Annotated in this window: 51 protein-coding genes and 1 pseudogene (1 of these 52 running past the window's edge); 21 read left to right on the top strand and 31 right to left on the bottom strand. The window is 71.9% G+C overall.

Annotated features, from left to right (window positions below):
- The 3 genes from M8C13_RS30500 to M8C13_RS30490 form a co-directional block, all read left to right on the top strand.
- A protein-coding gene (locus M8C13_RS30500) for a nucleotide disphospho-sugar-binding domain-containing protein (RefSeq protein ID WP_252484198.1) crosses the window boundary here: on the top strand, positions 1–625 show its 3' portion. The gene continues 515 nt to the left of window position 1, outside the view; only the last 625 of its 1,140 coding nucleotides appear in the window; its start codon lies off the left edge, out of view; its stop codon occupies positions 623–625.
- A gap of 67 nt (positions 626–692) precedes the next feature.
- Positions 693–1,031 carry a hypothetical protein gene (locus tag M8C13_RS30495; protein ID WP_252484197.1) on the top strand — a complete coding sequence of 113 codons (339 nt, stop codon included), beginning with the start codon at positions 693–695 and terminating at the stop codon, positions 1,029–1,031.
- A 13-nt stretch (positions 1,032–1,044) separates the two neighbouring features.
- Positions 1,045–2,145 carry a glycosyltransferase gene (locus tag M8C13_RS30490; protein ID WP_252484196.1) on the top strand — a complete coding sequence of 367 codons (1,101 nt, stop codon included), beginning with the start codon at positions 1,045–1,047 and terminating at the stop codon, positions 2,143–2,145.
- On the opposite strand, the gene M8C13_RS30485 is transcribed toward M8C13_RS30490, so the two are convergent.
- The 3 genes from M8C13_RS30485 to M8C13_RS30475 form a co-directional block, all read right to left on the bottom strand.
- Positions 2,129–2,446 (bottom strand): DUF202 domain-containing protein, encoded by a 318-nt coding sequence (locus M8C13_RS30485; protein WP_252484195.1) that lies wholly within the window; start codon positions 2,444–2,446, stop codon positions 2,129–2,131. The genes M8C13_RS30490 and M8C13_RS30485 overlap by 17 nt on opposite strands.
- Complete coding sequence (locus tag M8C13_RS30480; RefSeq protein ID WP_252484194.1) at positions 2,443–2,802, bottom strand: DUF202 domain-containing protein; 360 nt, start codon at positions 2,800–2,802, stop codon at positions 2,443–2,445. Before M8C13_RS30480 ends, M8C13_RS30485 begins: the two co-directional genes overlap by 4 nt.
- 167 nt (positions 2,803–2,969) lie before the next feature.
- Positions 2,970–3,839, bottom strand: a complete 870-nt coding sequence (locus tag M8C13_RS30475) for a serine protease (protein ID WP_252484193.1) — start codon at positions 3,837–3,839, stop codon at positions 2,970–2,972.
- 233 nt (positions 3,840–4,072) lie between these two features.
- Here M8C13_RS30475 and M8C13_RS30470 point away from each other — a divergent pair, with 233 nt between their 5' ends.
- Complete coding sequence (locus M8C13_RS30470; protein ID WP_252484192.1) at positions 4,073–6,439, top strand: Tat pathway signal sequence domain protein; 2,367 nt, start codon at positions 4,073–4,075, stop codon at positions 6,437–6,439.
- Positions 6,440–6,849: 410 nt separating this feature from the next.
- On the opposite strand, the gene M8C13_RS30465 is transcribed toward M8C13_RS30470, so the two are convergent.
- From M8C13_RS30465 to M8C13_RS30450, 4 genes are all read right to left on the bottom strand, one after another.
- Positions 6,850–7,287 (bottom strand): SSI family serine proteinase inhibitor, encoded by a 438-nt coding sequence (locus M8C13_RS30465; RefSeq protein ID WP_252484191.1) that lies wholly within the window; start codon positions 7,285–7,287, stop codon positions 6,850–6,852.
- Positions 7,288–7,376: 89 nt separating this feature from the next.
- Complete coding sequence (locus tag M8C13_RS30460) at positions 7,377–7,766, bottom strand: SSI family serine proteinase inhibitor (protein ID WP_252484190.1); 390 nt, start codon at positions 7,764–7,766, stop codon at positions 7,377–7,379.
- A gap of 73 nt (positions 7,767–7,839) precedes the next feature.
- Positions 7,840–8,595: an isocitrate lyase/phosphoenolpyruvate mutase family protein gene (locus M8C13_RS30455; RefSeq protein WP_252484189.1), complete on the bottom strand. Its 756-nt coding sequence runs from the start codon at positions 8,593–8,595 to the stop codon at positions 7,840–7,842.
- Complete coding sequence (locus M8C13_RS30450) at positions 8,588–9,052, bottom strand: carboxymuconolactone decarboxylase family protein (protein WP_252484188.1); 465 nt, start codon at positions 9,050–9,052, stop codon at positions 8,588–8,590. The genes M8C13_RS30455 and M8C13_RS30450 overlap by 8 nt, the downstream gene beginning before the upstream one ends.
- 64 nt (positions 9,053–9,116) lie before the next feature.
- Here M8C13_RS30450 and M8C13_RS30445 point away from each other — a divergent pair, with 64 nt between their 5' ends.
- On the top strand, positions 9,117–10,472 hold the full coding sequence (locus tag M8C13_RS30445; protein WP_252484187.1) for a PLP-dependent aminotransferase family protein: 1,356 nt from the start codon (positions 9,117–9,119) through the stop codon (positions 10,470–10,472).
- On the opposite strand, the gene M8C13_RS30440 is transcribed toward M8C13_RS30445, so the two are convergent.
- Complete coding sequence (locus tag M8C13_RS30440) at positions 10,469–11,524, bottom strand: Gfo/Idh/MocA family oxidoreductase (RefSeq protein ID WP_252484186.1); 1,056 nt, start codon at positions 11,522–11,524, stop codon at positions 10,469–10,471. The two genes, M8C13_RS30445 and M8C13_RS30440, sit on opposite strands and share 4 nt — an antisense overlap.
- Before the next feature lie 162 nt (positions 11,525–11,686).
- Here M8C13_RS30440 and M8C13_RS30435 point away from each other — a divergent pair, with 162 nt between their 5' ends.
- Positions 11,687–12,637, top strand: a complete 951-nt coding sequence (locus M8C13_RS30435) for an acyl-CoA desaturase (protein WP_252484185.1) — start codon at positions 11,687–11,689, stop codon at positions 12,635–12,637.
- Here M8C13_RS30435 and M8C13_RS30430 read toward each other — a convergent pair.
- Positions 12,615–14,063 (bottom strand): FAD-dependent oxidoreductase, encoded by a 1,449-nt coding sequence (locus M8C13_RS30430; RefSeq protein ID WP_252484184.1) that lies wholly within the window; start codon positions 14,061–14,063, stop codon positions 12,615–12,617. The two genes, M8C13_RS30435 and M8C13_RS30430, sit on opposite strands and share 23 nt — an antisense overlap.
- 173 nt (positions 14,064–14,236) lie before the next feature.
- Between M8C13_RS30430 and M8C13_RS30425 the strand changes: the two genes are divergently transcribed.
- Together M8C13_RS30425 and M8C13_RS30420 are read left to right on the top strand one after the other, a co-directional pair.
- On the top strand, positions 14,237–14,692 hold the full coding sequence (locus M8C13_RS30425) for a MarR family winged helix-turn-helix transcriptional regulator (RefSeq protein ID WP_252484183.1): 456 nt from the start codon (positions 14,237–14,239) through the stop codon (positions 14,690–14,692).
- Positions 14,692–15,111 carry an organic hydroperoxide resistance protein gene (locus M8C13_RS30420; protein ID WP_252484182.1) on the top strand — a complete coding sequence of 140 codons (420 nt, stop codon included), beginning with the start codon at positions 14,692–14,694 and terminating at the stop codon, positions 15,109–15,111. Before M8C13_RS30425 ends, M8C13_RS30420 begins: the two co-directional genes overlap by 1 nt.
- Before the next feature lie 56 nt (positions 15,112–15,167).
- Here the strand turns inward: M8C13_RS30420 and M8C13_RS30415 are convergent, their stop codons facing one another.
- The 5 genes from M8C13_RS30415 to M8C13_RS30395 form a co-directional block, all read right to left on the bottom strand.
- Positions 15,168–16,394 carry a hypothetical protein gene (locus M8C13_RS30415; protein ID WP_252484181.1) on the bottom strand — a complete coding sequence of 409 codons (1,227 nt, stop codon included), beginning with the start codon at positions 16,392–16,394 and terminating at the stop codon, positions 15,168–15,170.
- Positions 16,394–16,996, bottom strand: coding sequence for a DUF3558 domain-containing protein (locus M8C13_RS30410; protein ID WP_252484180.1), 603 nt, complete (start codon positions 16,994–16,996; stop codon positions 16,394–16,396). Before M8C13_RS30410 ends, M8C13_RS30415 begins: the two co-directional genes overlap by 1 nt.
- Positions 16,997–16,998: 2 nt before the next feature.
- Positions 16,999–17,367, bottom strand: coding sequence for a hypothetical protein (locus M8C13_RS30405; RefSeq protein WP_252484179.1), 369 nt, complete (start codon positions 17,365–17,367; stop codon positions 16,999–17,001).
- A 118-nt stretch (positions 17,368–17,485) separates the two neighbouring features.
- On the bottom strand, positions 17,486–18,715 hold the full coding sequence (locus M8C13_RS30400) for a cytochrome P450 (RefSeq protein ID WP_252484178.1): 1,230 nt from the start codon (positions 18,713–18,715) through the stop codon (positions 17,486–17,488).
- 141 nt (positions 18,716–18,856) lie between these two features.
- Positions 18,857–19,930: an oxidoreductase gene (locus tag M8C13_RS30395; protein WP_252484177.1), complete on the bottom strand. Its 1,074-nt coding sequence runs from the start codon at positions 19,928–19,930 to the stop codon at positions 18,857–18,859.
- Between the two features lie 347 nt (positions 19,931–20,277).
- Here M8C13_RS30395 and M8C13_RS30390 point away from each other — a divergent pair, with 347 nt between their 5' ends.
- A complete protein-coding gene (locus M8C13_RS30390) occupies positions 20,278–21,507 on the top strand; it encodes an aminotransferase class I/II-fold pyridoxal phosphate-dependent enzyme (RefSeq protein WP_252484176.1) in 1,230 nt (409 codons plus the stop codon).
- A gap of 186 nt (positions 21,508–21,693) precedes the next feature.
- On the opposite strand, the gene M8C13_RS30385 is transcribed toward M8C13_RS30390, so the two are convergent.
- On the bottom strand, positions 21,694–22,671 hold the full coding sequence (locus M8C13_RS30385; protein WP_252484175.1) for a GNAT family N-acetyltransferase: 978 nt from the start codon (positions 22,669–22,671) through the stop codon (positions 21,694–21,696).
- Between the two features lie 118 nt (positions 22,672–22,789).
- The gene (locus M8C13_RS30380) at positions 22,790–23,329 is read right to left on the bottom strand and encodes a pyridoxamine 5'-phosphate oxidase family protein (protein WP_374213201.1); all 540 of its coding nucleotides are present in this window, start codon (positions 23,327–23,329) and stop codon (positions 22,790–22,792) included.
- Between the two features lie 335 nt (positions 23,330–23,664).
- On the opposite strand from M8C13_RS30380, the gene M8C13_RS30375 reads away from it, so the two are divergent.
- Entirely contained in the window at positions 23,665–24,267 is a 603-nt protein-coding gene (locus M8C13_RS30375; RefSeq protein ID WP_252484173.1) for a class I SAM-dependent methyltransferase, read from the top strand.
- 117 nt (positions 24,268–24,384) lie between these two features.
- On the opposite strand, the gene M8C13_RS30370 is transcribed toward M8C13_RS30375, so the two are convergent.
- The 3 genes and pseudogenes from M8C13_RS30370 to M8C13_RS30365 form a co-directional block, all read right to left on the bottom strand.
- Positions 24,385–25,743, bottom strand: coding sequence for an NB-ARC domain-containing protein (locus tag M8C13_RS30370; protein ID WP_252484172.1), 1,359 nt, complete (start codon positions 25,741–25,743; stop codon positions 24,385–24,387).
- Positions 25,744–25,929: 186 nt separating this feature from the next.
- Positions 25,930–26,097: pseudogene (locus M8C13_RS45840) on the bottom strand (helix-turn-helix domain-containing protein); the annotation flags it as partial.
- A 425-nt stretch (positions 26,098–26,522) separates the two neighbouring features.
- A complete protein-coding gene (locus M8C13_RS30365; RefSeq protein WP_252484171.1) occupies positions 26,523–29,384 on the bottom strand; it encodes an AAA family ATPase in 2,862 nt (953 codons plus the stop codon).
- A 190-nt stretch (positions 29,385–29,574) separates the two neighbouring features.
- On the opposite strand from M8C13_RS30365, the gene M8C13_RS30360 reads away from it, so the two are divergent.
- Positions 29,575–30,726 (top strand): S8 family peptidase, encoded by a 1,152-nt coding sequence (locus tag M8C13_RS30360; RefSeq protein ID WP_252484170.1) that lies wholly within the window; start codon positions 29,575–29,577, stop codon positions 30,724–30,726.
- A gap of 68 nt (positions 30,727–30,794) precedes the next feature.
- Here M8C13_RS30360 and M8C13_RS30355 read toward each other — a convergent pair whose 3' ends face one another.
- The gene (locus tag M8C13_RS30355) at positions 30,795–31,730 is read right to left on the bottom strand and encodes an XRE family transcriptional regulator (RefSeq protein ID WP_252484169.1); all 936 of its coding nucleotides are present in this window, start codon (positions 31,728–31,730) and stop codon (positions 30,795–30,797) included.
- 188 nt (positions 31,731–31,918) lie between these two features.
- Between M8C13_RS30355 and dhbC the strand changes: the two genes are divergently transcribed.
- Together dhbC and M8C13_RS30345 are read left to right on the top strand one after the other, a co-directional pair.
- On the top strand, positions 31,919–33,088 hold the full coding sequence (gene dhbC / locus M8C13_RS30350; RefSeq protein WP_252484168.1) for an isochorismate synthase DhbC: 1,170 nt from the start codon (positions 31,919–31,921) through the stop codon (positions 33,086–33,088).
- 14 nt (positions 33,089–33,102) lie between these two features.
- Positions 33,103–34,287 carry a 3-deoxy-7-phosphoheptulonate synthase gene (locus M8C13_RS30345; RefSeq protein WP_252484167.1) on the top strand — a complete coding sequence of 395 codons (1,185 nt, stop codon included), beginning with the start codon at positions 33,103–33,105 and terminating at the stop codon, positions 34,285–34,287.
- On the opposite strand, the gene M8C13_RS30340 is transcribed toward M8C13_RS30345, so the two are convergent.
- Positions 34,262–34,966 carry a response regulator transcription factor gene (locus M8C13_RS30340; RefSeq protein WP_252484166.1) on the bottom strand — a complete coding sequence of 235 codons (705 nt, stop codon included), beginning with the start codon at positions 34,964–34,966 and terminating at the stop codon, positions 34,262–34,264. The genes M8C13_RS30345 and M8C13_RS30340 overlap by 26 nt on opposite strands.
- Complete coding sequence (locus M8C13_RS45585) at positions 34,963–36,228, bottom strand: sensor histidine kinase (RefSeq protein WP_252484165.1); 1,266 nt, start codon at positions 36,226–36,228, stop codon at positions 34,963–34,965. Before M8C13_RS45585 ends, M8C13_RS30340 begins: the two co-directional genes overlap by 4 nt.
- Before the next feature lie 112 nt (positions 36,229–36,340).
- Here M8C13_RS45585 and M8C13_RS30330 point away from each other — a divergent pair, with 112 nt between their 5' ends.
- Positions 36,341–37,045 carry a DUF998 domain-containing protein gene (locus M8C13_RS30330; protein ID WP_252484164.1) on the top strand — a complete coding sequence of 235 codons (705 nt, stop codon included), beginning with the start codon at positions 36,341–36,343 and terminating at the stop codon, positions 37,043–37,045.
- 29 nt (positions 37,046–37,074) lie between these two features.
- Positions 37,075–37,524, top strand: a complete 450-nt coding sequence (locus tag M8C13_RS30325) for a hypothetical protein (protein ID WP_252484163.1) — start codon at positions 37,075–37,077, stop codon at positions 37,522–37,524.
- A 5-nt stretch (positions 37,525–37,529) separates the two neighbouring features.
- Here M8C13_RS30325 and M8C13_RS30320 read toward each other — a convergent pair whose 3' ends face one another.
- The gene (locus tag M8C13_RS30320; protein WP_252484162.1) at positions 37,530–38,171 is read right to left on the bottom strand and encodes a TetR/AcrR family transcriptional regulator; all 642 of its coding nucleotides are present in this window, start codon (positions 38,169–38,171) and stop codon (positions 37,530–37,532) included.
- A 128-nt stretch (positions 38,172–38,299) separates the two neighbouring features.
- Here M8C13_RS30320 and M8C13_RS30315 point away from each other — a divergent pair, with 128 nt between their 5' ends.
- On the top strand, positions 38,300–39,511 hold the full coding sequence (locus M8C13_RS30315; RefSeq protein WP_252484161.1) for a lipase family protein: 1,212 nt from the start codon (positions 38,300–38,302) through the stop codon (positions 39,509–39,511).
- A 52-nt stretch (positions 39,512–39,563) separates the two neighbouring features.
- Here M8C13_RS30315 and M8C13_RS30310 read toward each other — a convergent pair whose 3' ends face one another.
- Genes M8C13_RS30310 through M8C13_RS30300 form a run of 3 tightly spaced genes read right to left on the bottom strand, consistent with a single transcriptional unit; the run spans position 39,564 to position 42,617 of the window.
- Entirely contained in the window at positions 39,564–40,541 is a 978-nt protein-coding gene (locus M8C13_RS30310) for an ABC transporter substrate-binding protein (RefSeq protein ID WP_252484160.1), read from the bottom strand.
- 11 nt (positions 40,542–40,552) lie between these two features.
- Positions 40,553–41,566, bottom strand: a complete 1,014-nt coding sequence (locus tag M8C13_RS30305) for an iron chelate uptake ABC transporter family permease subunit (RefSeq protein ID WP_252484159.1) — start codon at positions 41,564–41,566, stop codon at positions 40,553–40,555.
- A gap of 4 nt (positions 41,567–41,570) precedes the next feature.
- Positions 41,571–42,617: an iron ABC transporter permease gene (locus M8C13_RS30300; protein WP_252484158.1), complete on the bottom strand. Its 1,047-nt coding sequence runs from the start codon at positions 42,615–42,617 to the stop codon at positions 41,571–41,573.
- A 15-nt stretch (positions 42,618–42,632) separates the two neighbouring features.
- Here M8C13_RS30300 and M8C13_RS30295 point away from each other — a divergent pair, with 15 nt between their 5' ends.
- The gene (locus M8C13_RS30295) at positions 42,633–42,977 is read left to right on the top strand and encodes an RNHCP domain-containing protein (RefSeq protein ID WP_252484157.1); all 345 of its coding nucleotides are present in this window, start codon (positions 42,633–42,635) and stop codon (positions 42,975–42,977) included.
- Here M8C13_RS30295 and M8C13_RS30290 read toward each other — a convergent pair.
- The 3 genes from M8C13_RS30290 to M8C13_RS30280 are packed head-to-tail and all read right to left on the bottom strand — an operon-like array spanning position 42,946 to position 49,349.
- Positions 42,946–44,811, bottom strand: a complete 1,866-nt coding sequence (locus tag M8C13_RS30290) for an FUSC family protein (RefSeq protein WP_252484156.1) — start codon at positions 44,809–44,811, stop codon at positions 42,946–42,948. The genes M8C13_RS30295 and M8C13_RS30290 overlap by 32 nt on opposite strands.
- A 24-nt stretch (positions 44,812–44,835) precedes the next feature.
- Positions 44,836–47,097 carry an FtsK/SpoIIIE domain-containing protein gene (locus M8C13_RS30285; RefSeq protein ID WP_252484155.1) on the bottom strand — a complete coding sequence of 754 codons (2,262 nt, stop codon included), beginning with the start codon at positions 47,095–47,097 and terminating at the stop codon, positions 44,836–44,838.
- A gap of 8 nt (positions 47,098–47,105) precedes the next feature.
- On the bottom strand, positions 47,106–49,349 hold the full coding sequence (locus M8C13_RS30280; RefSeq protein WP_252484154.1) for an FtsK/SpoIIIE domain-containing protein: 2,244 nt from the start codon (positions 49,347–49,349) through the stop codon (positions 47,106–47,108).
- 171 nt (positions 49,350–49,520) lie between these two features.
- On the opposite strand from M8C13_RS30280, the gene M8C13_RS30275 reads away from it, so the two are divergent.
- Positions 49,521–50,567 (top strand): phosphotransferase, encoded by a 1,047-nt coding sequence (locus M8C13_RS30275; protein WP_252484153.1) that lies wholly within the window; start codon positions 49,521–49,523, stop codon positions 50,565–50,567.
- A gap of 4 nt (positions 50,568–50,571) precedes the next feature.
- Here the strand turns inward: M8C13_RS30275 and M8C13_RS30270 are convergent, their stop codons facing one another.
- Positions 50,572–51,000 carry a nitroreductase family deazaflavin-dependent oxidoreductase gene (locus tag M8C13_RS30270; protein ID WP_252484152.1) on the bottom strand — a complete coding sequence of 143 codons (429 nt, stop codon included), beginning with the start codon at positions 50,998–51,000 and terminating at the stop codon, positions 50,572–50,574.
- A gap of 10 nt (positions 51,001–51,010) precedes the next feature.
- Positions 51,011–51,634 carry a TetR/AcrR family transcriptional regulator gene (locus M8C13_RS30265; RefSeq protein WP_252484151.1) on the bottom strand — a complete coding sequence of 208 codons (624 nt, stop codon included), beginning with the start codon at positions 51,632–51,634 and terminating at the stop codon, positions 51,011–51,013.
- A gap of 72 nt (positions 51,635–51,706) precedes the next feature.
- Between M8C13_RS30265 and M8C13_RS30260 the strand changes: the two genes are divergently transcribed.
- The 3 genes from M8C13_RS30260 to M8C13_RS30250 all read left to right on the top strand — a co-directional run bounded on the left by M8C13_RS30260 (position 51,707) and on the right by M8C13_RS30250 (position 55,307).
- A complete protein-coding gene (locus tag M8C13_RS30260) occupies positions 51,707–52,135 on the top strand; it encodes a nuclear transport factor 2 family protein (protein WP_252484150.1) in 429 nt (142 codons plus the stop codon).
- Complete coding sequence (locus tag M8C13_RS30255; RefSeq protein WP_252484149.1) at positions 52,128–52,973, top strand: NAD(P)H-binding protein; 846 nt, start codon at positions 52,128–52,130, stop codon at positions 52,971–52,973. Before M8C13_RS30260 ends, M8C13_RS30255 begins: the two co-directional genes overlap by 8 nt.
- A 177-nt stretch (positions 52,974–53,150) precedes the next feature.
- Positions 53,151–55,307, top strand: coding sequence for an EAL domain-containing protein (locus M8C13_RS30250; protein WP_252484148.1), 2,157 nt, complete (start codon positions 53,151–53,153; stop codon positions 55,305–55,307).
- The last annotated feature ends 267 nt before the right edge of the window (positions 55,308–55,574 follow it).

Raw genomic sequence — 55,574 nt, 5'->3', positions numbered from 1 at the left:
CGCCGACCCGGTGACCGCGATCGACCTGGCCCCGCCGAGCCTGGAGGGCGAGCTCAACGGCATCAGCACCCGCTACGTCGCCTACAACGGCGGCGCGGTGCTGCCGGAATGGCTCTCCGGGCCCAAGGAGCGGCCGCGGATCGTGATCACCATGGGCACCGCGATGGCGGTCATGGTCGGCCTCGGCCCGTGGCGGGCCATCCTGGACGCGGCCGCCGAGGCCGACGCCGAGCTGGTGCTGGCCGCCGGGTCCACCGACCTGTCCGGCCTCGACCTGCCCGCGCACGCCAGGGTGATCGAGTACGTGCCGCTGAGCGCGCTGCTGCCGGTCTGCGACGCGCTGGTGCACCACGGCGGCTCGGGCAGCACGCTCACCGCGGTGGCCTCCGGCGTGACCCAGCTGATCGTGCCGCAGGGCGCGGACCAGTTCTACAACGCCGAGCGGATCGACAAGCGCGGCGCGGGCCTGAGCGCCGAGCACGAGGGCGTCACCGGCGAGCAGCTGCACCGCCTGCTGCACGACGAGAAGCTCAAGGCCACCGTGGCCGAGGTGCGGGCGGAGATGGCCGCGATGCCCAGCCCGGCCGCGCTGGTGCCGCGGCTGGTGGAGATCGCGGGACACTGACCCCCTGAATGGTTCCGGCGGGCGGGCGTCCTTGGGGGCCGCCCGCCGCCGGGGCCGCGACCGGGGAGTGGCCAGGCGGTTCGCCAGGATCACCGAGCTGATCAGCGACGAGGCCGTCCGGCAGCGGAGCTGGCCACCCCGGCCACGGGAACGGCCGCGGATCGTGGTCACCATGGGCACGGTGCTGGCCATGGACGAGGAGCCGTGGCGGAGCATCCTGGCCGCGGCCGGGGACACCGGCGCGGGACTGACCGCGGAGGGCGTCGGCGTGACCGCGGACCAGCTGCACCGGCTGCTGCACGACGTGGCGATCCGGACCGCGATCGCGGAGGTGCGGGCCGAACTGGACGCGATGCCCAGCCCGGCGGAACTGGTGCTGGCCCTGGCGGCCATTGCTCAAACTTGAGTATGTTGGTGGCATGCGCGTTCTGCTGACAAGCACCCCTGGTCTCGGTCACCTCTTCCCGCTGATCTCCACCGCATGGGCGCTCCGGGCCGCCGGGCACGAGGTGCGGGTGGCCACCACCGGCTCCGCGGCCACCGCGGCCGCGAACGCGGGCCTGACCGTGGTCGAGGCCGCGCCAGGAGTGGACCTGGACGCCGAGATCGCCCGCCTGGTCGCCGCCGAACCCGAGCCGGAGCTCGACGAGCAGTCCCGGCCGGACACCATCGCGCTGGCCGGCCGGTACTTCGCGCTGTTCGCGGAGCTGATGCTGGCCGAGTCGCTGCGCCAGGCCCGGCTGTGGCAGCCCGACCTGGTGGTCTACGAGCTGTGCGACGCGACCGGTCCGATCATCGCCGCCAAGCTCGGCATCCCCTGTGTGGCACACGGGTTCGGCTTCAGCGGCGGGCACGGGCTGATCGAGCTGATCCACGCCAACCTCGGCGAGCCACTGGCGGTGCCGGAGACCGCGCTGGACCTGGCCCCGCCGAGCATGCACGGCGGCCTCAAGGGCATCAGCACCAGGTACGTGCCCTACAACGGCGGCGCGGTGCTGCCAGCCTGGCTGGACCAGCCGAGGGAGCGGCCGCGGATCGTGGTCACCATGGGCACCGTCGACCAGGGCAGCGCGGACCTGAGCCCGTGGCACAGAATTCTTGATGCGGCACAGGGCCTGGACGCCGAGCTGGTGCTGGCCGCCGGACCGTGGGACCTCTCCGCGCTGGAGCTGCCCGAGCACGCCAGGGTGATCGACTACCTGCCGCTGACCGCGCTGCTCGCGCGCAGCGACGCGGCCGTGCACCACGGCGGCTCCGGCAGCACGCTGACCGCGCTGGTGGCCGGGATCCCGCAGCTGCTGATGCCCTACGGCGCGGACCAGTTCATCAACGCCGACCTGGTGGCCAAGCGCGGTGTCGGCCTGGTCGCCGAGCACAGCGGGGTGACCTCGGCGCAGCTGGCCGGACTGCTGCACGACGCCGAGCTCAAGACCGCGGTGGCCGAGGTCCAGGAGGAGATCGCGGCCCTGCCCAGCCCGGCGGAACTGGTGCCGCACCTGGAGGTCATCGCGGGCCGCTGAGCACGTAGAGCACCGCGCCGAGGCCGAGCAGCGCGGCGAACAGGCTGGTCCACAGCGGCAGCCGCCCGTCCCACCGGCGGGCCGACCCCGGCAGGTCGGCCCGGACGAGGCGGTACCGCCGCCGCAGGTCCCAGCTGACCAGCCCGGCCACCGGCCCGGCGACCAGCACGATGCCCGCGGCCAGCGCCGGACTCCGGTGCGCGGCCAGCCGGACCAGCACCAGGCTCGCGCCCAGGAAGGCCAGCAGGGTGCGCCGCCAGGCCAGCACGGTGCGTTCGGGTTGCAGGCCGGGGTCGATCACAGCAGCACCAGCAGCACCGCGGCCAGCCCGGCCAGCACCAGTACCGCGCCCAGCAGCGGCAGCAGGACCGATCCGGGCAGCGGCAGGCCCAGCCGCATGGCACGTTCGGCCGCGGCCCAGCGGAAGAAGGCCACGCCCGCGCACAGCACGCCCGCGAGCAGCAGCGCCACCGCCAGCACGGTGCGCACCGGACCGTGGCCGGGCTGGCCGACCGCCTCCACCGCCACCCCGCCGGCCATCAGGGCGAGGGAGGTGCGGATCCAGGCGAGGAAGGTGCGCTCGTTGGCCAGGGTGAAGCGCGGATCGGGCTCCGAACCCGCGTCGTACACACCGCGGGGCCAGCGTCGCGAGGTCACCGCAACACCCTAGAACGAGGTGTTGGGCGTTGCGCGGATGCGAGAAGCTGAGGCCAGGTCGCGCCGCCCGGGGGGACGGGGCGGCCTGGCTGGGTGGGAGCAAGTTCGAGGGGAAGTTCGGGCGGTGTGCCAGGGCAACGGGCACACCGCCCGAGCTAGTTCTCAGGTCAGGCCTGGACCTGGTTGTAGAAGGTCTGCGCGTTGCTGTCGAACAGCGTGCCCCAGGTGGTGGTGCGCCGGTCGGAACGGCTGTTCACCGCCCAGATCTGGTCGTTGGCGTTGAGCCACGCGCCACCGCTCTGGCCACCGATGCCGTTGCAGGCCAGCGTCGCGTCATAGGTCTGCACGCGGGCCTGGCCGCCGCAGTTGTAGCTCTGCTGACCGGTGTACGGGGACTCGGCCGGGTAGCCGTAGAGGGTGGACTGCTGGGCGCGCTTGTCGTTGAACACGATGCTCTTCGCGCCGACGGTGTCGGTCAGGCTCTTGCCCGCCTGCGGGGTCACGGTGAAGGCCGCGTAGTCGTAGGCGAAGTCCCGCTGGCTGCTGGAGGTCCACCGCGCCGGGATGTGCAGCTTGGCGGCCGGCCAGGTGCCGTAGGGACGGGCGTTGTTCAGGTACGCGGGCAGGAAGGTCACGTTCGCCGAGGTGTTGCCGCCGTACTGCAGGCAGTGCGCCGCGGTCCAGACCAGGTTCTTGTTGGCCGCGACCACCGAGGTGGCCGAGCAGCTGGAGTTGCGGCCGCCGGTGGTGAACAGCAGCCGGCCCTGGCTGCGCATCTTCTCGGTGGTGTACGGGCCGGGGACCGGCTGGATGGTCGCCTGCGGCCCGGCGGCGGACAGGCCGCCGGTGCTGCTCATGTCCGGGCCGGGCATGGGCATCGGGTTGTTCAGCGCGTCCTTGATCCGCTCCGGCGTCCAGTAGTCAGCGGTCTGCTGCGCGGACACCTCCTGGGTGGGACTGGCGGCGGCCTGGCTGACCGGGATCACGGCCAGCGCGGCGGCGCAGGCGCCAAGGGCGAACAAGCGGGTGAGCTTCATCGGAAGTTCCTTCCACCTCATGTGCAGGGGGCATGAGGACTCCGACGCTAGGAGGCGCACGCGGCGGGCGGGCAGGGTCCGTTCGGTGGTGGCCATTCAGTGAATGGACGCAAAAACCTGGCCAAAGGTCGGTGTACTAGCCGGTTGCCCTTGACCAGGTATCGGGATTCTTCCTAGGTTCGACGGTAGAGATCCGATGAATGCGCTTACCCATTGCACAGAGGGGTGCTGGGATGGACGGTGCGGGCGAGGTGACCCGGCGCGGGCTGCTGGGCGGTGCGCTGGCCGGCGTGGCGGGTGTGGTGGCCGCACCCGCCGCCCTGGGCGCACCAGGCCCGGCCGTCCCCGCCGAAGCCGTGGGCAGCGGCTCGGCAGGGGGCGGCTGGGTCGGTGGCCCCGACGAGCGCGGCTGGACCGAGTTCCTGGCCGGCAGCGACCTGCGCTGGCGCAGACTGCCCACGACCTGGGCCGAAGGTCCGTTCCTCGGCAACGGTTTCCTCGGCTCCGGCATCTACGCCCCGCCCGGCGGCAACAGCATCCGGTTCAACGTGCAGCACTCCGAGGTGCAGGACCACCGGCCCGAGTTCGGCGCGCTGTTCGGTCTGGCCCGCATCCCGATCGGTCACCTCGCGCTCACCCCGGTCGGCGCGATCACCGGCGTGGACTGGCGGCTGGACCTGGACAAGGCCGAGCTGCGCGGCATCATCACCACCGCCGCGGGCAGCATCGCCCTGCGTGCGATCGTCCACAGTGGACGGTCAATTCTCGCGGTCGAGCTGACACTCACCGCGGGCGAGCGCGAGCTGACCTGGACCTTCCACCCGGCCAAGGCGATCAGCCCGCGCACCGACCCGCGCTTCAACAAGCCCGCGCCGCCGGGTTTCCGGCCCAACCCGGACCCGGTGCTGGAGCAGCACAGCGACACCCGGCTCGCGGTGCAGCCGCTGCTGGCAGGCGGCGGCCACGTCACCGCCTGGCGCGAGGTGAGCAGGGGCAGCCGCCGCACCCTGTTCGCCACCGTGGCCTGGGCCCATCCCGGCACCCCGCCCAGGGCCAGGGCGCTGCACGCGGTCCGCTCGGTCAGCCCGTCGCTCGACGGCTTCGCCCGCGACCACCGGCGCTGGTGGCGGGAGTACTACCGCAAGAGCTTCCTGTCCGTGCCGGACGCCCGGTTGCAGAGCTTCTACTGGATCCAGCTCTACAAGATCGCCGCCGCGGCCCGCGCGGACGCCCCGGTGATGGCCACCACCGGCCCGTGGCTGGAACCGACGCCCTGGCCCGCCACCTGGTGGAACCTCAACGTGCAGCTGGAGTACTGGCTGATCCACGGCTCCAACCACCTGGAACTGGACGCGGTCACCCGCAGCCTGGACCGGCACCGGGACGCGCTGCGTGAGCAGGTCGACGCGGCCTACCGGGACGGTTCCTACGGCGTGCCGCGCACCACGGACATGTTCCTGCGCAACGGATCCGGCACCGGCACCGCGGGCTACGGCATCGGCGTGCCCGGCCGGGCCGAGCCGACGCCGGAGGTCGGCAACCTGGTCTGGGCGCTGCACAACGTGTGGCTGTCCTACCGGCACACCATGGACGAGCACCTGCTGCGCGAGGTGCTGTTCCCGCTGCTGCGCGGCGCCATCCGGTACTACCTGCACTTCCTCACCCCCGGCCCGGACGGACGGCTGCACCTGCCGTTCACCTTCTCCCCGGAGTACGGGGTCAACGCGCCGGACTGCACCTACGACCTGGCCCTGCTGCGCTGGGGCTGCAAGACGTTGCTGGCGGCGGCCAAGACCCTGCGGGTGGCCGATCCGATGACCGGGCGCTGGCGGGAGGTGCTGGCCAAGCTGGCCGACTACCCGGTGGACGCCAACGGCTACATGATCGGCGCGGGCGCGCCGTTCGCGAAGTCGCACCGGCACTACTCGCACCTGTTGCAGGTCTACCCGCTCTACGAGGTCACCTGGGAGCAGCCGGAGCACCGGAAACTGATAGAGACCTCGCTCGAGCACTGGATCAGCTTCGAGGGCGCGCTGCAGGGCTACAGCTTCACCGGCGCGGCCTCGATCTCCGCGCAGATGGGCCGGGGCGAGAAGGCCGAGTTCTACCTGGGTGAGCTGCTGCGCCGCTTCGTCAAGCCGAACACCATGTACGCCGAGTCCGGCCCGGTGATCGAGACGCCGCTGTCGGCGGCCCAGTCCCTGCACGACATGCTCTGCCAGAGCTGGGGCGGGGTGATCCGGGTGTTCCCCGCGGTCCCGGCCGGCTGGCGGGAGGCGGTGCTGCACGAGTTCCGCACCGAGGGCGCGTTCCTGTTGTCCGCCAAGCGTTCCGGCGGTGCGACCCAGTGGGTGCGGCTGCGCAGCGAGGCCGGTGCGCCGTGCCTGCTGCGGCCGGGCATCGAGGGCGAGCTGGTGATCAGGGACCGCTGGGGCCTGCCCAAGCGCTGGAAGGACCTGGGCGGCGGCGCCATCGAGATCGCGCTGCGCCGGGGTGAGGAGGTGCTGGTGCACCGCAAGGGCGTGCGTCCGGATCTGGCCATCAAGCCGGTGACCCCGAACACACCCGCCGAACCCTGGGGACTAGGTCGGGCGTGGTGAATCTTGTACGCGATCGCCGGGCCCAGCCCGCCCCTGGCGGCACCGCCGGCACGGCCACGTACAACACCGGTACGAGGCCGCCCCGGCGGCACCGCCAGGAACGACCTGGACTCCGGCGCTCACGCACAAGATTCACCACGCCCGACCTACCTGCATAACGAACCGATGCCGGGTTCACAGCTTTTTCTCAGACCGCTCACACCAACGCTTCAGCACGGGATGATTGATTGTGAAGTGCGGGGCGATCGGGGCGCCCCGTCCAACTTCCTCCGGCAGCAGGGGCCGGAGGATGTGTGTCCGGCAGCAGGGGCCGGACACAGGTGCGAGCGGCTCACCTGCTCGCAGTACAGGTGAGCCGCCCGCGCGCGCGTTAGCTCCTGAGCGCCCGTGCGAACGGGCGGGTGTGCGGGTTACGGCAGCGGCAGGTCCTGGCCGCCGGCGAAGGTGAACAGGTCACCGGTCTCGGCGAGCATGGTGCAGCTGTTGGGGAACTTGCCCTGCCAGCTCAGCTCCTTGCCGCGGTAGGTGCCCTTGGCGGTCACCGTGCGCGGGTGGTAGTCGAGCGTGCAGGCGTAGCCGTCCTTCGGGGCGAGCTTGGCGATGTCGCCGTGCGCGCGGGCCAGGGAACGGCAGGCGCGGGTCGGGCTCGGGTGCGTGCCGAGCGCCGGGTTGCAGCCCAGGACCGCGGTCTCGTCCGGCAGCAGGGAGTCCTGCTCGCCGTAGGCCACCGACAGCGTCATCGCCGTGACGTCCAGACCGGAGTTGGTCGCCGCGGTGGCGGCGGGGGTCATCGCGAACAGCGCGGCTGCGGTCAGCGCCGTGCTGGCGAGTAGGTGTGAGGTACGCATAGTGCGAACCGGTCTACCGGACTCGCGCGCGGCCGCCGAGGTCTGCACTGCCGGGTCCGCCGGATCGCGTGACACCCGGTCGTGGATGTTCACTCTCCGTTGATGCGGAACACGTGTCCCGCGCGGGTCGCGAACTCACAGGGATTGCCGAAGAAGACCTCTTCGTTCACCGGACGGCCCTGCCAGTGTCCGCGCGCGGTGGCCTTCTTCGGGCTCTCGATGTGGTCGGTGCAGGCGGTCTCGGTGTCGCCGACCTTGCGCACGTCGCCACCGGCCCTGGCCAGGTCGGCGCAGGCGAGCCCCGGCGTGGGGTGCGTGCCCTCGTCCGGGTCGCAGGTCAGCGTGACCTCGTCCAGCGCGTTCGCGGTCTCGGCGTGCTCCAGGGTCAGCGTGAGCGAGCTCTGCGGCGGCGGGGTGAGCAGTCCGGGGACCAGCAGGCCGGTGGCGGCCAGCAGGGGCAGGAGGGTGGGGAGGGGCATGCCTTCGATGGTGCCGCGCCGGGGGTGGCGAAACGCCGCTTCCCCGGCGGGACCACCGGATCGTGCTTCGACTTCAGTCCACAGTGGACGCGTGGTCACCCAGGGTCGCGACCGCGTCCTTGATGGCCCGCTGAGCCACCGCGAACAGCCCAGCGCCCAGGGAGATCCGGGCCACGCCGAGCGCGGCCAGCTCCGGCACGGACGGGCCGTCGAAGTAGTAGTGCACGTTCACCGGGCCGGGCACCGCCGAGGTGAACTCCTTGATCTGCGCGGGATCCCGCAGGCCGATCGGGTACACGCAGTCCGCGCCCGCGGCCAGGTAGGCCCGGCCGCGTTCGATCCCCTCGGCCAGTTTGTCCTGCGGGGCAACGGAATCCCGGATGAAGCAGTCGATCCGCGCGTTCAGCACGAACGGCCGGTCGGCGGACTTGACCGCGGTCAGCCACTCCACCTGCTCGGCCAGCGGCCTGAGCCCGCCGCGGTGGTCGCCGTCCTCCAGGTTGCAGCCGACCGCGCCCGCCTCGAACAGCGCCGAGGTGAACTCCGCGGCGGAGAGGCCGTAGCCCGCCTCCAGGTCCGCGGTCACCGGCGCGGTGGTGGCAGCCGCGATCGCGGCCACCCCGGCGAAGGCGACCGCGGGCGGCATCGAGTTGTCATCCGGGTAGCCGGCGGCCGCGGCCACCGCGTAGCTCGAGGTGGCGACCACCGGGAAACCCAGGCCCTCGACCAGCCGCGCGGTGGCCGCGTCCCAGGAGTTGGCCAGCACCAGCGGTTTCCCCGGCACGTGCAGCGACTTCAGCAGCGCGGCCTGCGCGGTGAGGTCACGCATGCGGGCGCTCCACCTTGAACGGCAGCTCCTGGGTCACGTTGAGCATGTTCCAGGCGTTGATCACCACGATCGCGTACACCACCTTGGCCAGGGTCTCCTCGCCGAAGACCCGCAGTGCCTCGGCGTAGACCTCCTGGGGCACCCCGGCGTGGTTGTTGATGCCGGTGACCGCCTCGGTCAGCGCCAGCGCGGCCCGCTCGGCCTCGGTGAACACGCCGGCGGCCTCCCGCCAGGCGGCCACCAGGCCGAGTCGCTGCTGGGTCTCGCCCATCGCGGCCGCGTCCCTGATGTGCATGTCCAGGCAGAAGGCGCAGCCGTTGAGCTGCGAGGCGCGGATCTTGATCAGCTCGCCGATGGTCTTGTCCAGGCCGGAGTCGGCCACGGCCTGGTTGAAGGCCAGCATGGCCTTGTAGCCATCCGGCCAGGACTTCCCGAAGAGTGCTCTGTTGTTGCTCACGAGACCAGCCTAAGTGGAACTGGTCCACAAAACTGGACCAGTGAACGGCAAGTAATCTGGACCAGTGGCCGAGCTCCATCTGGACCTGGAACCCGGGCTGACCCGGCACATCGCCATCGGCCGGGCGCTGCGCGCGGCGATCAGGGACGGCAGGCTGCGCCCCGGCGACCCGCTGCCCTCCACCAGGGTGCTGGCCGCCCAGCTCGGCGTGGCCAGGGGCACCGTGGTGGAGGCGTACGCGCAGCTCACCGCCGAGGGCTGGCTGCGCAGCCGCCAGGGCGCGCCGACCGTGGTGGCCGCCGCCCCCGCCCTGGACCCGCCGACCGCGCACCGGCCCGCCGAGCAGGGCCCGCGCTGGGACTTCCGGCCAGGCGAGCCGGACACCTCGCTGTTCCCCGGCGCCGCCTGGCTGGCCGCGCTGCGCACGGTGCTGCGCAGCGCGCCCGCGGAGGTCTTCCGCTACGGCGACCAGCGCGGCCGGATCGAGCTGCGCACCGCGCTGGCCGGATACCTGGCCCGCGCGCGCAAGGTGCTCTGCCCGCCGGAGCGGATCGTGGTCTTCAGCGGCTTCTCCCCGGCGCTGCGGGTGCTGTGCGAGACCTTCCAGCAGCTCGGCATCGGCGAACTGCACATGGAGGAGCCCTGCCTGTACCGGCACCGGGACGTGGTGACCAAGACCGGCATGGGCATCCGGCCGACCCCGGTGGACGGCGAGGGCCTGACGGTGGGCGCGCTGACCGGCCGCGCCGCGCTGGTCACCCCCGCGCACCAGTACCCGCTGGGCTACACGCTGAGTCCGTTGCGGCGCAAGCAGATCGTGGACTGGGCCCGGCGGGTGGACGGGTACGTGGTGGAGGACGACTACGACGGCGAGTACCGGTTCGACCGGCAGCCGGTGGGCGCGCTGCACGAGCTGGACCCGTCCAGGGTGATCTACGGCGGCACCACCTCGAAGCTGCTCGCCCCCGGCATGCGGCTGGGCTGGCTGGCGCTGCCCGCCCGGCTGGTCGACCCGGTGGTGGACGTGCTGACCAACCAGACCGTGCCCGCGCTGGACCAGCTCGCGCTGGCCGAGCTGATCACCAGCGGCCGGTTCGACGCGCACATCCGGCGCACCCGCACCGCCTACCGCCGCCGCCGCGAACACCTGGTGACCACCCTGGCCGACCTGCCCGTCGGCGCGGGCCTGACCGGCATCTCCGCCGGTCTGCACGCGGTGCTGGAGCTGCCGGAAGGCCTTGACCTGGAACGGGAACTGGTCGCCAGGGGCGCCCGGCGCGGGATCGCGCTGGAGGGCCTGGAGCCGTACTGGCACGGCGAGCCGAGGCGAACGGGCCTGGTGCTGGCCTACAGCCGGGTCCCGGCCGCCCAGGCCCGCCGCTCGGTGGAAGCCCTCAACAAGCTCCTGCGCGGGAGCTAGACCTCGATCACCTGGCCGGACCGGCTGGACGCGTAGGCGGCCTCGATGATCTCCGCCGTGGTCACCCCGTCCAGCGCGCTCACCGGCGGCGGCGCGCCCTCGGTGAGCGCCTTCACGATGCCCGCGTAGTAGTGCTGGTACCCGCCGGGCTCGGTGCGCACCGGCTGGAAGTCGCCGACCGAGCCCACCCGGCCCCAGGCCTCCTCCGGCTCCTCGCCCCAGCCCGGACCGCCCGGGGTCGCGCCCTGTTTGAGCAGCTCCTCCTGCGGGTCCATGCCGTGCTTGACATACGCGCCTGCGTCGCCGAGCACCCGAAACCGCGGGCCCAGGTCGGCGGCCAGCGCGCTCATCCACAGCTGGGAGCGCACCCCGCCGTGGTGGGTGAGGGCGAGGAAGGCGTCGTCGTCGGCGACCGCGCCGGCCCGGCGCACGCCGATCTCGGCGTAGACCTGGACCGGCCGCCCGAACAGCGCCACCGCCTGGTCGATCAGGTGGCTGCCCAGGTCGTGCGTGATGCCGCCGGCGTCGGCCGGGTCGGCACTTTCCTTCCAGGCTTTCCAGTTGGTGCTGGGATCGGGCCGCCAGCGTTCGAACCGGGATTCGAAGCGGGTCGGATTTCCGATTGCTCCCTCAGCGAGAATTCGCCGCACGGTAAGGAAATCCCCGTCGTAGCGGCGGTTGTGGAACGGCGCGGCCAGCAGTCCGCGGCTCGCGGCCAGGTCGGCCAGCGCGGCGGCGTCGGCCGCGGTGGCCGAGAACGGCTTGTCCACCACCACCGGCAGCCCGTGCCGGAGCGCGGCCGAGGCGTTGGCGTAGTGCTCCCGGTTCGGTGTGGAAATGACCGCCAGGTCGAACTCGTCGTGGCGTACCAGCAGGTCATCCAGGCTGCGGATGATCTCGGTGTCCGGATAGCGCTCGCGCACCGCCTGCTGCCGCTGCGGGTTGCCGGTGACCACCGCGGCCAGCCGCAGGCCGGGGGTGCTGTCCAGGAAGGGGGCGTGGAAGGCCGAGCCACCCAGCCCGTAACCCACCAAAGCCGCGCGCACAGTCATGGGATCAGCCTAGGTCGTGTCCTAGGAGCCCACGCGTGCCCGCGCCCGCGCGCGCGGAAACACGGTCGGTGGTAGGGGCAGGTTTTCTTTCATGGGGGAGTTACCTCCCCTCTTTGGCCCCAGCCCTGGCTTTGCCCAAAATCCCGACCTAGCGTCATGGTTGTGACAGCAACTCTTGAATCCCCGGTGCAGCCCAGTGCGCCCAAGCCGATGTTCGACGGTGAACGCTCAGCTGCCTCCTACCTGGGCGTCAAGATCTTCGTCATCCTTCCCTTCCTCGCTCTCATCGCCGCGGTCCCGCTGGCCTGGGGCTGGGGCCTGAGCTGGCTGGACATCGGTCTGGCGCTCGGGTTCTACGCGATCAGCGGCCTCGGCGTCACGGTCGGCTTCCACCGGCTGTTCACCCACGGTTCCTTCCGGGCCAACAAGCCGCTGCGGGTGGCGCTCGCGGTCGCGGGCACCATGGCCGTGCAGGGCTCGCCCACCGACTGGGTGGCCGACCACCGCCGCCACCACGCCTTCTCCGACAAGGAGGGCGACCCGCACTCGCCGTGGCTCTACGGTGACTCGCCGCTGGCCCTGGCCAAGGGCTTCTGGCACGCGCACATGGGCTGGATGTTCGAGCGGGAGAAGACCAACCTGGACCGGTTCGCGCCGGACCTGATGGCGGACAAGAGCATCCGCGCGGTCGACCGGCTGCTGGTGCCGATCACCACGGCCAGCTTCATCCTGCCCGGCATCCTCGGTGGCCTGATCACCTGGTCCTGGTGGGGCGCGCTGACCGCGCTGTTCTGGGCCGGGTTCGTCCGGGTGTCGTTCCTGCACCACGTGACCTGGTCGGTGAACTCGATCTGCCACATGATCGGCGACCGCCCGTTCAAGTCCAAGGACAAGGCGGCCAACTTCTGGCCGCTGGCGATCCTGAGCTTCGGCGAGTCCTGGCACAACCTGCACCACGCCGACCCGACCTGCGCTCGCCACGGCGTGCTGCGCGGTCAGCTCGACATCTCGGCCCGCACGATCTGGATCTTCGAGAAGCTGGGCTGGGCCACCCAGGTTCGCTGGCCCACCCCGCGCCGCCTGGCCCGGATCACCAAGGGTCAGGACGACTGAACCACAGCTCCACCGCCTCAGCTGGGCCGTCGGCTCCTTCGGGACCGGCGGCCCACGCTATGTGCCCGTCCGGCCGGATCAGCAGCGCCGCGGCCGGCGGGTTCCCGGTCTTGGCCGACACCACCGGCACGCCCTCGGCCCGGTACTCCTGCTCGCTCAGGTTGAGCAGCAGGCCCTTGCCGGGCCGGAGCAGCTCGGCCAGCCGGACCGGTTCGCCGTCGAGGGCCAGCGGCAGGTCGGCGAGGAAGGTGCCGGTCAGCGGGTGCGCGCCGGGCAGGTCGTAGGACAGCGTGGTGCTGGTGGTGATCGCGGCCAGCCGGTCGTTGACCTCAGGGATGTCCAGCAGGCCGTCCAGCAGCTCGCGCAGCGCGGTGACCTGCTCACCCGGCCTGGCCAGCGCGAACTGCGCCCTGGTGTTGGTCAGCACCCGTTCGGCGGCCGGCCTGCGCTCCCGCTCGTAGGTCTCGAGCAGGTCCGTCCGGCCGCGCAGGGCGGCGAGCAGTTTCCAGCCCAGGTTCATCGCGTCGCCGAAGCCCAGGTTGAGGCCCTGGCCGCCGAAAGGCGCGTGCACGTGCGCGGCATCGCCGGCCAGCAGCACCCGGCCGGCGCGGTAGGTCTCGGCGATCCGGCTGTTGTCCCGGAACCGGGACAGCCAGCGCGGGGAGTGCGCGCCGAGGTCGGTGCCGATCACCGCACGCAGGGCCGCCCGCAGCTCCTCCAGGGTCGGTTCGCCATGCTCGGGCCCCGGCTGGTCGAACAGCGTGGGCACCACCCGGTGCAGGCCGTCGCCGAGCGGGCCGATGAAGATCATGCCGGTGTCGGTGCGGGTCATGCCGGTCCGCGGTGGTTCCTCGGTGAGCACCACGTCGCCGAGCAGGCTGGCGGTCTCGCCGGTGCTGCCGGGGAAGCCGATCCCGGCCAGCTTGCGGACCGTGCTGCGGCCGCCGTCGCAGCCGACGAGGTAGTCCGCGGTCGCCGTGTATGTCCCTTGTGGACTGTCCACAGTGACCTGAACGCGGTCGGCGTCCTGGGCGAGCGCGGTCACCGTGTGGCCGCGGCGCAGGTCGGCGCCGAGCCGGGTGGCGTGCCGGGCGAGCAGGTGTTCGGTCTCGTGCTGCGCGATCCGCAGCACGTACGGGTGCGCGGTGGGCAGGCGGTCGTAGGTCAGCCAGGTTGGCAGGCCGCTGAAGTGGCCCGCGCCCCAGCGGTGCGCGTCGGAGGGCAGGTGGTCCAGCAGTCCGCGCTGGTCGAACAGGTCGAGGGTGCGGCCGCCGATGCCGAAGGCCTTCGAGAAGGTGCTGGGCTCGGCGAGCCGTTCGAGCAAGGTGACGGACGCGCCGCCCAGGCGCAGCTCGGCGGCCAGCAGCAGGCCGATCGGTCCGGCGCCGATGACGAGCACGTCGGAGTGGGATTTCGCGAAGTTCATGTAGTTCCCCAGAGGTGATCCCTCGGCCGGGCGCTCAGATGGCCGGGCCGGGTGCTGCGGATCAAGCTAGCCCGCCGGGGGAGCGGGCGACACCGATTTACCAACTAGGTTGTGCACAACTCAATTGTGCGCTACTGTTGCCGTCAGAACGACACGGAGCGAGGTGGAACGAGATGGCGAGACAGGATCCGCTGGCGCTGGACTCCCAGCTGTGCTTCTCGCTGTACGCCGCCTCGCGGGCGGTCACCGCGCTGTACCGGCCGATACTGGACGAACTGGGCCTGACCTATCCGCAGTACCTGGTGCTGCTGGTGCTCTGGGAACGCGGCCCGGTCTCGGTGAAGGAGCTGGGCGAGGAGTTGCACCTGGACTCCGGCACGCTCTCCCCGCTGCTCAAGCGGATGGAGGCGGCGGGCCTGCTCCAGCGGCGGCGCAGCGCCGAGGACGAGCGCAGCGTCCTGGTCGAACCGACCGGGAAGGGCAGCGACCTCCGGGCGAGGGCGCGCGAGATCCCGGCACGGCTGACCTGCGGCATGGGACTGCCCCTTGACGAGCTGACCGAGCTGCACACGCGGCTGCGGCGGCTGAACGACTCGATGACAGCAGTACGACAGAAAGAAGGCCAGTGATGAGCGTGCTCTACACCGCGGAAGCCACCGCGACCGGCAGCGGCCGGGGCGGCGAGATCGTCTCCTCTGACGGCGTGCTGGACGAGAGCCTCGCCGTGCCGAAGGAGCTCGGCGGCGCGGGCGGCGAAGGCACCAACCCGGAGCAGCTGTTCGCCGCGGGCTACGCCGCCTGCTTCAACGGCGCCCTGCAGCTGGTGGCCCGCAACAACAAGACCCCGGTCGACGGCTCCTCGGTCAACGCCAAGGTCGGCATCGGCCCGAACGGCAACGGCGGCTTCCAGCTGACCGTGGCCCTGGCGGTCACCGTGCCGGGGGTCGAAAGGGCAGTCGCGGAGGACCTCGTGGCCCAGGCGCACCAGGTCTGCCCCTACTCCAACGCCACCCGTGGCAACATCGACGTGCAGGTCACGGTCGTCTGACCAACCCGCACCCAGACCCACTCACCGCGACCCCCAGGCGGTGAGTGGGTCTTTTTTCACGGCTCGCCGATCACCGGCGGTGAGGCCGACCGGTTGTCGCCGAAGAGGTCCTCGGTCTCCAGCAGGTACGTGGGCCGCTCGTGCTCCTGGTCCTCCTCGCGAGGCGCACCGGCCGCCAGCGGCATGCCGTGCAGCGCCGCCGAGCCGGGACGAGCCGCGCCGCTCCCGGCCGGGCTCGCCCCCGGTCCACCGGCCCGCCCGACTCCGGCCGCCCCACCGGGCCTGCCCGCGCCCGGCGTACCCGACCCGCTCCCGCCCGGCCCGAAACCCCGGCCAACCCCGGCCGCCCCGAACCCAGCCCCGCTCCCGCCCGCCCCGGCGCTGGTCGCACCCGGCCCAGAGCTGGTCCCACCTGCTCCCAAGCCAGCCTCGCCACCGCCGAGCCCGGCCCCGCCACCAGCCCCGACGCCGGCCGGACCTCCTTGCGGCGCAACCCAACCGGCCGGATCAGTGCGGTCCCCACCCGGCACCACGGGGCCAGGACCGGTCCCGCCACCAGAGCCAGGACCGGTCCCGCCACCGGGGCCGTCAACACCCCGGCCGTACCCGCCGCCGGTCCGCCCGCCGCCGGGCCTGCCGCGACCACCGTCGCGCCCGCCGCCACCACCGGGCCGGACCACCGACACGTCACCGCCCGCCTCCTGCGGAGTGGTCCAGTTCGGCAACTTGGTGACGTTGTCGTTCTTGCGTTCGCCATACCCCGCGAGCACCAGCTGGTTGTCCGCGGTGCCCGCGCGGAACTGCTCGATCTGCCGGTCCAGGTCCGTGGTGTAGGGCTGGATCTTGTTCAGCAGGTTGTCCTGCGGAGGATCGGCAGGCACCGGCTTGAGCCGGTTCTTGCAGCCGTACCAGTCGATGGTCTGCTGGGCGACGGCCTTGGCGGTGCCCTCGGCCATGGTCCGGGCGGTGTCGGCGTAACCGGCCAGCGGACTGAGCTGCCGCCGCGCGGCCTCGGCCGCCTCACCCTGCCAGACCCCGTGCGAAGCCTTGATCACCTTCTCGATCCGGTCCCGGATGAGCTCGTAGTCGGTGGCCGCCTTGGCCCAGATCCGCTCGATGGGCACCAGCCCCGCCGACGGCGTCTTGGCCTCCTCGTGGAACCACTTGTAGATCTGGTCCCCGGAATGACCTTCCGGGCGCGGGGTGTCGGAGGTGATCAGTCCGGCCGCGGTCAGCCCGCCCGCGGTCACGCCCGCGGCGAGGAGCAGGAGTGGCAGCGGCATCAGCTTCCGCCCTTCAGCGTGGTGATGACCTGTTCGAGGATCTTGACCCCGCGCGGGCAGGGGTCGGCGAAGTCGGGGGGCTTGTCCGCACCGCTCTTCAGGTGGAGGCCAACCGGGACCAGGACGGTGTTGGACACCGCCACGTTGACCTGGCACTCGCCGGACTTCTGGTCATCATCGTCGGCGATCACCGCTGGGTAGCCGGAGACCTCCAGCGGCTGCCACACCGGGAAGATGTCCTTGCGGCCGTAGAGCTGGTCCAGGCCGCCGAGCTGGGTGTTGATGTTGAGGGAGAAGTTGATCCTGGCTGGGGTGTCGGTGGCGATCCAGCGGCAGGCCTTGCCGAGCGGGCTCTCCTCGGGCTTGCCCGCGACGGTGATGCCAAGTTGGGCGAGCTGAGGTTCGGTGAGCAGGCGGCAGGGATCGGGTACGAACCGCGAGGTGTCGAGCTCGGGCTGGGCCAGCGGCGGCGCGCCGTGCTGGCTCGCGCTGCCGGAGGTGGTGGCGGTGGTCGGAGCGCCTGCGACGGTGGCGCAACCGGTGAGCACCAGCCCTGCGCAGAGCCCGGCCGCGACGAGCCGGTGGAGACGGTTGGCGGTCACGTTCATCCCTTGCCCTCGACGGTGGACAGGTTGACGCCTTCGGTGGCCGCGTACTGCTTCTTCACCGCGATCAGCTTGTCCAGCACGCTTTGCACTGCCTCGCGGTATGCGACATTGGCAGATGAATGACTGCCTGGCAGTAGGTCGACGGTCCGCTCGATGATCTTTTTCATGCCATCGGGACTGAATGGATCTTGGCTGGGCGGGATCGCCATTTGCCGCGTCAACTTAGTGTCGTCGTCGATCTTCTTGATCGCTTCGCGAGCCTCGGTGAGGCCGCTGATCAGGCCATCTATCTGGCTGACTTCGACCAAGAACCGGCCGCCCCCGCCGAAGTCGATCGCTACCTTCGCATCACGTGAAACACCCACCGAATTTCCCCCGCTCCCCTGGCAAATTGCCTAAAGGAAGGGTAGTGGGGGGCTTGCGGGCAATGCTGGGGCTCCACTTCCGGTCACCCGAAAGCTGTAACGCATTCCTCTAGAGAAATCAAATCTTCCGCGGCGTGAATTCCACCGGGAGCTCATATATCCCGCGCATGATCGCGCTCGGCCACCAGCGCAGCTCCTCCACCGGCACCGCCAGGCGCAGGTCCGGCAGGTAGCGCAGCACCGTGCCGATCGCGACCTCGCCCAGCACCCTGGACATCGCCTGGCCGACGCACACGTGCGGGCCGTGGCCGAAGGCGATGTGGTGGCTGCCGCGGCGGTAGGGGTCGAACTCGGCCGGCGAGTCGAAGACCTCGGGGTCGTGGTTGGCGGACAGCAGGGAGACCAGCACGGGTTCGCCGGTCTGCACGAGCTGGCCGCCGATGGTGACCGGCTCGATGGCGAAGCGCCAGGTGGCGTTGCGCACCGGGCCCGCGTAGCGCAGCACCTCCTCGATGATCGGGCCGAGGGTGCTCGGGTCGGTGCGGGCCAGCTCGGCGTACTTGGGCTGGCGGAGCAGGGTGAGCAGGCCGTTGCCGATCAGGGCGACCGTGGTCTCGTGGCCGGAGATCATCAGCAGGAAGACCATCGAGCTGACCTCGTCGGCGCTGAGGATCTTCTTGTCCTGCAGGCCGACCAGCGCGGTCACCAGGTCGTCGGCCGGCTGCTCGCGTTTCAGCGCGACCAGGCCGTGCACGTAGCGCTCCAGCGAGTCGGTGACGCCCCAGACCTCGTCGATCGCGGCGACCTCGGAGGAGTCGATCACCGCGGCCCAGCGGTGGTAGTTGGCGCGGTCCTCCTGCGGCATGCCGAGCAGGTCGCAGATGATGGTCACCGGCAGCGGGTAGGCCAGCTCGGCGATCAGGTCCGCCTTGCCGTTGAGGGAGAACTCGCGCAGCGCCTGCTCGGTCAGCCTGCGGCAGCGTTCACGCAGCCGTTCCATCCGCTGGGCACTGAACAGCGCGCTGACCGCCTGGCGCTGGCGGGCGTGGTCCGGCGGGTCCGAGTTGAGCATGTTGCGGGCCAGGGTCGGGCGGTGGTCGAAGGGCAGGCCCATGCCGGAGCGCTGCCACACCACGTTCGCCTTGGCCGGGCTCTTGTGCAGCTTCGGGTGACCCAGCGCCTCCAGCGCGTCCTCGTACCGGGTCACCAGCCAGGCCCAGGCCCCGCCGGGCAGGTCGATCCGGTGCACCGGCGAGTGCTTGCGCAGCCAGTCATAGGCCGGGTACGGGTTGGCGTCGAACTCCGCGCCGTGCAGGCGCGGGCACACGCCGGGTTCCTCAGTGGCCACGTTCTCACCATGCCAGACCGGGGGGTGGTGAATCTCCCGCCGCTCGGTGGGCACCTGGCTCACCAGCGGATGAACCGGGTGTGATGTTGCTGTCACCGGCTGCTGAGAGGGCTCCACCACTCCCCGGACACTGACAGCCGTTCAGCCCAGCCGCAACCTCGCGACCCTGCCCTTCTCCCCGGCGGCCCAGCAGGACAGGTCCGGCGTGCAGTCCACGGTGTCGAAGCTGCCCGCGTCGAACTGCCGCCAGTGCCGCCCGCCGTCCAGGCTCAGGTCGCTGCCGGAGGGCCCGACCGCGAGCACGCCGGCCAGCGAGTGCGGCAGCCAGGTCGCGCCGGACCGGTAGCCGGCCGGGGCCTGCGGCGGCACCTGCCAGCCGCGGCCGCCGTCACCGGTGCGGGCCAGCGCGTCCTTGGCCGTGTTCGGGTTCTCGAAGTCGCCGCCGATGGCGATGCCGGTGCGGCGGTCGCGGAAGGCCAGCGCGAACACGCCCGCGGTGGGTTTGCTGGCCAGCGGGGTGTCGCTGACCGACCAGGTGCGGCCGCGGTCGCTGGTGTGGAAGACCCTGGCCTTGGCGCCGCCGCCGGTGGCGATCCAGGCGTCGCGGGGACCCGAGGTGACCAGGCACTGGCCGCTGGCGGCGAACCCGGCCTCACCGGGCAGCGCGTCCGGCATGCCCGCGCTGGGCAGCACGGTCCAGCTGCGGCCGCCGTCCTCGGTGGAGAGCACCCGGACCTTGCCGTCCACCGGGTCGCTCATGGCCAGGCCGTGCCGCCGGTCGAAGAAGCCGACGCAGTCGTAGAAGGCCTTGGGGTCGGTGTTGCGGAAGGACTCGGTCCAGCTCCGGCCGCCGTCGCTGGTCCGGTAGATCCGGGACTGCTCGCCCTCGCCGATGGTCAGCGCCACCGCGGTGCGCGCGTCGAAGGCCTCGATGTCGCGGAACTGGAGCTCGGCCGCGCCGGGCGGGCTCACGTCCTGCCAGCTGCGCCCGCCGTCCACGGTGCGCAGCACGGTGCCCTTGCTGCCACCCAGCCAGGCCACCTCCCGGCTCACCGCGGCCAGGCCGCGGAAGCGGGCGTCGGTGCCACTCGGCTGAAGTTCCCAATGAAGTTTCGTGGCCGAGGTCACCTCGGCGGTCGCCGCCACGGCGGGAACGGCGGCGGAGCAGGTCAGCACGGCCGCGACACACGGCCCGATCAGGGCGAACCACCTCATGACGGCGGAAACTACCCGCTCTACCGCGCCTGTGGCAGGGGTCCAGGCGATGCAAAGTCTTTGTCGCCGGTTCGCGCGATCGGCCTAGTCCAGCACGCCGTTGGCGGCTAGATTCCGGACAGACCCGGCACACCGGCCACCCCGGCCGAGGGTGGCGGGTCCGGGTAAAAGCGCTGGTGACAGCGTCAAGCGGAAAAAGCGTGGCGGCGACCGGAGGAACCAACCGGCAGTTTTAGCCACATAATCGGTCAGCTGTATTTCTTCGTGGTCTGCGGCTCGCCGGTCTGGGTTACTGATTAACAGACAACCCAGCAGAGTCCCGGCTCTATGCGCAGGAGTAGAAAAACATGACGACAGCCCTCGCGCCGACCGCTAATTGGCCCTTCGCCGATCTTCTGGCCGTGGCCGAGTCCGTCAATGCGAAGGTCGATCCGCCCGTGGTGGACGGCGTGGTCGGCCCGACCATCGTCCAGAACGGCCGGGAGCTGGTGAACTTCGCGAGCATCAACTTCCTCAACCTGCACCAGCGGCCCGATATCCGCGACTACTTCATCAATGCGTCGAAGGAACACGGGCTGACCACCGGTGGTTCCCGCATGACCCAGGGGATCAGCCGTCCGCACCTGGAGATGGAGCAGGCGGTCTGCCGGGTCACCGGCAAGGAACGCACCATTTCTTTCGCCACCGGGCTGCTCGCGAACTTCGGATTCCTCAATGCGATGACGAAGTATTTCGACTTCGGTGACGGCCTCAAGTGCGACAACACCGACTCCGTCATCGTCATGGACCGGCACGCGCACTGGAGCCTGCTCAAGGCGGCCGAGCACCTGGAGCACGGCAAGCGGTTGCACACCTTCCGGCACAACTCGCCGGAGGACCTGGAGAAGGTGCTCAAGCGCATCGACTCGCCCAAGGTCGTCGTGGTCATCGAGAGCGTGTACTCCGCTGACGGCAGCATCGCGCCGATGGGCCAGCTGATCGACATCTGCGAGAAGTACGGCGCGCTCAGCTTCGTCGACGACGCCAACGGCTTCATGCTCTACGGCACCGAGAACCGCCCGTTCCACGAGGAGTTCGCCGCGATGCGGCGGGCCACCTTCATCATGATGTCCTTCTCCAAGGCCATCGGCATCGAGGGCGGGGCGATCGCCGGACCGGCGGATGCCATCAACGCCTTCGAGATCACCTCGGGCACCTCGATGTTCACCGCGGCCATGCAGCCGCCCACCGCGGCCACCGTGGGCCACCTGATCAACATGCTGGACGCTGATCCGTCCATTGTGGACAACTACCTGGCCAGGGTGGAGCGCTTCCGCGCCCGGCTGACCGAGATCGGCGCGCCGCCGTTCGAGACGCCCAGCTACATCACCTCGGTGCTGGTCGGCAAGGACGAGACCGCGGACCTGGTGAAGGAGGCCTTCGTGGAGAAGGGCTTCCTCATCCCGATGTTCATGTTCCCCGCGGTCAAGCGCAACCAGGCGGTCATGCGCCTGATCATCAACAACGACCACACCGACGAGCAGCTGGAGTACTTCCTCAGCACGCTCGCCGAGCTGAAGGAAAAGTACAACTTCTGAGCAAGCTTTAGCGGTTGCCCGGCGTGGCGCGAAGCGACACGCCGGGCGCTTTTGCATGCGGTGGGGTTGCGTTTTCGCGTCACACGTTCGTGCCCCCGACACTCCGAAGCTTGCTTCGCGTGTGTCGGGGGCACGAACGTGTGACTCCAAGAGCGAAAACGCTCGCGCGCGGAGCGCGCCAATGTGTCAGTCCTCGTCGGACTGCTGCTGCTTGGCCATCTCCTTCTGCAGTTCCGCGATCGGGTCCTGGTCCGGGAAGACCAGCTTGTCCAGGCGGATCAGCTTGGCGAAGGGAGACAGCGGTTTGCTGTAGGCCCAGGCCACCCGCAGCCGGCAGCCCATCTTGATCTTCGCAGCCTCGTTGGACAGGCCGAAGTCGATCAGGGTGAAGCCGCCCTCGATGGCGTGCCGGATGATCTGGTGCCCCATGAACCGGTGCACCGGGGTGCTGCCGATCAGCTCGTAGTCGGCGCCGCTGTAGGTGGACTCCAGCAGGTGGCCGCGTTCGGTGAGCATGTCGAAGCAGGCCAGTTGGTCACCGTGCCAGGTGAGCAGCAGCACGCTCTCGTCAAGAGCGGGGACCTCGCGGAAGTACTCGCCGGGCAGCAGGATCTGGTCGGGGTCCTGGTACTTGTGGTACAGGTTCAGCCATAGGCGTTCCATGTCCGCGGCCAGCTTCGGGCTGGGCCGGCCGCGGTGGGTCTCGAACCGGAAACCGGCCGCCTCCACCCGGCGCGCGTCCCGCTTGGCGGTCTTGCGCGCCTTGGCCGGCAGGTCGGCCAGCCAGCCGTCCACATCGGTCCACGGCACGTCCAGCACCGCGTCCGGGAACTGGGCCACCCGGCGGAAACCGAGCCCGGCGAACCTGGGCGCGAACTCCGCCTCCGGGCCGGGTGACCAGAAGTCGCGCATCAGCAGGACCTTGGCGCCCAGCGCCTTGGCCTCCGCGGTCATCGCCTCGGCCAGCAGCGGCAGCGCCTCGTCGACCACGGTTTCGTCGCGGAAGAGGAAACCGCTGCCGAGGTTGGCCGGGGAACCGGCGATGAACAACGGGACTTTGATATTGCGCCACACCTGGTAACGCAGGAACGCGCCGAACGCGGCGGCCACCGGGTGGCCATCGCGTTCGACGGTGAAGAATCGGAGGTCCCCGTCGATCTCCATCCCGGTCAGCAAGTCAAGGTAAGCCGCGGACCGGGGTAGTTCCGGCAGAGTTAGTTTTGCCCATTCTGCCGGATCGACATCAATTTTCTTACTGGTTCGAACACGCAGCGTGCCCGTCTCAGCCGGCATAGCGGGCCTCGGTCTCGGCGAACAGCCGGGCCACGTTGACCTCCTCGCGCGCGTCCACCGCTTCCTCGATGTACCGCTTCTGGTCGAGCACGAAGGCCGCGTCCACGGTGACCCGGTACAGGGTGAGCCCCTCGGCCTGCTTGAAGAAGGCGAACTCCTCCTCCAGCGGGTCGATCAGCAGGTCGCCGGTGCGCTTGAGGAAGAGCAGAAGCTGCTGGTCATCGTCTTCCACGGCGGTCGCGGTGCCGCTGAACTGGACCCCGTCGGCCTCGTCAGAGGTGATCGTGGAGTTGTAGATCACCCCGGCCACCCTGGGGTCGCCGGCGATGGCCAGGCCGTGCCGGGAGTCGTTCTGGGAGGCGAAGTAGAGGTAGTTGGGCGCGGCGGGCGCGAAGGCCAGCGCGGCCGCCCACGGCCCGGCGGGGTCCACCGTGGCCAGCGTCACGTACCGGTTGTCCCGCAAAATCGAGATTGCCCGGTCCGTGGCTTCGGTGAATTCTTGACCCACAACCCCTCCTGGGAACTTCATGCGTGTTGATAAACCGCGCGGATTTCGCTTGAATGCTACTGGGTTCAACACCGGCGCGCCAGGATCCCGGTGTATGTGATCACAACGGGAAGGTTGTCATGACGGGTGTCTCCATTGATCGGGATGTGCTGGCCGGACTGGTGCCGCTGCTGCGGTGCCCGGCCTGCTCGAACGCGGCCCTGACGATGGCTTCTCGAGGCTTGGACTGCGATTCCTGTGGGCACAAAGCCCCATTTGTCGATGGTGTTCTCGATCTCGTCGCTAATTCTTCTGGTCCTATCTCTGCCGGTGACAAACCGTACGAGGGGCTCAACGCCAAGCTCTACGGCTGGCTGATGAGCAGCCCGACCCGGCAGCGGCTGGACTCCTGGCTGCTCGGCCTGGACGTCAAGCGCTACTACCGGGAGATGGCCGACCGCATCGCCGGTCTGCCGGACGGCCCGATCCTGGAGATCCCGGCAGGCAACGGCCCGCTGATCAAGCAGGCCGCCGGCTACCGCGACCGCGGTCCGTGGATCTTCGCCGACCTGTCCTGGCACCTGCTCAAGCAGCTGGCGGCCAAGCTGGAGGCGGTGGGCGCGAAGAAGCACCTGGTGATCCGGGCGGACGCGTGCGCTCTGCCGATCGCCGACGGCGCGATGGCCGGGGCGGTGTCGATGTTCGGCATCCACTGCTTCCACGACAAGCCCGCGGTCTTCGGCGAGCTGCGCCGGGTGGTCGCCGACGAGGGCCAGATCGCGGTCAGCACGCTGACCACCGACGGCCACAAGCTCTCGCAGTACTACCACCAGATGAGCCAGAAGGACGGCACCTTCGCCCCGGACAACTCCTGGGCCGAGATCTCCGGCGCCGCCCGCAGCCAGGGCCTTGAGCTGCACGGCACCACCGGGCTCGGTTCGGCCAGGGTGTTCACCGCCCGCCCGAAGGTGCACAGCTAGACCCTCCTCCCCGGTGGCCCCGCCCAGCCACCCAAGAGAAAAGAGGGGCGTTCCCGTCATCGCCCGACGGGAACGCCCCTTCTCTTGCTCAGCTAACCGCTACCACCCGGCCAACCGCTACGACGAGGCGTAGCGCTGGGCGGGAGCCGCCGCGTGCGCGATGTTGCCCAGCGCCGCCGCCTCTCCCATCCGGCTGCCGATCTCCCGGAACACCGCGGCCGACCGCAGGTAGTGGTCGACCCCTTCCTGGTGTCGCTGCAACCGCTCGTTGGCGGTGCCCAGGTAGAGCAGCACGTAGCCTTCCTTGCGCTTGTCACCGAGTCGCCTCGCCAGCACCAGCGCCTGGCGGAGCAGCCGGAGGGCGTGACCCTCCTGCGGCACCGAGGCGAGGTCCTGCCCACTGACCTGCTCCTCGGGGGAGGGGCGCAGTTCCCTGGCGGCGAACCGCCCGGAGACCGTGGTCGGCTTGGGCTGTTCGTAGACGCTGCTGATGCTGATCGCGGTGTGGATCAGCCAGTCCAGCAGCCGGTTCTCCGCGGCGAACCGGGCGACGGGGTCACTTTCCTCCCGCAGCCGGTCCTCGGCGAAGGCCCGCACCACCTCGTGACAGGTGTAGTTCTCCGAGTCGCCGATCGGGGTGATCAGCCCACTCACCGCGAGCTCGTTGAGCAGCGCGGTGGCTTCGGTGGAGGTGCACTCGGTGAGCACGCTGGTCATCTCCGCGCAGTACCGGCTCTCAGGAGAGAGGGCCAGCCTGCGCAACGCCAGCTGGGCGGCGGGTCGCAGCAACCGATACGCCACGGCGAGTGCCGCGTGCACCTGCACGCTGCCCCGCACGGTCGGTGCGATCCGCCTGCCCACCTCGAGCAGTCGCTTGCTCAGCTCGACGGCGGGCAGTTGGGGATGTGCGGCCAGCATGCCGCCGACCAACCGCAGTGCCAGGGGCAGTCGCCCGCACAGGCGGGCGAGGTGGCGAAGCTGCTCCTGCTGGGCGGTTGCCCGGTGCGGTCCCACGGCGCGGCCCAGCACGGCCATCGCCTCGTGTTCGGCCAGCGGTTCGACCTGCAGGCGCTGCACCGCGGTGAGTCCGGTCAGCGGCTGCCTGCTGGTGATCATCACCAGGCAGGTGGAGCTGACTGGGAGCAGTGGCTGGACCTGCGCTTCGCTGACCGCGTTGTCCAGCACGATCAGCGCCCGCCTGCCGTGCAGCAGCGAGCGGTAGAGGCGCGCCCGCGCCTCCAGCTCGGTGGGGATCCCGTCCCTCGGCACACCGAGTGCGCCGAGCAGCATCCCCATGGCGGCCCCCGGGTGCAGCGGACGATCGCTGTTGGCCCGGAGGTTGACGAAGAACTGACCACCAGGGAAGTCCCTGGTCAACTGCTTGGCCAAGGTGACGGCCAATGCGGTGGTGCCGACTCCGGTGGGTCCGGAGAGCACCACGGTCCTCGGCGCGGACGCGCGTGACGCCCTTGCCATGGCTCGCAGCCAGTCCAGATCGGCGCTGCGGCCGGTCAGCTCCTCGGTGATCTTCGGTAGTTCCAGGCTGCCGAACGCGGCACGTGTTACCCCAGAAGTGCCGTGCGCCGGCAGTACGGTCGGCCTGTCCCCATGACGGCTCAACCGGAAGCGTCCTGCCCTGGCGGCCCGCTCGAACTCCCTCAGCTCGTCGCCGGCCAACCGCAACGTCGCAGCCAGTGCCCCTACGGTGCGCTGTTGCGGTCCCCTCGCTCTCCCCCTCTCCAGATCACTGATCGTTCGTACGCTCAACCCCGAGCACATCGCCAGATCTTCCTGGGTCAGGCCGTTGGCTCGCCGGTGCCGCAGGAGCATTCCCCCGAAGTCTCCTGACGTTAAGCGAACCTCATCGGGTGTTGAATTTTGAACTGTTGACATCCTTCCTCCCGGTGCGCGCTGCGGCAATCGGGCTGACGGGCACCCCGAATTGGTCGACCACCGGGCCCCGGTGGTGATCGACCTGCCGCCCCATAGCCAGTCTGGACGCTGTGTCGCAACCCCCGCCAGTGCGTTGACAAAAGCTCAAATGAAGCTGCGCCGTCTCACCTGAACCACGTAATCATGAACCCTGTCCTGTGACACAGGGTGACTCGCGGGCGCTTGACCGGCCGTAGTGCAGGTCCTGAGCGATCTTGCCGGGTAGCGGTTGCGGCTGATCAAGGCGTGGGCAAACGCTGGCGGTCCGGAAGTGGTCAGCCCAGGTCGCCCGTTTGGGCGGACCGTTTGGCTGCACGATCGAGCTAACTCGGAAGATCGACCAGATCGGTGCGCGAGGCCAGGCCGAGCTTGCGGAGCACCTTGGCCACGTGCTGCTCGACCGTGCGCGGGGACAGGAAGAGCACCTCGGCGATCTCCCGGTTGGTCCGGCCGTGGGTCAGCAACCGGGCCACATCCCGCTCCCTCGGCGACAGCTCGGGCCCGTAGCCCCGCCTGCCCCGCCGGGCCTGCGCGGCGGGCGCGGGCGCGGTCAGGCCGTGTTCGCGCAGGTGGCGGCGGCAGCTGGCGGCATCCCGCGCCGCGCCCAGCCGGTCGAACACGGCGGCGGCCTCGGTCAGCTCCGCCACCGCGGGCTCCCCGGCGACCAGCCGCAGCCGGGCGGCCTCCTGCCGGGCCTGCGCGGCCAGGTAGGGGTTGGGCAGCTCGGCGTAGGCGGCCGCGGCGGCGTTGAGCGCCTCGGCTCCGGCGGCCAGCCTGCCGCGGGCGCCCAGCAGCAGGCCCTGCCCGGCCAGCGCGGCCGCGGCGGCCAGCGGCGCGGCCTTGCCCTCGGTCTCGGCGGTGAAGGTGGCCAGCAGTTCCGCGGCCGCCGGGAGCTGGCCGGTGTTGATCCTGGCCTGCAGAGCGACCGGCAGAAGTTCGGCGGCCCAGAGCCAGACACCTTTGCGGCGCACGATGGACAGGCCCAGCTCGGCGTGCGCCAGCGCGGCCTCGTGCTCGGCCCTGGACAGCTGCATCTGGGTGTAGGCGGCGGCCGCGACCATGATCACCGGGGTGAACGCGTCCTCCGGGGTGTCCAGCCCGGTGGCGCCCAGGTGCGCCTCGGCCTCCGGCCACTCGCCGCGGGCCACCGCGAGCTGGCCGAGCACCAGGGACAGCTCGGTGGCCACCGGGCGCAGGTCGCGGTAGTCCTCCAGCAGCCGGGCGCAGCGCTCGGCCAGGCCGTCCCAGCGGCCGGTGGAGAAGTCCAGCCTGGCCGCGGTGGCCCGGCCGACGCTGACGATGAACGGCAGGTTGACCTCGGTGGCCATCCGCAGGCCTGGGTCCAGCCAGGCGCGGGCCTCCCGGTAGTGGCCGGTGGTCGCGAAGGAGTCGCCGAGGTTGCAGTAGGCCCTGGTCAGATGCTGCTTCCCGGCCTCGGTGGCGGCCTGCCGGGGCAGCCGCTCCAGGTCCGGCCGGACCCCGGCGTCGCCGAGCAGGACCCGGGAGCCGAGCTGGTTGGCCAGCAGGTTGAGGGTGAGGTCCGGGTCCGGATCGGCCTCGATGACCTCCTGCACCCTGGCCATCCAGCGCAGGTTCTCCCCTACCGCCACCGTGCCGCGGAAGGGTTGGGCCAGCACAGACATCGCCTTGGCGCCCAGCGCGGAGCGCACGCCCACCTCCTCGATGGCCATCGCGATGTCCCGGCGCCCCTCCTCAAGGCCGCCGGCCTCGCGGACCAGCAGGAAACCCAGGTTCATCCGGGTGGCGCCGCGGGCGGCGGGGGACAGGCGCGGGTCGTCGAGCACCCGGCGCAGCACCGCGGTCACGTCCAGCTGCTCCACCCCGCGCACCGCGGCCGCGCCGAGCTTGCCCGCCAGCCGGTCCATGTCCGCGGTGGACAGCTCGGGCAGCTCGACCAGCTGCTGGTACAGCTCGGTGGCCAGCCCGGCCTCGCCCACCGCGGCGGCGTGGTCCGCGGCCGCCTCGCAGTGCCGCCGCCAGCCCGCCCGGTCGCCGGACTCCTTGCTGTGCCTGGCCAGCTGCACCCACGGCGTCGGCTCGGCGGTGGCCAGCTGGGCGGCCGCGCGGGCGTGCAGCTGCCGCCGGTCCGGGCCGGGAATGGTGTCGTAGACGGCCTCCTGGGCCAGCGCGTGCCGGAAGCCGTAGCGGCGGCCGGGCAGCTCGTGCAGCACCACCCCGGCCAGCGCCTGCACCAGCGCGGTGCCCACCTCGGCCGGGGTCATCCCGGCGACCACGGCCAGCAGGTCCTCCTCGGCGGGCACGCCGAGCACGGCGGCCGCGCGCACGATCCGGGCCGCCAGCGGGTCCAGCGCGGCCAGCCGTTCGGTGGTGGCCTCGCGCAGCAGCACCGGCACCCGCAGGTGGTCCAGCAGGCGGCGCGCGGTCGCGGTGCGCACCTCGCCGGCGGTGTCCCGCAGCGCGTGCAGCGCCTCCTCCACCACGAACGGGATGCCCGCGGTGCGCTCGTGCAGCCGGGCGGCGAACCCGGCCGCGGGCAGCGGGTTGCCAAGGATTGTGCTGGCCAGCTCGTGCACCCCGGCCACGTCCAGCGGGGCCAGCCGGAGCACCGCGGCGCTGACCCCGTGCGCGGGCCGGAACGCGCTGCCGAGCAGGGCGCCGCCCAGGTCCTCGCGGCGGTAGGTGACCACCAGGGACAGCTCCGGCGGCGGGCTGGCCACCAGGAACCGCAACAGGTCCCGGCTGCTGTCATCGCCCCAGTGCAGGTCCTCCAGCACCAGCAGGGTGGGCCCGGCCGCGATCAGCAGCTCGCGCACCGCGCGGAAGAGCCGGTGCCGCTCACCGGCGGGATCGCCCAGCGGCTCGGGCTGGGGCGGCAGCCGGTCCGCGATCTCCGGCAGCAGCGGCCGCAGCACCCCGGTGACCGGGTTGAGCCCGGCGCCGACCCGGTTGCCCAGCGCGCCGAGGGCCTCCAGCACCGGGCCGTACGGGAAGGGCTCGCGCAGCGGCTGGCAGTGTCCGAGCAGCACCGGGATCCGGCTGGTGGCCAGCAGTTCGCCGAGCAGCCGGGTCTTGCCGATGCCCGCCTCGCCCTCGACCAGCACCAGCGCGGGCGGCCTGGCCACCGCCTCGGCCAGGATGCCCAGCTCGCGGTGCCGGCCGACGAGCACCGGTGAGCTGGTGCGCAGGCCGTTGTCCCTCGCCATCGCATGCTCCCCAGGTGTGTGAACCAATGGCTATCTTCGCTGGTCCGGCGCGCTCGTGCGTCCCTCCGGTCGACGGGTTTTCAGTGAGTACCGGCCGAAGGAAACTGAAACGGCTGTGAAGCCATTGTTTCCGCTTACCCTGCGAATCGGTGGCCACCGACGATTTCCCTGCAATCGGAAGGCTGAGCACATGCGAAAGTCGACGGTCGTTGTCTGTCTGACCGCGGTGGCGTTGAGCGCCGCCGCGGGAATGGGAGCTCCGCCAGCGTTCGCCGAGGCCGAGGTGGTGGGCGCGTCGGCGCCGGTGCCGGGCAGCTACATCGTGGTGCTGAAGGACGGGGCCACCGCCTCCGACGCGCTGGCCACCCGTTACGGCGGGGTGCTGCAGGAGGCCTACACCGCCACCCTGCGCGGCTTCCACCTGCGGAACCTGACCGAGCGCCAGGCCAGGCGGCTGGCCGCGGACCCGGCGGTGCGCAAGGTCTACCAGGACGGCACCGCGCGGATCAGCCAGGACAACGCCACCTGGGGCCTGGACCGCTCCGACCAGCGGAACCTGCCGCTGGACCGCAAGTACAACCCGGCAGGCACCGGCGCGGGCGTGACCGCGTACGTCATCGACAGCGGCATCCGCAAGTCGCACAGCGAGTTCGGCGGCCGGGCCAGCATCGGCGCGGACTTCCTCAACGACGGCCAGAACGGCAACGACTGCCACGGCCACGGCACGCACGTGGCGGGCACCATCGCGGGCAAGACCTACGGCATCGCCAAGGAGGCCAAGGTCGTCGCACTGCGCGCGCTGGGCTGCGACGGCACCGCGCCGGACTCGGCCGCGGTCAGCGCGATGGAGTGGGTGACCAAGAACGGCGTGCGCCCCGGCGTGGTGAACATGAGCCTGGGCATGGACAACGTGGGCATGGGCGACGAGGCGCTCAAGGCCTCGGTCAAGGCCGGGTTCACCTACGTGGTGGCCGCTGGGAACAGCTCTGCCGACGCCTGCGGGACCAGCCCAGCCCGGGTGCCGGAGGCCATCACGGTCGGCGCCACCGGCCGCTCGGACAGCCGCGCGGGCTTCTCCAACTACGGCCGCTGCGTGGACATCTTCGCGCCGGGGGAGAGCATCACCTCGGCCTCGCACCGCTCGGACACCGGCACCGCGGGCATGAGCGGCACCTCGATGGCCAGCCCGCACGTGGCAGGCGGGGCGGCGCTGGTGCTGGGCGCGAACAAGAACGCCAGCCCGGCCGAGGTGACCAAGGCGCTGCTGGACAAGTCCACGCCGAACGTGGTGAAGAACCCGGGTTCCGGTTCGCCGAACAAGCTCATGTACGTGGGTAAGTGAAATTTCCCATGAACTGAAAAATCACTTCGGCTCGCCCGCCATTTATCTGGTGGGCGAGCCGAAGTGGCTCAGTTCCATTCCCAGCGCAGGCCGACAATTCCGGCCGGCACGTCCAGCGCGACCAGGTGCGCGGTGCGGAAGGCCCCGATCCACACGTCCTGCCGCCCCACCTCGGCAGACCACAGCCCGTGCCGATAGGTCTGGAAGCACCGGCTGGGCACCGCGTCCCGGTGGAACTCCACCTGCGCCACGTACTCCCGCACCGGCCGCCGGAACCGGTGCAGCCTGCTCGCCGAGGCCTGCCCAGCGGGCCAGACCACCTCGTACTCCAGCACCGCGGTGTCCCCGGTGCGCAGCATCCGGTCCAGGATCAGCTCGGTGACCACCAGCTGGCCGTCCGGCCCGACCCGGTTGCGGCCCAGGCGGCAGGACCGCCGGGGCGCCACCACCGGGGCCGCGCCCTCGCCGAGGTAGGTCACCGCGCACCGGTCCACCCCGTCCACCTCGGCCCTGATCACCGCGCGCACCGTGCTGGCCCCGTCCACCCCGTGCTCGTCCACGGTGTGCGTCTCCTGCAGGCTCAGGTAGGTCAGCTGCTCCTCGGTGGGCGCGCCGAGGGTCTCCAGCAGCCCGGTCAGCGTGGCCGCGTCCTCCCACAGGGTGTCCAGCGGCCGCACCGGGAAGCTGCGGCTCAGCCAGCGCCCGCGCGGCCGCCGCGGCCCGAGCAGGCCGAGCAGGGTCTGCCGGGGCAGCCCGAGCACCTCCTCCAGCACGCCGACCGCGGCCAGCGACTCCCGCCGCTCCGGCTGGCTGCGGCCGCGCCGCCAGTAGCTGAGGGTGGACAGGCTGACCCGGACCCCTCGCTGGGCCAGCCTGCGTTGCAGCGAGTCCAGACTCAGCCCGCTGCGCTCGATCGCGTCGTTCAGCGCGGCCGGGAAGTTCTCCAGCACGGTGGGGGCTTCACCGGCACGGGGGGCGGGCAGCGGGAACGAGCTCAGGCGCATGGCCGTCACTGTCCGGCCGTGCCGGAGCGCCGAACAATCCGGAACCCACTAGGTAGGGGGTACGCGACTATTGCGCGCTCGTGATCAGTGTCACCCGGACGGGTGGTAGTTGGGGCCGCTCGGCAGACTAGGTTCTTACTAACGAAGGTTAGCCTTCCCTTATCAGGCTGTTGACGAAGTGAGGACGCATGACCACGCGGCACGCCAGCACCGTGAGCCCGGTCGAGCTGCTGTCGGACTACCGCGCCGGATCGTCGTTCTTCTTCTCCTCCCCGCACGGCGTGCTGCTCGCCGAGGGAGTCGCGGCCACCGTGCCCAGCGTCGCCGCCCCAGGCGAGCTGGGCGCGCTGCCCGCCAGGGTGGCCGCGGCGCTCGCCGAGGCCGAGCCTGGCGCGCTGGTGGTCGGCGCGGTGCCCTTCGACCACAACGCGGCGGCCAGCCTGGTGGTGCCCGAGGGGGTGCGCCGGGCCGGGGCCTTCCCCGCCGAGCTCCGGCTGCCCGAGCTCAGCATGAACGTGCCGGAGTGGGAGATCACCCCGGTGCCCGAACCAGCGGCGTACGTGCGCTCGGTGCGCGCCGCGCTCACCCCGCTGCGTTCGGGCGAGCTGGACAAGGTGGTGCTGTCCCGCTCGCTGGAGCTGACCGCGCCCACCACGGTGGACCTCGGCCCGCTGCTGAACAACCTGATCCGCCGGGACCCGACCGGCTACACCTTCGCCGCCGACCTGCCCGGCCGCACCCTCATCGGCGCCAGCCCCGAGCTGCTGCTCACCCGCCGGGGCGCCAGCGTGGTCTCCAACCCCCTCGCCGGCTCCGCCGCGCGCAGCGCCGACCCGGAGGAGGACCGGCGCCGGGCCGAGGCCCTGCTGGTCTCGGCCAAGGACCGGCACGAGCACGCGGTGGTGGTGGACGCGGTGGCCGCCGGGCTGCGCCCGTACTGCCGGACCCTGGACGTGCCAGCCGCCCCGGAGCTGGTGCGCACCGCGACCATGTGGCACCTGTCCACCAGGGTCACCGGCGAGCTGGCGGACGAGCGGACCTCCGCGCTGGAGCTGGCCGCGGCGCTGCACCCGACCCCCGCGGTGTGCGGCACGCCGGTCGGCGCGGCCAGGGACAAGATTCATGCGCTGGAACCTTTCGACCGCGGCTTCTACACCGGCATGGTGGGCTGGTGCGACGGCAACGGCGACGGCGACTGGGTGGTCACCATCCGCTGTGCCGAGGCCGATGACCACTCGCTGCGGCTCTTCGCCGGGGCGGGCATCGTCGGGGACTCCAGCCCGGAGGCCGAACTGGCCGAGACCGCGGCGAAGTTCCGTACGCTGCTGCTGGCCATGGGCATCGAGCAGATCGCCTGAGCTGGAGGACCTGGGTGCACACCGAGGCGGTCCGCGACGCGCTCGCGGACGAGGAACTGGCGTACTGGCAGCTGCTGCCCGCGCGGCAGCAACCCAGCTGGACCGACCCGGCGCTGGCCGCGGCGCACCGCGCCGAGCTGGCCGCCCGGCCGGGCCTGGTGCACTGGGCCGAGGTGGACGGGCTGCACCGCTGGCTGGCCGAGGTGGCGGGCGGCAGCGCCAAGGTGGTGCAGGCCGGCGACTGCGCGGAGGACCCGGCGGAGTGCACGCCGGAACACATCGCGCGCAAGGTGGCCATGCTGGACGCGCTGGCCGGGGTGGTCGGCGGGGCCAGCGGGCTGCCGGTGGCGCGGGTGGGCCGGTTCGCCGGTCAGTTCGCTAAGCCGCGCTCCAAGCCCTCGGAACGCTGCGGCGACCTGGAGCTGCCGTCCTACCGCGGCCACCTGGTCAACGGCCCGGAAGCCGAGCTCGCCGCCCGCCGCCCGGACTCCGCCCGGCTGGTGTCCTGTTATGAGGCGGCCAGTGTCGCGGTGGGCGCGCTGCGCGGTGCGCGCAGGCCGTTCGGGCAGCCGGTGTGGACCTCGCACGAGGCGCTGGTGCTGGACTACGAGCTTCCGTTGCTGCGCAAGAACTCCGCCGGTCAGACCTTCCTGACCTCCACGCACTGGCCGTGGATCGGCGACCGGACCCGCCAGCCCGACGGCGCGCACGTGCGCCTGCTCGCCTCGGTGGCCAACCCGGTGGCCTGCAAGGTCGGCCCGACCACCCCGCGCGCGGACCTGCTCAAGCTGTGCGAGGTGCTGGACCCGCACCGCACCCCCGGCCGGTTGACCCTGATCGCCCGCTTCGGCGTGCGCCGGGCCCCCGAGCTGGCGCCGCTGGTGGCCGCGGTGCACGCGGCGGGCCACCCGGTGGTCTGGCTGAGCGATCCCATGCACGGCAACACGATCAGCGCCGCGGGCGGGGTCAAGACCCGGCGGCTGGCCGACCTGATCGCCGAGGTCAGCCAGTTCCTGCGGATCGTGCCCGAACAGGGCGGCGTCGCGGGCGGCCTGCACCTGGAGGCCACCCCCGACCCGGTCACCGAATGCCTGGGCGCGGGCGTGGAGGCCGACGACCTCGGCCGCTGCTACACCTCGCTGTGCGACCCCCGGCTGAACCAGCAGCAGGCCATCACCCTGGCCGCTGCCTGGCACTGACCAGCCCGGTCTCGTAGGCCAGCACGATCGCCTGGGCGCGGTCGCGCAGGGCGAGCTTGGCCAGGATGCGGTTGAGGTGGGTCTTCACGGTCTGCTCGGAGAGCACCAGCTCCACCGCGATCTCGGTGTTGGACAGGCCCCTGGCGACCAGGGTGAGCACCTCGGTCTCCCGGTTGGTCAGCACCGCCAGCCGTTCCGGGCGGGCCGCCGGTGCGGGGCGGCTGCGGACGAACTCGCTGATCAACCGGCGGGTCACGGCGGGCGCGAGCAGCGCGTCCCCGGCCGCGACCACCCGGATCGCGTTGACCAGCTCGGCGGCGGGCGCGTCCTTGAGCAGGAAGCCGCTGGCGCCGGCCCGCAGCGCCTCGAACACGTAGTCGTCCAGGTCGAAGGTGGTCAATACCAGCACCCGCAACGGGTTCTCGGTCTCACCGTCCGAAGTGGACTCTTCGCCGAGTAGCCGACGGGTGGTCTCCAGGCCGTCCAGGCGGGGCATCCGGATGTCCATCAGCACCACGTCCGGCCGCTGCCCGCGCGCGTCCAGCTCGGCGATGCCGGTCAGCGCCTCGATCCCGTCACCGGCGGTGCCCACCACCGTCATACCGTCCTGGGCGCCGAGCAGACCGGCGAAGCTCTCCCGCACCATCGCCTGGTCGTCGACCACGTAGACCCGGATCACGCCGCCCCCTCGGTGCTGTCCGCCAACGGAATCCTCGCCCGCACGGTATACCCGCCGTCCGGCCGCGGCCCGGCCTGGAGCTCGCCGCCGACGATGCCGATCCGCTCTCGCATCCCGGTGATCCCGTTGCCCGGCCCGGACTCCGCGCCCGCCCGTAGGCCAGGATCGTTGTCCACCACCAGTTCCAGCTCACCCGGCAGGTAACGCAGCGCCACCCGGACCGCCGCGCCGGGGGCGTGCCGCCTGGCGTTGCTCAGTGCCTCCTGGGTCACCCGGTACACCGCCAGTCCGGCCGCCGAGGGCACGGGCCGCGCCGTGCCCTCGACGGCCAGCGCCACCGCCACCCCGGACCGCTCCGCCTCGGCCACCAGCTCCGGCAGTTCGGCCAGGGTGGGCTGTGGCGCGAGCTCCGGCTCGGCGTCCTCGGCCCGCAGCACCCCCAACAGGCCGCGGGTCTCGGACAGCGCCTGCCGGGCCGCATCGCCAAGCTGGACCAGCTCTTCGCGCACCCGATCGTCCGAAATGGACAGTCGGTAGGGCGCGCTGTCGGTGCGCACCGCGATCATCGACAGGTGGTGCGCGATGATGTCGTGCAGTTCCCTGGCGATCCGGGCGCGCTCGGCCAGCACCGCGGTCTTGGCCTGCTCGTCGGCCATGTCCCTGCGCACCCAGGCCAGTTCGGAGGTGGCCGCGTCCTCCCGGCTGCGCGACACCCCGATCACCACCGCGACCACCGCGAACACCACGGCGAACGGCGAGTCCGGCACCCCGGACAGCGGCAGCGCGGCGGCCAGGTAGGTCAGCAGCACGGTCAGCACGCCGACGGTCGCCCGGTCCCGTTGCGGGGCGCGGGCCACCGCCGCGAAGACCGCGGGGATGAGGGCCAGCGCGCCGATCGACCACGGCCGCTCGATCGCGGGCACCCCCGGCAGGATCCTGGGGAACTCGACCAGCAGCGGCGCCACCGCCAGCGTGGCCAGCAGGCCCATCGCCAGCCGCCACGCGGTCACCGGCGACCGGTTGCTCAACAGCCAGGGCAGCAGGTGCGCCAGGGTGAGCAGCGCGCCGGCCACCGGGTTGAACGCGGTGAACCAGGTGACTCCGTTGGCCACGGCCAGCAACGCGAACAGCAGCACCGCGGTCTTGCGGCGCACCCACCGGGGACCCGGCAGCCAGGTCACCGGCGGTCCCCAGTCGGCGTCCCGCGCGGTGACCAGCGTCCGCCAGGTCGCCCGCAACCCGGTTCCGAGGTGTTTCAGCATGCCGCCGACGCTAGTCAGAGCCACGCCGCCGATCGTCACACGCTGGTACCGCATCCGGAGTCAAACCACGGGGTGACGACGAGACAAAAACGGCCCGGCCACTCTCGGTCACATGGATCCCACCCTCCGGCTGATCACCCGGTTGCTGGCCACCTCCGCGCTGTGCTGGCTGGCCTGCGCGGTCCTGGTGGCCGTCTTCGTCGACTTCGTCTACTTCGGACAGTTGGACCCGTTCCGGTCCACCTTCAGCGAGTTCATCTTCACCGAGCAGGGCGCCCGGCTGGTCGGGGTCAGCATGCTGGCCACCGCGTTCGGCTCGCTGGTCCTCGGCGGCGCGCTGATCAGCGCGGGCGTGCCCGGCGGGCGGCGGGCGGCCTGGCTGATCGCGGTGTGGGCGCTGGGCCTCGGCGTGGCCGCGGTGTTCCCGATGGAGCCGGTGCACGAACCGCTCACCCCTTACGGCGCGGTGCACCGCTACGCCGCGCTGACCGGGTTCATCACCCTGCCGCTGGCCGGTCTGCTGCTGGCCGCCCGGTTCCGCGGCCATCCGCAGTGGTCACCGCTGTGCCGGCCGCTGCGGGTGGTCTCGATGCTCGGCCTGGCCGGCGTGCTGGCCTTCCTGGCCACCTTCCTGCCGCTGGACCGGCCGATGTGGTTGCTCGGTGAACGTGGTTACAGCGGTGCGGCCGAACGGCTGTTGCTGGCCGCCCATGTGGTGCTGTTGCTCCTGCTGGCCTGGCGGGTCCGTCGGCACACAACGCAGCCGGAGATCACCCCGAAGCGGGAACCCGGACTCGTCCGTGTCGAACGCTGTTGATGTCCACAGTGGACACCTAGCGTGAGGGGATGCGCCGAACCGCCGCCCTGGCCGCCCTGCTCGCGGCCGTCGCCGCCGTCCCAGCCGCCGCCGCGGCCCCCGGCACCAAGCTGGAGTTCACCGCCACCCGCAAGCTGATCACCCTGCCCGCGGTGCCGTTGCCCGGCATCGCCTACGCGGTCCAGTCCGACCTGGCCAACACCGACGGCTCGGCCGCGGGCAAGCTGACCATCAGCTGCACCGTGGTCGGCCTGACCCCGGAACTGCACATCGAGGCCCAGTGCCTGCACATCTACCGCTTCCAGGACGCCGCGGAGATCCACAGCACCGCGCGGGTGACCAGGAAGCTGGCCAGCGAGGACAAGCACCAGCAGGTCATCGTCGGCGGCACCGGCCGCTTCCGCGGCGCGAAGGGCGAGGGCAGCATCGTCTTCGACACCGACAAGACGGTGAAGTACACGCTGGACTACGACCTCTAGGGCGATCAGGGCACCGTGATCGCGGCGACCATCAGGTGCCGCATGGTCGCGGTCACCTCGGCCGGGGGCAGCGGTCGCTCGGCCGCCTGCCACTCGCGCAGCAGCCCGGTCACCGCGCCCACCAGCGCGGTCGCGATCAGGTGGTAGTCCCGGACCGGGGCCTGCCCGCGCTGGGCCGCCCTGGTGGCCTCGCTCTCGATCAGCGTGCTCCACTCCGCCACCCAGCGCTGGTGCTGCCGCTCCATCGCCGGGCTCACCCCGACCGCCTCCACGTAGGCCAGCCGGGGGCGGCGCGGGTCGGCGGTGATGTCGGCCATGAACACCTCAAGCAGGGTGCCGATCCGCTCCGGCGCGTCCGCGCTGTCCGGCAGCGTGCGCAGGGCGCCGACCACGTGGTGCAGGGCGACCGCGTTGATGTCGTTGTGCAGGCTCAGCAGCAGGGCCTCCTTGTTCGCGAACTCCTCGTAGAAGTTCCGCGTGGAGACCCCGGCGTGCGTGCACAGCTGCTCGATGCGGGTGCCGTGGTAGCCGGCGGTGGTGAACAGCTCCAGCGCGGCCTCGACCAGCCGGGCCCGGCGGTCGGCCTTGCGCTGTTCGGGACGCATGCCGCGGTAGATGCGCGCGGTTGTCCCCGTCTCCTGGGCCATACCTCCAGCGTAGATCGTTCGGGGGGTGTGCACCGGTCAAGTGGTCATGACCATTGCCACATCTGGGCCGGACGGCCTAGCGTGTGAAAATCTCGATTACCACAGCGAGCGTCCCAAGGAGGTCGCCCGTGTCGCCGTCCCCCCGACTCCGACTGCTCGGCGCAGGTCTGCTGACCGCGTTAGCCCTGACCACCCTGCCCGGCACCGCCACCGCGGCCCCCGCCGCCGTCCCCCTGCCCTCCGCGGATCCCTTCTACCAGCCGCCGAACCCGCTGCCCGCTGGCAAGCCCGGCGACCTGCTGCGCTCCCGCCAGGTCAAGGTCACCGTGCTCGGCCTGGAGGTCCCGGTCTCGGCCTGGCAGATCCTCTACCGCTCCACCGCGGCCACCGGCGCGCCGATGGCGGTATCCGGCACGATCCTGGTGCCGCAGACCCCGTCCACCGGCAAGCCGCGTCCGCTGGTGAGCTACGCGGTCGGCGCGCACGGCCTGCACGAGACCTGTGCGCCCTCCTACAAGATGCGCACCGGCACCGAGAACGAGGTGGCCCTGATCGGCCAGTTCCTGCTCGCCGGGTTCGCCGTGGTGATCACCGACTACCAGGGCCTCGGCACGCCGGGACCGCACACCATGGCGGTCGGCCCGGCCGCCGGGCACGCCATGCTGGACGCGGTGCGGGCCGCGCAGAAGACGCCCGGACCGGAGCTCGGGGTCGGCCCGGTCGGCATCTACGGCTACTCCCAGGGCGGCCAGGCCGCCAGCCACGCCGGTGAGCTCCAGCCGACCTACGCGCCGGAGCTCCAGGTGGCCGGGGTGGTCGCCGGTGGCATCCCGCGCGACCTGCGCGAGCTGTTCCCGGTGATCGACGGCGGCCCGTTCTCTGCGCTGATGATCGGCGCGGTCTCCGGCCACATGGGCGCCTACCCGGACCTGCCGGAGGAGCTCATCAACGAGGCCGGGAAGAAGCTGATCGCCAAGCAGCGCACCGAGTGCATCGTCGGCACCATGCTGCTCACCGGCGCGTTCAAGCGGCTCAAGGATCTGACCACGGTGCCGGATGCGATCAAGGACCCGCGCTGGCAGGCCCGGCTGGCCGCGGACGTGCCGGGCAGCCGCAAGCCGACCGCGCCGGTGCTGCTCTTCCACGGCGACTTCGACGAGGTCATCCCGTTCAAGGTGGCCAAGCCGCTGCTGGCCGACTACTGCGCGCGGGGCGCGACCGTGGAGTGGCGGACCACGCACCTCACCGAGCACATCCTGGGCAACATCGCCGGGGTGCCGATGGCGGTGTCCTGGCTGAAGGCCCGGTTCGCCGGGGTGCCCGCCGCCACCTCCTGCTGAGCGACGACAGCGGGGCCGCCCGATCCGGACGGCCCCGCTGTGCTGCCAGGACTCAGTTCACCACGTCCGTGCGGGACCGGCGGACCAGCTCGGCCAGGTCGTTCATCACCTTGGTGAAGGACTGGTAGCTCATCGGCGCGGCCGCGAACCACGGCCCGACCTGGTCGGCCTGCACCGCGGGGTGCAGCTTCCAGGTGGCCACCTCGGCCATCTGCGTGGGCGTCAGCGCCTGGGCCTCCCGGTTGTCCACCAGCACCAGGTCGGCCGGGTATTCCCGGACCTGCTCCCAGCTGATCTTCTGGAAGTAGGCCTCGCCCTGGGCGGGCTCGTAGACGTCCAAGCCGAGGGACCGGAAGTACTTCAGGTCGCCGGACTCCTGCGGCCGCACCAGGTACAGGTCGTTCTTGGTCGCGCTGACCACCAGCACCTTCAGGCCCGGCTTGCTCTTGGCCGCCTCGCGCAGGTTGTTCTCCGCCTTGGCGAACTCGGCCTTGGCCGCGGCCACCGCGCCGCCCTTGACGTCCGCGCCCAGCGCGCTCGCCAGGGTCTCGAACCGGGCCAGCGCCTCGGGGATCGGCTTGCCGCCGATCTTGATGCCCGCGGTCGGCTTGACCTTGTCCTTGGCGGTGTCCGGGATGTACCAGAGCGTGTCGTCGTACATCGTGGTGATGGTCAGCTCCGGCCGCAGCGAGGCGAACTTCTCCAGGTTGAACTCGCCGTAGGTGGTGCCGACCGACTGGACCGCGCCGAGGTCCACGTTGCCGATCTGCGGGTCGGGGCGGCCGTCGGCGAGCTTCTGCGGGCCGAACACGCCGGTGACCTTGACGCCGAAGTCCCACAGCGTGCCGGCGGCCGCGGACTGGGCCACGATCCGGGTCGGCTTGGCGGGCAGGCTGATCTTCTCGCCGCGGTCGTCGGTGAACTCCCACGAGCCGCCGCCTGCCGGACCGGTGGCGGAGCAGGCGGCGAGCAGTCCGGCGGTGGCCAGCACGGCCCCGGCGCGGAGCAGTCGGCGGGTGGATCCCAGCATGTTCTTTCCTTTCAGCCGGCGTTGGCTCGGTTGGCCCTGGCCAGCAACCACAACAGGAACGGCGCCCCGATCACGCCGGTCACCACGCCGACCGGGAGCTCGGCCGGTAGCAGGGTCCGCGCGATCAGGTCGCTGATGAGCAGGAGCAGGGACCCGGCCAGCCCGGAGGCCAGCACGGGCGGGGTGGCCGACCGGCACAGCCGCAGCGCGAGCTGCGGGGAGACCAGCGCGACGAAGACGATCGGCCCGGCCGCCGCGGTGGCCACCGCGGCCAGCCCGACCGCGACCAGGCCGAGGGACAGCCTGGCCCGCTGCACCGGGATGCCGAGTCCGGTGGCGGTGTCGTCGTTGAACTGCAAGGCATCCAGCCAGCCGCGCAGCAGCAGGGTGAGCGGCAGCAGCACGACCACGGCCACTGCGATCCAGGTGACGTGGCCGAAGTTGCGGGCGTTGAGCGTGCCGGTGAGCCAGACCATCGCGCCCTGCGCGTCGTAGACACCCAGGCTCAGCAACAGATAACTCGTCGCGCCGGTGCACAGCGCCTGCACGCCGATGCCGACCAGCACGATCCGGTAGCCGGTGGTGCCGCGCTTCCAGGCGAGTGTGTACACCGCGAAGGCGGAGGCCAGCGAGCCGAGCAGGGCCAGCAGCGGCACGCCGAGCCCGCCGCCGAGGCCGAGCGCGGTGCCCGCGACCACCACCACGTTCGCGCCGCCGGTGATCCCGATCAGGTCCGGGCTGGCCAGCGGGTTGCGGGTGAGCGACTGGAACAGCGCGCCCGCCACGCCGAAGGCCAGGCCCACCAGCAGACCGACCAGCGCGCGCGGCAAGCGGAGCTCCTGCACCACCAGCAAAGTGGAGTAGTCGCCGATGCCGCCGAGCGCGGCCACCACCTCGTCCAGGCCGAGCTGGAACTCGCCGGTGGCCAGGCTGACGCAGAACATCAGCAGGGTCAGCGCGGCCAGCAACAGGGACACCGCGCTGACGCGGGCCCGGTTGCCCAGTCTCACCGGGGTCGTCGTCACGTGATCACAGCTCCGGGAGGCGCTGGCGGCGGACCAGCGCGATGAAGAAGGGCGCGCCGAGGAAGGCGACGATGATGCCGACCTGGAGCTCCTCCGGCCTGGCCAGCACCCGGCCGAGGATGTCCGCGCCCAGCAACAGGATCGGCGCGATCACCGCCGAGTAGGTCAGCACCCAGCGGTGGTCGGGCCCGGTGATGATCCGGGCCATGTGCGGCACCACCAGGCCGAGGAAGACCATCGGCCCGCAGGCGGCCGCGGCCGACCCGGCGAGCAGGGTGATCGCGATGACCGAGACCAGCCGGATCCGGCCGACGTTGCGGCCCAGCGCCCTGGCCACGTCCTCGCCGAGGGCCAGGCTGTTCAGCGCCGGGCTCACTGCGAGCGCGAGCACCGCGCCCACGATGAGGAACGGCAGCAGCTGGTAGAGCACGGCCGGGTCCTGGCCGTTGATCGCGCCGACCGCCCAGAACCGGTAGCGGTCCAGGGTGGCCGCGTCCAGCAGCAGCACCGCGGAGACCATCGAGTTGAGCATCGCCGAGACCGCGGCCCCGGCCAGCGCGAGCTTGGCCGGGCGGGCGCCGTCCCGGCCGAGGCTGCCCAGCCCGAAGACCACCACGGTGGCCACCAGCGCGCCGGCGAAGGCGAACCACACGTAGCCGTAGAAGGAGGCGATCCCGCCGAAGAGCGCGGACAGCGTCACGCCGAAGGCCGCGCCCGAGGTGACGCCGAGGATTCCGGGGTCCGCCAACGGGTTGCGGGTCACGCCCTGCATCAGCGCGCCGGCCAGGCCCAGCGCCGCGCCGACCGCGAGGCCGAAGCCGGTGCGCGGCATCCGCAGCCCGCGCACGATCGCCTCCGCCTCCGGGCTCTCCGGCCGGAACACCGCGGTGAACACCTCGCCGAAACCCAGGTCGGTGGTGCCCACCATGATGGACAGCACGCACACCAGCAGCAGCACACCGAGGGCGAGGAGCAACCCGAGTGGGCGCGACAGACCGGCCCCTGACGACCGACCGGTCGCCACGGGCTGCCGCTTTTCGACCGTGGTCACCCGGTGAGGATAGCCATGCCTAACTACCGCGACGCGTCCGAATCCGGCGGCGACGGCGCCCGGTTCACCCGGCGGATCGAGGACTTCACCTGCGGTCACTGCGAACGCACGGTCCGTGGCAACGGCTACACCAACCACTGCCCGCACTGCCTGTGGTCCCGGCACGTCGACGTCAACCCCGGTGACCGGGCCGCGACCTGCGGCGGACTGATGCCGCCGGTGGCCGCGGGCATCCACAAGGACGCCTATTTCGTGGTCCAGCGCTGCGAGAAGTGCGGCCACCAGCGGCGCAACAAGACCTCCCCGAGGGACAGCAGGGAGACGATCCTCACGTACTTCGGGCGGCCGATCCCGGGCTGAGCGCGGCGGTCGCGGTCCGCAGGCTGACCACGTCCGCGGCCAGGCTGTCGATCAGCAGCCGCTGCTCCTCGGTGCGCGGCTCCGGCGGTTCCGCGACCTCGGTGCTGTCGCTGAGCGCACGCACCAGCCAGTCCAGGGTGTCCCTGGTCAGCGCGACGTCCCCGCCGTGCAGGAGCAGCCCCGCGGTGCCGCTGCGCAGCCCGCGCAGCGCGTCGTCGGCCTGGGCCAGCGCGGCCCGGTTGGCCTCGGTGTCGTCCCGGCCCTTGAGCTGGCCGCCGAGCAGCTCGTGCAGCTGCGCCGAGGACCGCCGCTGCTGCCGGATCAGCCCGCGCACGTCGACCTCCGCCCGGCTGCGGCCCAGCTGGCCGGCGATCGAGGTCAGCCCGGCCCGCGCGCCCTCGATGGCCCGCCGCAACCGTTCCAGCGGAGCGGGGGTGCGCATGCCGGGCACCACCGCGAAGCCGAACAGCAGCCCGATGCCGACCGCGAGCAGGATCAGCAGCACGTACTCCACCAGCACCGGCACCGGGTCCAGGTGCCGGGTGGTGGCGTTCATGCCGACCAGCATCAACACCATGCAGCCGTTGAAGATGATCGGGTAGCGCTGCTGGAAACCGAACCCGACCAGCATGGTGACCAGCCCCAGCGGCATCAGCACCGCCTGCGGCAGCAGCCACAGCACCGCGGCCAGCGCGAGCGCGCCGAGCAGCGTGCCAGCCGCGCGCTGCCAGGCCTTGAGCGCGCTGGCCCGCCAGTCCGGCTGCATGATCATGAACACCGCCATCAGGAAGGACGGCATCAGCGGGTCGCCCGGCCGCTGCGCGGCGATGACCAGCGCGAGCAGCACCCCCAGCGCGCAGCGCAGCGCGTGCCGGAACTGCGCGGACTGCCAGGAGATCGCCTCGGCCAGCCGCTCGCCCGGGTACTCCGCGCCGAGCCGGGAGTTCGCCGGGGTCCGGTCCCGCCCGGCCAGCGCGGCCCGCACCCGGTCCAGCCCGTCCCACAGCGTGTCCACCATCGCCGAGGTCGCCCCCGGCAGTTCAGCGGTGGTCTCGGGCCGCTCCGGCGCGGGCGGGTCTCCGCCGTCGACCACCACTCCGGCCAGCACGGCGGCCTCGGCCTTGGCCGCGTCCAGCACCGCTCGCAGCTCAGCTGCCACCGGCTCGGGCAGCTGCTCGGCCCGGTCGGTGAGCAGGAACAGCTTGGTGCGGTAGCGCAGCCCGCCGTCGAGCACCTGACCCAGCCAGGTGCGCTGCCGGTCACCGCGCCAGGCCCGGATCGCCGCGTCCGGCCCGCGCGGCCCGGCCTCGGTGAGTACCCCGGCCACCGCGGTCCTGGTCGGCTTGTCCGGATCACGCAGCCCGGCCAGCAGCCGCAGCAGGATCACCACCCCGGAGCCCAGTGCGGGCGCGGTCACCACCTGCCAGAGGCTGGCGGTGCCGGTGGTCTGGAAGGCGTAGCCGAACAGCGCGCCCATGCCCAGCCCGAGCCCGACGGTGATGAACCGGGGCCCGAACGTGGGCAGCAGCGCCACCGCGAACACGATCACGGTGAGCACCCCGATGGCCGCCACCACCGACACCTCGGCCAGCAGCCGCGGCCCGGCCACCACCAGCACCATCGCCGGGGCGAACACCGCGAGCAGCTTCAGGTCCGGCCACAGCGCGCCGCCGAAGGCCGCGATCAGGCAGAACATCGCCGACAGCGCGCCGAGCACCGCGGCAGGCCCGAGCCCGGCCAGGAAGCCGAGCCCGGCCACCCCGCCGATGACCACGACCATCATCACCGGCAACATCAGGGGCGAGGGACCGGACCGGGGTGCGCTGGTGCTCACCGGCCGATCATGCCGCACCAGCGACTACTCGACCGGCACCCAGCCCACCTGCACCAGCTGCGTCGTCTGGTGGTCCCGCCACAGCTGCGCCCGCCCCGGCGGCGAGGCGTAGGGCAGCAGCCCGGTGATCACGTCCGGGGTGTCCGGGTTGCCGTTGAGCAGCAGGGTCAGCGTGTCGTTGAAGTCCAGCGCGGACAGCAGCGGGTCGGTGCGGCGCAGGTAGCTGCCGGCCAGCACCAGGTGGAAGCCGATCCGTCGCGCGTCCGGCAGCAGGTCGGCCAGCACCTCCAGCACCCCGGCCTGCTGGGTGATCTCGTAGTCGTCGATCACCAGGTAGACCTCGGGCCCGTTGCCCCGGCCCTCGTCCCGCCGCTTGACCAGGGAGTCCCGGATCTCGCCGATCGGCACCGACATCTTGCTGGTCTGGGTCAGATAGGTGAGCAGCCACTCGTTGGGCACCGAACCGAACCAGTTGCGGCGCGGGTCGATGCCGGCGACCACGGCCTGCTCCGGGGTGGTCGCGGTGGTGAGGTTGTGCAGCAGCGCGCGCAGCACCGCGGTCCGCCCGCTGCCGTAGTCGCCGAAGCACAGCAGGTGCTGCTTGAGCCCGAGCCCGAAGCCGTTGAGCTCGCCCTCGATCACGCCCAGCGGCCAGCGCTCGTTCTTGGGCACCTCGGTCAGCGGCACCTCGGCGGGCAGCGGCAGCAGCTGCTTGGGCCGCGTGCCGGTCCAGGCCTTGTCGATGGCCGCCACCGGGTCCGGCTGGTCCTGGAACCGCGGCAGCGCGGCCAGGAAGTGCTCGCCCTGGTAGGTCAGCCCGTGCCCGGCGCCCGGCAGCTCCTTGGCCTTGACCACATCCACCGCGGAGAAGTGCGGCGCGGACAGCCGCAGTTCCAGCCTGCTGCTGAAGGCATCCGCCAGCGGCAGCTCCAGCTCGCTCCAGCGGTTGATGCCCAGCAGCACGTGCACGTTCACCCCTGGCCCTCGGTTGACCAGGTCGTACACCGCGTCGTAGGCGTGCGGGTAGCGGCGCAGGCCGTACCAGCCGTGCACCAGCACCACCACCGCGCCGGGCTCGGCCGCGCCGGTGCCCTCCCGCCTGGCCCGTTCCCGCCGGTCGATCAGCGCGTTGAGCTCGTTGGCCGCGTGCCAGATGAGCGCGTAGTCCTGGTAGGCGGCGGCCACCCTGGTGTGCGGCAGGCCGCGCAGCGGCAGTAGCGACTCACCCGCGAAGTCCAGCACGTACAGCTGGAGGTGCGCGGGCGTGTTGGCCAGGGCCAGGCTGAGCGCGGCGTTGTGCAGCACCTCGGCCACCCCGGCCGCCGGATCGCCGACCACCAGCGCGTGACCGTCCCCTGTGGACAGTTCCAGCCGGTGCCGCTCCCGCCGTCGCTCCGCCGGCCGGTCCACCAGGCCGACGACGGGGGACAGCCGCGGCTCGCCGGGGATGTGCAGGCCCTGCTGCTCGTCGGTGGCCGTCGGCGGCAGCAGCACGTCCAGGGCCATCCGCTCGCGCAACGGCGGCAGCAGCAATGGTTCCGGGATGGCGGCCGGGCCGGTGAGCCCGGCCAGCGCCTCGGCCACCTGCTCGCCTGGCAGCGGCTGGCAGGTGATCGGGTCCTGGCCGGTGGCCCAGAGCACCAGGTCGCTGTCCCTGGTGTTGAGCTCGAAGCCGAAGTGCTTGTGCAGCCCGGAAGGCAGCTCGGTGACCTGGTCCAGCACCGCGATCAGGTGCACGCCCTGGTCCCGCCAGCCCGCCGCCTCGTCCCTGATCACCTCGGTCAGCCCTGGTGCCAGCCGGTCCAGCCTGCTGAACCGGTTGACCACCACGACCAGCGAGGTCATCGGGTCCAGCTCCGGGTCGTAGTGCCGGGCCCGCTCGTAGTCGTGCTGGGTGCGCATCTTGCGCTGCCGCAACAACTCCGCCCGCCGCCCGCTTTCCGCGCGCAAGGCGTCCACCACGTGCCGGGCCGCGTCCGCGCCGGTGAGCAGGTGCGCCAGCTGCGGCGCCCGCTCGAACTCCTCGAACACCGCGCCGTGGCCCGCGTCCAGCAGGAACAGGTTCAGCGTGTCCGGTGAGTGCGCCGTCACCAGGCCCAGCAGCAGCCGGCGCACCGCGGCGTCCCGGTTCGCCTCGCCGAAGCCGGTGACCAGCCCGTGCGCCCCGATCCCGCCCAGCGACGGCGGTTTCAGGTCCACCTCCACCGGCTGACCGTCCACAGTGGACCCAATCGCGACCCGCAGCCGCTGCCCGACCGGACGCACCGGCCAGCCCGTCTCCGTCACATCTCCCCCTACACCGTCCATGTCAGCTGCACCGTCTCCTCTCCCGCCCACCGCCGCGTGATCGCCCGCCCCGGCGGCAGCACCCTGGGCCGCACCCCGCTCACCGGGGTGACGTGCCGGTCGGCCCCGCTGAGCGAGAGCACGGTGGTGTCCTTGGGATCAAGCCCGCGGAGCACCGGATCCGTCTTCGCCGGGTACCGGCCCGCGATGATCAGGTGGAACCCGGTCTTGGCCGCGTCGGCCACCAGCGGCGCCAGCTGGTCCCGTTGCGCGGCCGCGAGGTAGTCGTAGTCGTCGATCACCAGGTACAGGTCCGGCCCGCGCCACTGCCCCGCGTGGTCCCGGCGCGTGGCCAGCGAGACGCTGATGTCCCGGACCGCCTCGTCGAACTGCATGACGTTGCGCACGTAGGAGATCAGCAGGCCCTCGCAGTCGGCGTTGAACCAGGTCCGCCCGTAGTCCACGCCGACCACCCTGGCCTCCTCCGGCGTGCGCAGCGCGACCAGCCCGCGGATGAAGGACCTGATCAGCGTGCTCTTGCCGCTTTCCGGATCGCCGAAGCACACCAGGTGCCGGTGGTGGAAGGTGAACGGCAGGCCGGAGCCCTCGGTCAGGCCGAGCTTGAAGTCCCGGTCGCCGCCGCCGAGGTCGGCGAAGTTCACCTTGTACGGCAAGGCTTTCAGCCGCTGCACCGGATGCGGCCAGGCCGCCGCGAGGTCCGGCGCCAGGTCCCGCGCCTGGTACCGGGGACCGGCCAGCATGAACAGCGTCCCGTCGCCGGTGCGGCCGTGCATCGACGCCAGCTCCGGCGGCCTGCCCGGCAGTGGGGAGCTGTCCGGATCGGCCAGCGGCAGTTCCAGCCGGTGCCGGAAAGCGCCGTGCAGCGCGGGTTCCAGGTCCGCCCACCGGTCCAGGCCGAGCAGCACGTGCACGCCGACGGCCTGGCCGCGCAGCACCAGCTGCCGCAACACCGCGGCCAGCCCGGGGTGCAGCTCGGCGTCCGGCCAGCCGTGCACCAGCACGAAGATCGCGGCAGGCTCCCCGGCCTCGGTGCGGTCGCTGAGGTCCGGCAGCCGGTGGTAGAGCCGCTCGCGGTGCTTGACCAGCCCGGCCAGCTCGTCCCTGGTCTTGTCCCGCAGGCTGTCGTCCGCGCCGCTGACCGCCACCCGCACGTGCGGCAGGCCGCCCGCCAGCTCGGGCAGCTTGCTGCCGTTGAGGTCGAGCAGGTAGAGCCGCGCCCGCGCCGGCGTCCGGTGCAGCGCGATGGACAGCGCGAAGCCGCTCAGCGCCCAGCCCGACCCGGTGCCGACCAGCAGCACCTGGCCCTGTTCCACCATGACCCGGAACGGCTCGCCCCGGTCCGCGCCCAGCAGTTCGCCGACCGGCAGCGCGATCGTCTCGCGCACCGCCCGCAGCCCGTGCTCCTCGGTCTGCTGGAGCTCAACCAGGTTGGTGAAGTCGATCGTCTCGCGCGGCAGAAACGAACCCTCGGTCACCTTGGGCATGGTGGCCACCAGCGCCCGCACGTCCGGCGCGGCCGACGGGGTGAACCCGACCGGCTCCCGGCCGGGCACGCGCAGCTCGGCGGCGTGGTCGGAAACGGCCAGCTCGAAGCCGAAGTAGCCGTCCAGCGCCGCGGGCACATCGGCGAGCCGGTCCTCTGCCAGCAGCAGGTGCACGCCGTGGTCCCGCCAGGCCGCGCAGTGCCCGCGCAGCAGCTCGGTCAGCTCCGGTGTCTCCCGGTGCAGCAGGCTGAGCCGGTGCAGCACCAGCACCAGCGGCACGATCGGCGGCAGCTCCGGCTGGTAGTGCCGGGCCCGGTCGTAGTCGTGCAGGGTGCGCATGCCGTGCGTGCGCAACAGCCGCCTGCGCTGCGCCGAGGTCGCCGCCAGCGCCTCGATGAGCAGCGCGGCGCTCCGCGGCTCGCGCACCGCGTGCTGGGCCCGCTGGTAGTCCCGGAACAGCTCCGCCCGCTCGCCGTCGACCAGGCAGAGCTGCACGGTCTCCGGCGCGTGCGTGTCCAGCAGCCCGCACAGCACCGCGTGCAGCAGCTCGGTCCTGGCCCCGGCCGCGATGCCGGTCAGCAGGCCGTGCGCGCCGATCCCGCCCAGCGGCGGCGGTTTCAGGTCCACCTCGACCGGCTGACCGTCCACAGTGGACCCCACCGTCACCCGCAACCGCTGTGCCGCCGGTCGCGCCTGCCACTCCCGCACCCCGCGCCCCCCGTGCTCGCCGATCTTCGCCGCCCCCATCTTCGCGCACCGCCGGTGTCCGAAGGACCGCCCCCGCTTGGCGGAGCCCGCGTCGGCCGGTCCGCCGATGGTGCGGAACCGGCCGCGGCGTCAGACTGTCACCAGCATCCCCCGTATCCGCCATTCGGGGGCTGGTCGCCGGTCAGCCCTGGTGAAATGGCGGAGGTTCCCTTGTCATCGCAGCTCGACACCCGCGTCGACGTCGACTGGGTCCGCGCGACCCTGGACCGGGGCTGGGGCGCGGAGTGGTCCCGCCGCCCACTCAGCCCGCGCACCGACTGGCTGGGCCGCCCGACCGGCGACTCCTGGCTGGTGCACGCGAGCGGCCGGCCGCACGTGTTCACCATCCGGCTCGACCCGGCCGAGCGCGCGCCCGCCGCGCTGTTCCCGGTGCGGCAGAAGGTGCTGGCGCACTGCAGGCGACAGGGCGTGCCCGCGCCCGACCCGGTGCCGACCACCGACGGCGGCACCGTGACCTGGCGCGGGGACCTGGCCTGCGAGCTGACCCCGGCGCTCAAGGGCGCGGTGCCGCACCACTTCGGCCCGGACCAGATCGCCGCCGTGGTGCGGTCCGGCCTGCTGCTGCGCGCCAGCCTGGACCAGGTGCCCGAACCGGTGGTCAGCGCGCTGGCCGCGGTCCCCGCCCCGCCGCCGCCCTGCTGGCGCGCCGCGGTCGAGGCGGCCAGGACCGAGCTGCTGCCGCTGGCCGGGCGCCGCACCGACGACTGGAGCCAGGCCTGCGCGGCGATGCTGCGCGGGGTGCTGGCCGCCGAGCCGCTGATGGACGCGCTGCGGCCGCGCACGGCGCGGGCGGTGGTGCACGGCAGCCTGTGCGGCAAGCAGTTCGTGCTCTCCGGCGGCCGGGACCCGCAGGTGCTCGGCCTGCTGGACTTCGGCGCGCTGCACGTGGGCGACCCGCTGCTGGACCTGGCCGCGCTGGCCGACACCGCGGCCAGGGTCCGGGCCGGCGAGACCGCCCAGCGCCGCGCCCTGGCCTCGTTCCAGGACCTCGCGGCCCGCGGCTACCTGCTCGCCGACGGCCAGGAACAGCTGCTGATGCCGTTGCTGCTGACCAGAACCGTGCCGCCGCTGGTGGAGCTGGTCCGCGCGGTCCTGCTGGCGGGCCGCCGGGGGCCGGGCCTGATCGAGCGGTTCGACCGCTACGACCCGATGCACAAGGCGCACGTGCACCGGCTGCTCACCGGACCGGCCTGGTGAGGCCTCAGACCTTGGTCAGCACGACGACCGGGATCTGCCGGGTGGTCCTGGTCTGGTACTGGTCATAGTCCGGCCAGGCCGCGGTCATCACCGGCCACAGCCTGGCCCGCTCGGCCTCGTCGGCGGTGCGCGCCCGCGCGGTGAACCGGTCCCCGGCCACCTGCACCTGGACCTCCGGCCGCTCCCGCAGGTTCAGGTACCAGGCCGGGTGCGTCGGCGCGCCGCCCTGGGAGGCCACCACCACGTAGTCCTCGCCGACCCGCTGGTAGATCAGCGCGGTCCGCCTCGGCTCCCCGCTGCGGCGGCCGGTGGTGGTCAGCAGCAGCGTGGTGGTGCCGTTCCACTCGTGGCCCTCGGCGCCGTCGGTGGCGACGTAGCGGTCGATGTGCTCCCTGACCCAGTCCCTCGGGCTGTCGATCGGCGTAGCGCTCACCCTCGGCTCCTCACTCCGGTTCCTCCAGCGTCAACGCCGGTGCGCGCGCGGAAAGTCCGCGCAGCAGGAACTCCACCACCGACTCCAGGTAGTGATCTTCCTGCGGCGCCCGCCTGGCTACCACGCGCCAGTACACCGGGGCCGCCAGCAGGTCCAGCGCCAGCTCCAGTTCGGTGTCCGGCGGCAGCTCACCGCGCTCGATCGCCCGGCGCAGCACGATCGCGCCCCTGGCCCGCCGGGGCTCACCGACCAGCTCGGCCATCGCCGTGGCCAGTTCAGGGCTGCGGCCCGACTCGGCGATCAGGTCCGGCAGGATCCGGGCCACCCTCGGGTGGGTCAGCCAGTCCCGGACCGCGGCCAGCACGACCAGCAGGTCACCGCGCAGTGAACCGGTGTCCGGGACCGGGGCCATCGGCACGCTGAGCCCGGCCATCGCGGCCAGCACCATGTCCTGCTTGGCAGGCCAGCGCCGGTACAGCGCGCTCTTGCCCACCCCGGCCCGCTTGGCCACCGCCTCCATGGACAGCCTGCCGTAGCCGGACTCGGCCAGTTCCTCCAGCACCGCCTCGGTGATCGCGGCGGTGACCTGCGGCTGGAGCACGGCGGCTCCGGTGGGCGTGCGTCGGGCGGACATGGGCGGAACGGTACCGTCCCATCCTGTGTTAGCGTCGGGACGGTACCGTTCCGTCCAATTGAAGGAGCAGGCATGCGGACCCCCCGACAGGTCTTCGAGCACGCGCTGGAGCTGTTGCTGGCCAAGGACATGGACGGCTTCGCCGGCCTGTGGGCCGAGCAGGGCGTGCTGGAGTTCCCCTTCGCCGCACCCGGCGCGCCGACCCGGCTGGCCGGGCGGGCCGCGGTGCACGAGTACGTCCGGGACTACCCGTCGATCCTGGACATCCGGTCGTTCCCGGCGGTCCGGGTGCACGAGACCGCCGACCCCGAGGTGCTGGTGGCCGAGTTCGAGGCCGAGGGCGTGGTGGTGCGTTCCGGCCGGCCCTACCGGCTGCGCTACGCCGCCGTGCTCACCATCAGGGACGGCGAGATCCACACCTACCGCGACTACTGGAGCCCGGCCGCGGTGGCCGAGCTGCTCGACGGCGCGGTGAGCCTGCCGGCGGTCTCGCGTGACTGAGCCGATCCTGGTCACCGGAGCCACCGGGACCACCGGCAGCAGGCTGGTTCAGCGGCTGACCGCGGCCGGTCACCCGGTGCGCGCGGCCAGCCGGAAACCCAGCGCCGCCAAGGAGATCCGCTTCGACTGGGGCGACCCGGGCACGCACCTGGCCGCCGTCGCGGGGGTGCGCCGGATGTACCTGGTCGCGCCGGTCGGGCAGGCCGATCCGCTGCCCCAGGTCGAGGCGTTCCTGGCCACCGCGCTGGCCGCCGGGCTGCGCAGGGTGGTGCTGCTCAGCTCCTCCGCGGTGCCCGAGGGCGCGCCGGTGCTGGGGGAGCTGCACGCGCTGGTCCGCCGCGAATGTCCAGAGTGGACAGTGCTGCGGCCGTCCTGGTTCATGCAGAACTTCCTCGGTGATCACCCGCTTGCCGTGGCACTGCGCGAAACGGGTGAACTGGTCACGGCCACCGGCAACGGACGGGTCGGCTTCGTGGACGCCGGCGACATCGCCGCGGTGGCCGAGCGCGCACTGCTCGCCGACACCCCGCTGAACGAGGAACTGGTGATCACCGGGCCTGCCGCGCTGAGCTACGCCGACGCGGCCGCGATCCTGACCGCGCTGGGTGTGCCGGCCAGGCACCGCCCGGTGTCGGTGACCGAGCTCACCCAGCGTCACATCGCCGCTGGTTACCCGCCGGATTTCGCCGCCCTGCTGGCCGGGCTGGACGAGGGCATCCGGCAGGGCGCGGAGGACCGGGTCACCGACACCGTGCTACGGCTGACCGGGCGGCCGCCCTGCTCCCTTCGCGCGGCCCTGCTGGGCGCGATGGCGGGACCGATGCCGACAATCGGGTGACGCGGTGTGGCAAATTGCTTGCTTAGGGTAATAGTTGCCGGGTGACAAGCCAGCCGATCAGGCACAGACCGTAGCTAGCCGACTTCGGGCTGGCGTCGGTAGGCTTCCCTGTCGCCGTGCCTTGCACTCCCGGCGTGCTCGTGGAACCCCGACCCTCCTCGCGCTCCCCAGGCAGACATGACAGTGCCACTTCCGGAAGACCTCCCGGCGCCGCGGCGCCCGGTCTCGGCCCACCAGGGCGGCTCCACGGCCGACAACCCTCGTGAGCGGGAGAAGCTCGCCCGGAAGTGGGCGTACCTGGTCAGCACCACCGCCTACATCCCGCTCTCGCACCCCGAGGTGGAGCAGCGGCTGCTGGCGCTGGTGGACATCCTGGTGAACGCGGTGCGCGCCGAACCGTTCGTCGCCTCGGCGGCCGGGCAGGTGGGCGCGGAGCTGGTGCGGCTCAACTGCGTCGGCCCGGAGAGCCTGGAACGCAGCGTGGACGTGCTGGGCCGGGCGCTGCTCAGCCTGCCCAGCCTGCGCCTGGTGAACAAGCTGACCGACCGCGTGGTGATGGTGCTGGCCGCGCTCACCTCCGGCTACCTGGAAGCCTTCCGCGCGTTCATCTTCCAGCAGCAGGAAGCGCTGAACCGGGCGCTGTTCAAGGCGGCCAACGACGCCGAGCGGCAGCGCAAGGACAGCGACGCCCGGCTGGAGGAGGTCTTCCGCTGCTCGGCCAGCGGCATCGCCATCACCGACCTGGACGGCGCCTTCCTCAAGACCAACGCCGCCGTGCACGAGCTGCTCGGCTACACCGCGGACGAGCTCACCGAGCTGACCCTGTTCGACCTGGTCGCCGAGGACGAGCGCAGGTCGCTGCGCAAGGCCTGCGAGGACCTGCGCGAGGGCCGGGTCGACCGGTTGCGGCAACAGCGGAAACGCATGCTGCACAAGGAAGACGAGCCGCTGTGGGCGCTGCTGAGCGTCTCCCTGCAACCGGGCAGCGACGGCGACCCCGGCAGGCTGGTCACGGTGATCGCGGACGACACCCAGGTCACCGCGCTGCAGGCCACGCTGAACCGGCAGTCGCTGCACGACATGGTGACCAGGCTGCCCAACCGGCAGTACTTCAGCACCGCCACCGAGACCATGCTCCGCCGCGCCGATCCCGAACACGGCGTCACCCTGTACCACCTCGACCTGGACGCCTTCGCCGCGGTGAACAACGGCTACGGCTGCGAGGTCGGCGACCGGCTGCTGCGGGTCGTCGCGGACCGGCTGTTCGCCATCTTCGAGGGTGAGGAGACCATCATCGCCCGGCTCGGCGGCGACGAGTTCGCGGTGCTGGTGCGCAACTCGCCGACCACTCCGCCGGTGCTGACCATGGTGCAGCGCATCGACCACGACCTGTCCGAGGCGGTCTACCTCAACGAGAGCACCGGCATCGCGGTCTCGGCCACCATCGGCGTGGTGGACCGCCCGCGGCCGACCATCGGCGCCACCGAGCTGATGCGCGCCGCCGACCTGACCCTGCGCCGCATCAAGCGCACCGGCCGCCGCCAGTGGGGCCTGTTCGACCAGCGCCAGGACACCGAGGACAGCGACGCCTTCCGCATCGCCGCGGCCATGGCAGGCGCCTGGGAGAACGGCGAGGTCCAGCTCCGGCACCGCCCGGTGGTCCGCCTGGCCGACCACGAGCTGCTCGGCATGGAAGGCTTGTTGTTCTGGCCAAGCCAGGAGTTCGGCCCCCAGGACCACGACCGCTGCCGCGACCTGGCCGAGTCGACGGGCCTGATCATCCCGCTCGGCGCCTGGCTGATGCTGGCCGCCGCCGAACGCAACCGCCGCCGGGTCCAGCGCTCCGGCCAGGAACAGCCGCTGCTGCTCAGCCTCACCCCAACCCAGGCCGTCGAGCCGGACCTGAGCTGCGTGGTCCACCGGGTGGTCACCGACACCGGCCTGCCGCCGGCACAACTACGCCTGGGCTTCCCGGTGCACACCCTGACCCAGCGCATGGCCGTCGACAACCTCACCGACCTGGCCGACACCGGCGTCCACATCACCCTGGACGACTTCGGCTCCACCACCGCCGAAATCGAACACCTGGAAGACCTCCCGATCAGCACGGTCCGGGTAGCCAAACCCCTGGTCGCCCGCCAAGCGGCCCAGCCCACCTCGCTGACCAGCAAAACCCTCCGCGAACTGGTCGCCACAGCGCGGTTGGCGGGCGCCACGGTCCTGGTCGACGGCGTGCACACCCAGGAACAGGCGGACTGGTGGCGCGCGGTCGGCGCCGAATCCGCCACCGGCGACCTGTTCACCGCGGACCCGGGCACCGACCCCACCGACTGACCACCCCCGCCAGCCCAGCGCCGCCCAGCGCCCCGCCCGTACTGCCCCACGCCCCGGCCCACCTCGCGCTGCCTGCCGCCTCGCCCGCCCCCCGCTCCTTCTCCGCCGTTCGGCCCTGCCCACCCCACCCGAAAACGTTTACGGTCAACCGGGCCGCCACCACCACCCCTTCGTTCGACGCGAAAGAAGGAGTCATGGAAGGCAGGATCACCCGCCGGACGCTCATCACCGGCCTCACCGCCGCCGCGGCCCTCGCACCCAGCACCG

Source organism: Crossiella sp. SN42, from assembly GCF_023897065.1.
In the GTDB taxonomy this organism is placed as follows: Bacteria; Actinomycetota; Actinomycetes; order Mycobacteriales; family Pseudonocardiaceae; genus Crossiella.
The sequence above is the reverse complement of the archived record's forward strand: the minus strand, read 5'-3'. Positions and strand labels throughout refer to the sequence as shown.

What these genes read in the sequence shown, in the direction of transcription:
- M8C13_RS30490 (WP_252484196.1), top strand. Translation starts at nt 1,045, where the DNA reads ATGCGCGTTCTGCTGACAAGCACCCCTGGTCTCGGTCACCTCTTCCCG.
- M8C13_RS30475 (WP_252484193.1), bottom strand. Translation starts at nt 3,839, where the DNA reads ATGAAGCTCACCCGCTTGTTCGCCCTTGGCGCCTGCGCCGCCGCGCTG.
- M8C13_RS30470 (WP_252484192.1), top strand. Translation starts at nt 4,073, where the DNA reads ATGGACGGTGCGGGCGAGGTGACCCGGCGCGGGCTGCTGGGCGGTGCG.
- M8C13_RS30465 (WP_252484191.1), bottom strand. Translation starts at nt 7,287, where the DNA reads ATGCGTACCTCACACCTACTCGCCAGCACGGCGCTGACCGCAGCCGCG.
- M8C13_RS30460 (WP_252484190.1), bottom strand. Translation starts at nt 7,766, where the DNA reads ATGCCCCTCCCCACCCTCCTGCCCCTGCTGGCCGCCACCGGCCTGCTG.
- M8C13_RS30455 (WP_252484189.1), bottom strand. Translation starts at nt 8,595, where the DNA reads ATGCGTGACCTCACCGCGCAGGCCGCGCTGCTGAAGTCGCTGCACGTG.
- M8C13_RS30440 (WP_252484186.1), bottom strand. Translation starts at nt 11,524, where the DNA reads ATGACTGTGCGCGCGGCTTTGGTGGGTTACGGGCTGGGTGGCTCGGCC.
- M8C13_RS30430 (WP_252484184.1), bottom strand. Translation starts at nt 14,063, where the DNA reads ATGAACTTCGCGAAATCCCACTCCGACGTGCTCGTCATCGGCGCCGGA.
- M8C13_RS30425 (WP_252484183.1), top strand. Translation starts at nt 14,237, where the DNA reads ATGGCGAGACAGGATCCGCTGGCGCTGGACTCCCAGCTGTGCTTCTCG.
- M8C13_RS30420 (WP_252484182.1), top strand. Translation starts at nt 14,692, where the DNA reads ATGAGCGTGCTCTACACCGCGGAAGCCACCGCGACCGGCAGCGGCCGG.
- M8C13_RS30415 (WP_252484181.1), bottom strand. Translation starts at nt 16,394, where the DNA reads ATGCCGCTGCCACTCCTGCTCCTCGCCGCGGGCGTGACCGCGGGCGGG.
- M8C13_RS30395 (WP_252484177.1), bottom strand. Translation starts at nt 19,930, where the DNA reads ATGAGGTGGTTCGCCCTGATCGGGCCGTGTGTCGCGGCCGTGCTGACC.
- M8C13_RS30390 (WP_252484176.1), top strand. Translation starts at nt 20,278, where the DNA reads ATGACGACAGCCCTCGCGCCGACCGCTAATTGGCCCTTCGCCGATCTT.
- M8C13_RS30385 (WP_252484175.1), bottom strand. Translation starts at nt 22,671, where the DNA reads ATGGAGATCGACGGGGACCTCCGATTCTTCACCGTCGAACGCGATGGC.
- M8C13_RS30380 (WP_374213201.1), bottom strand. Translation starts at nt 23,329, where the DNA reads ATGAAGTTCCCAGGAGGGGTTGTGGGTCAAGAATTCACCGAAGCCACG.
- M8C13_RS30375 (WP_252484173.1), top strand. Translation starts at nt 23,665, where the DNA reads ATGAGCAGCCCGACCCGGCAGCGGCTGGACTCCTGGCTGCTCGGCCTG.
- M8C13_RS30370 (WP_252484172.1), bottom strand. Translation starts at nt 25,743, where the DNA reads ATGGCAAGGGCGTCACGCGCGTCCGCGCCGAGGACCGTGGTGCTCTCC.
- M8C13_RS30365 (WP_252484171.1), bottom strand. Translation starts at nt 29,384, where the DNA reads ATGGCGAGGGACAACGGCCTGCGCACCAGCTCACCGGTGCTCGTCGGC.
- M8C13_RS30360 (WP_252484170.1), top strand. Translation starts at nt 29,575, where the DNA reads ATGCGAAAGTCGACGGTCGTTGTCTGTCTGACCGCGGTGGCGTTGAGC.
- M8C13_RS30355 (WP_252484169.1), bottom strand. Translation starts at nt 31,730, where the DNA reads ATGCGCCTGAGCTCGTTCCCGCTGCCCGCCCCCCGTGCCGGTGAAGCC.
- dhbC (WP_252484168.1), top strand. Translation starts at nt 31,919, where the DNA reads ATGACCACGCGGCACGCCAGCACCGTGAGCCCGGTCGAGCTGCTGTCG.
- M8C13_RS45585 (WP_252484165.1), bottom strand. Translation starts at nt 36,228, where the DNA reads ATGCTGAAACACCTCGGAACCGGGTTGCGGGCGACCTGGCGGACGCTG.
- M8C13_RS30330 (WP_252484164.1), top strand. Translation starts at nt 36,341, where the DNA reads ATGGATCCCACCCTCCGGCTGATCACCCGGTTGCTGGCCACCTCCGCG.
- M8C13_RS30325 (WP_252484163.1), top strand. Translation starts at nt 37,075, where the DNA reads ATGCGCCGAACCGCCGCCCTGGCCGCCCTGCTCGCGGCCGTCGCCGCC.
- M8C13_RS30320 (WP_252484162.1), bottom strand. Translation starts at nt 38,171, where the DNA reads ATGGCCCAGGAGACGGGGACAACCGCGCGCATCTACCGCGGCATGCGT.
- M8C13_RS30310 (WP_252484160.1), bottom strand. Translation starts at nt 40,541, where the DNA reads ATGCTGGGATCCACCCGCCGACTGCTCCGCGCCGGGGCCGTGCTGGCC.
- M8C13_RS30295 (WP_252484157.1), top strand. Translation starts at nt 42,633, where the DNA reads ATGCCTAACTACCGCGACGCGTCCGAATCCGGCGGCGACGGCGCCCGG.
- M8C13_RS30280 (WP_252484154.1), bottom strand. Translation starts at nt 49,349, where the DNA reads ATGGGGGCGGCGAAGATCGGCGAGCACGGGGGGCGCGGGGTGCGGGAG.
- M8C13_RS30265 (WP_252484151.1), bottom strand. Translation starts at nt 51,634, where the DNA reads ATGTCCGCCCGACGCACGCCCACCGGAGCCGCCGTGCTCCAGCCGCAG.
- M8C13_RS30260 (WP_252484150.1), top strand. Translation starts at nt 51,707, where the DNA reads ATGCGGACCCCCCGACAGGTCTTCGAGCACGCGCTGGAGCTGTTGCTG.
- M8C13_RS30250 (WP_252484148.1), top strand. Translation starts at nt 53,151, where the DNA reads ATGACAGTGCCACTTCCGGAAGACCTCCCGGCGCCGCGGCGCCCGGTC.